At 64.8% G+C, this 45,357-nt stretch carries 43 protein-coding genes and 1 tRNA gene (1 of these 44 only partly in view); 12 read left to right on the top strand and 32 right to left on the bottom strand.

Annotation, left to right across the window (positions count from 1 at the left end; all coding sequences use genetic code 11):
- Positions 1–160: 160 nt before the first annotated feature.
- The 3 genes from XI03_RS01500 to XI03_RS01490 are packed head-to-tail and all read right to left on the bottom strand — an operon-like array spanning position 161 to position 2,953.
- Positions 161–1,339 (bottom strand): saccharopine dehydrogenase family protein, encoded by a 1,179-nt coding sequence (locus tag XI03_RS01500; RefSeq protein WP_271591083.1) that lies wholly within the window; start codon positions 1,337–1,339, stop codon positions 161–163.
- Positions 1,340–1,348: 9 nt separating this feature from the next.
- Complete coding sequence (locus XI03_RS01495; RefSeq protein ID WP_271591082.1) at positions 1,349–2,131, bottom strand: DUF169 domain-containing protein; 783 nt, start codon at positions 2,129–2,131, stop codon at positions 1,349–1,351.
- Positions 2,132–2,185: 54 nt separating this feature from the next.
- Entirely contained in the window at positions 2,186–2,953 is a 768-nt protein-coding gene (locus tag XI03_RS01490; RefSeq protein ID WP_271591081.1) for a YdcF family protein, read from the bottom strand.
- 167 nt (positions 2,954–3,120) lie between these two features.
- On the opposite strand from XI03_RS01490, the gene XI03_RS01485 reads away from it, so the two are divergent.
- The 3 genes from XI03_RS01485 to XI03_RS01475 all read left to right on the top strand — a co-directional run bounded on the left by XI03_RS01485 (position 3,121) and on the right by XI03_RS01475 (position 5,076).
- On the top strand, positions 3,121–4,062 hold the full coding sequence (locus tag XI03_RS01485) for an acetamidase/formamidase family protein (RefSeq protein WP_271591080.1): 942 nt from the start codon (positions 3,121–3,123) through the stop codon (positions 4,060–4,062).
- A gap of 200 nt (positions 4,063–4,262) precedes the next feature.
- Positions 4,263–4,460: a hypothetical protein gene (locus XI03_RS01480; RefSeq protein WP_007603456.1), complete on the top strand. Its 198-nt coding sequence runs from the start codon at positions 4,263–4,265 to the stop codon at positions 4,458–4,460.
- A gap of 73 nt (positions 4,461–4,533) precedes the next feature.
- Positions 4,534–5,076 carry a GcrA family cell cycle regulator gene (locus XI03_RS01475; protein ID WP_271591079.1) on the top strand — a complete coding sequence of 181 codons (543 nt, stop codon included), beginning with the start codon at positions 4,534–4,536 and terminating at the stop codon, positions 5,074–5,076.
- 319 nt (positions 5,077–5,395) lie between these two features.
- Here the strand turns inward: XI03_RS01475 and XI03_RS01470 are convergent, their stop codons facing one another.
- Entirely contained in the window at positions 5,396–6,952 is a 1,557-nt protein-coding gene (locus XI03_RS01470) for a porin (RefSeq protein ID WP_038948780.1), read from the bottom strand.
- 401 nt (positions 6,953–7,353) lie between these two features.
- Here XI03_RS01470 and XI03_RS01465 point away from each other — a divergent pair, with 401 nt between their 5' ends.
- Positions 7,354–7,860, top strand: coding sequence for a MarR family winged helix-turn-helix transcriptional regulator (locus XI03_RS01465; protein WP_026202299.1), 507 nt, complete (start codon positions 7,354–7,356; stop codon positions 7,858–7,860).
- Between the two features lie 111 nt (positions 7,861–7,971).
- Here the strand turns inward: XI03_RS01465 and XI03_RS01460 are convergent, their stop codons facing one another.
- Both XI03_RS01460 and XI03_RS01455 read right to left on the bottom strand, forming a co-directional pair.
- The gene (locus XI03_RS01460; protein WP_212477221.1) at positions 7,972–9,087 is read right to left on the bottom strand and encodes an alpha/beta hydrolase family protein; all 1,116 of its coding nucleotides are present in this window, start codon (positions 9,085–9,087) and stop codon (positions 7,972–7,974) included.
- 251 nt (positions 9,088–9,338) lie between these two features.
- The gene (locus XI03_RS01455; RefSeq protein ID WP_271591086.1) at positions 9,339–10,310 is read right to left on the bottom strand and encodes an SDR family NAD(P)-dependent oxidoreductase; all 972 of its coding nucleotides are present in this window, start codon (positions 10,308–10,310) and stop codon (positions 9,339–9,341) included.
- Between the two features lie 613 nt (positions 10,311–10,923).
- On the opposite strand from XI03_RS01455, the gene XI03_RS01450 reads away from it, so the two are divergent.
- Positions 10,924–11,163, top strand: coding sequence for a hypothetical protein (locus tag XI03_RS01450; protein WP_007611067.1), 240 nt, complete (start codon positions 10,924–10,926; stop codon positions 11,161–11,163).
- Between the two features lie 120 nt (positions 11,164–11,283).
- Here the strand turns inward: XI03_RS01450 and XI03_RS01445 are convergent, their stop codons facing one another.
- Complete coding sequence (locus XI03_RS01445) at positions 11,284–12,258, bottom strand: alpha/beta fold hydrolase (RefSeq protein ID WP_271591078.1); 975 nt, start codon at positions 12,256–12,258, stop codon at positions 11,284–11,286.
- Between the two features lie 120 nt (positions 12,259–12,378).
- Between XI03_RS01445 and XI03_RS01440 the strand changes: the two genes are divergently transcribed.
- Positions 12,379–13,002 (top strand): TetR/AcrR family transcriptional regulator, encoded by a 624-nt coding sequence (locus XI03_RS01440; RefSeq protein ID WP_271591077.1) that lies wholly within the window; start codon positions 12,379–12,381, stop codon positions 13,000–13,002.
- A 29-nt stretch (positions 13,003–13,031) separates the two neighbouring features.
- Here XI03_RS01440 and XI03_RS01435 read toward each other — a convergent pair whose 3' ends face one another.
- The 8 genes from XI03_RS01435 to XI03_RS01400 all read right to left on the bottom strand — a co-directional run bounded on the left by XI03_RS01435 (position 13,032) and on the right by XI03_RS01400 (position 18,808).
- Complete coding sequence (locus XI03_RS01435; RefSeq protein WP_271591085.1) at positions 13,032–13,898, bottom strand: outer membrane protein; 867 nt, start codon at positions 13,896–13,898, stop codon at positions 13,032–13,034.
- 157 nt (positions 13,899–14,055) lie between these two features.
- Positions 14,056–14,133: transfer RNA gene (locus XI03_RS01430), tRNA-Pro, on the bottom strand.
- Positions 14,134–14,261: 128 nt separating this feature from the next.
- Positions 14,262–14,846 carry a MerR family transcriptional regulator gene (locus tag XI03_RS01425; protein WP_028141393.1) on the bottom strand — a complete coding sequence of 195 codons (585 nt, stop codon included), beginning with the start codon at positions 14,844–14,846 and terminating at the stop codon, positions 14,262–14,264.
- A gap of 24 nt (positions 14,847–14,870) precedes the next feature.
- The gene (locus XI03_RS01420; protein ID WP_028141392.1) at positions 14,871–15,212 is read right to left on the bottom strand and encodes an integration host factor subunit alpha; all 342 of its coding nucleotides are present in this window, start codon (positions 15,210–15,212) and stop codon (positions 14,871–14,873) included.
- 134 nt (positions 15,213–15,346) lie between these two features.
- Entirely contained in the window at positions 15,347–16,327 is a 981-nt protein-coding gene (locus XI03_RS01415; protein ID WP_028141391.1) for a beta-ketoacyl-ACP synthase III, read from the bottom strand.
- Positions 16,324–17,385 (bottom strand): phosphate acyltransferase PlsX, encoded by a 1,062-nt coding sequence (plsX, locus tag XI03_RS01410; RefSeq protein ID WP_271591076.1) that lies wholly within the window; start codon positions 17,383–17,385, stop codon positions 16,324–16,326. Before plsX ends, XI03_RS01415 begins: the two co-directional genes overlap by 4 nt.
- Positions 17,386–17,684: 299 nt before the next feature.
- Complete coding sequence (locus XI03_RS01405) at positions 17,685–18,248, bottom strand: YceD family protein (RefSeq protein ID WP_271591075.1); 564 nt, start codon at positions 18,246–18,248, stop codon at positions 17,685–17,687.
- Positions 18,245–18,808 carry a ubiquinol-cytochrome C chaperone family protein gene (locus XI03_RS01400; protein WP_271591074.1) on the bottom strand — a complete coding sequence of 188 codons (564 nt, stop codon included), beginning with the start codon at positions 18,806–18,808 and terminating at the stop codon, positions 18,245–18,247. The genes XI03_RS01405 and XI03_RS01400 overlap by 4 nt, the downstream gene beginning before the upstream one ends.
- Before the next feature lie 98 nt (positions 18,809–18,906).
- Here XI03_RS01400 and XI03_RS01395 point away from each other — a divergent pair, with 98 nt between their 5' ends.
- Positions 18,907–19,392, top strand: coding sequence for an outer membrane protein assembly factor BamE (locus XI03_RS01395; protein WP_271591073.1), 486 nt, complete (start codon positions 18,907–18,909; stop codon positions 19,390–19,392).
- A 219-nt stretch (positions 19,393–19,611) separates the two neighbouring features.
- Positions 19,612–20,610 (top strand): Bug family tripartite tricarboxylate transporter substrate binding protein, encoded by a 999-nt coding sequence (locus XI03_RS01390; RefSeq protein ID WP_028141387.1) that lies wholly within the window; start codon positions 19,612–19,614, stop codon positions 20,608–20,610.
- Between the two features lie 166 nt (positions 20,611–20,776).
- On the opposite strand, the gene XI03_RS01385 is transcribed toward XI03_RS01390, so the two are convergent.
- The 12 genes from XI03_RS01385 to XI03_RS01330 all read right to left on the bottom strand — a co-directional run bounded on the left by XI03_RS01385 (position 20,777) and on the right by XI03_RS01330 (position 31,466).
- Positions 20,777–22,897: a sodium-translocating pyrophosphatase gene (locus XI03_RS01385; protein ID WP_028144407.1), complete on the bottom strand. Its 2,121-nt coding sequence runs from the start codon at positions 22,895–22,897 to the stop codon at positions 20,777–20,779.
- A 234-nt stretch (positions 22,898–23,131) separates the two neighbouring features.
- Positions 23,132–24,130 carry a thiamine-phosphate kinase gene (gene thiL, locus XI03_RS01380; RefSeq protein WP_271591072.1) on the bottom strand — a complete coding sequence of 333 codons (999 nt, stop codon included), beginning with the start codon at positions 24,128–24,130 and terminating at the stop codon, positions 23,132–23,134.
- 157 nt (positions 24,131–24,287) lie between these two features.
- On the bottom strand, positions 24,288–24,785 hold the full coding sequence (nusB, locus tag XI03_RS01375) for a transcription antitermination factor NusB (RefSeq protein ID WP_028144409.1): 498 nt from the start codon (positions 24,783–24,785) through the stop codon (positions 24,288–24,290).
- Between the two features lie 4 nt (positions 24,786–24,789).
- Positions 24,790–25,281 carry a 6,7-dimethyl-8-ribityllumazine synthase gene (ribH, locus tag XI03_RS01370; RefSeq protein WP_028144410.1) on the bottom strand — a complete coding sequence of 164 codons (492 nt, stop codon included), beginning with the start codon at positions 25,279–25,281 and terminating at the stop codon, positions 24,790–24,792.
- Positions 25,282–25,388: 107 nt separating this feature from the next.
- Positions 25,389–26,000 (bottom strand): riboflavin synthase, encoded by a 612-nt coding sequence (locus tag XI03_RS01365; RefSeq protein WP_271591071.1) that lies wholly within the window; start codon positions 25,998–26,000, stop codon positions 25,389–25,391.
- Positions 26,000–27,148 carry a bifunctional diaminohydroxyphosphoribosylaminopyrimidine deaminase/5-amino-6-(5-phosphoribosylamino)uracil reductase RibD gene (gene ribD, locus XI03_RS01360; RefSeq protein WP_271591070.1) on the bottom strand — a complete coding sequence of 383 codons (1,149 nt, stop codon included), beginning with the start codon at positions 27,146–27,148 and terminating at the stop codon, positions 26,000–26,002. Before ribD ends, XI03_RS01365 begins: the two co-directional genes overlap by 1 nt.
- On the bottom strand, positions 27,145–27,627 hold the full coding sequence (gene nrdR / locus XI03_RS01355) for a transcriptional regulator NrdR (RefSeq protein WP_011087793.1): 483 nt from the start codon (positions 27,625–27,627) through the stop codon (positions 27,145–27,147). The genes ribD and nrdR overlap by 4 nt, the downstream gene beginning before the upstream one ends.
- 15 nt (positions 27,628–27,642) lie before the next feature.
- A complete protein-coding gene (gene glyA / locus XI03_RS01350; RefSeq protein WP_271591069.1) occupies positions 27,643–28,941 on the bottom strand; it encodes a serine hydroxymethyltransferase in 1,299 nt (432 codons plus the stop codon).
- A 261-nt stretch (positions 28,942–29,202) separates the two neighbouring features.
- Positions 29,203–29,424: a hypothetical protein gene (locus tag XI03_RS01345; protein WP_028144414.1), complete on the bottom strand. Its 222-nt coding sequence runs from the start codon at positions 29,422–29,424 to the stop codon at positions 29,203–29,205.
- 55 nt (positions 29,425–29,479) lie between these two features.
- Entirely contained in the window at positions 29,480–29,716 is a 237-nt protein-coding gene (locus tag XI03_RS01340; RefSeq protein ID WP_038972481.1) for a hypothetical protein, read from the bottom strand.
- A 198-nt stretch (positions 29,717–29,914) separates the two neighbouring features.
- Positions 29,915–30,433: a transcriptional regulator LdtR gene (gene ldtR, locus XI03_RS01335; protein ID WP_018320040.1), complete on the bottom strand. Its 519-nt coding sequence runs from the start codon at positions 30,431–30,433 to the stop codon at positions 29,915–29,917.
- A 532-nt stretch (positions 30,434–30,965) separates the two neighbouring features.
- Entirely contained in the window at positions 30,966–31,466 is a 501-nt protein-coding gene (locus XI03_RS01330; RefSeq protein ID WP_271591068.1) for a DUF6163 family protein, read from the bottom strand.
- Positions 31,467–31,589: 123 nt separating this feature from the next.
- Here XI03_RS01330 and hemB point away from each other — a divergent pair, with 123 nt between their 5' ends.
- The 3 genes from hemB (at position 31,590) to XI03_RS01315 (ending at position 34,419) form a co-directional block, all read left to right on the top strand.
- Positions 31,590–32,651, top strand: coding sequence for a porphobilinogen synthase (gene hemB / locus XI03_RS01325; RefSeq protein ID WP_028144416.1), 1,062 nt, complete (start codon positions 31,590–31,592; stop codon positions 32,649–32,651).
- A 326-nt stretch (positions 32,652–32,977) separates the two neighbouring features.
- Positions 32,978–33,520, top strand: a complete 543-nt coding sequence (locus tag XI03_RS01320) for an RDD family protein (protein WP_271591067.1) — start codon at positions 32,978–32,980, stop codon at positions 33,518–33,520.
- A gap of 122 nt (positions 33,521–33,642) precedes the next feature.
- On the top strand, positions 33,643–34,419 hold the full coding sequence (locus XI03_RS01315) for an arginyltransferase (RefSeq protein ID WP_028144274.1): 777 nt from the start codon (positions 33,643–33,645) through the stop codon (positions 34,417–34,419).
- A gap of 36 nt (positions 34,420–34,455) precedes the next feature.
- On the opposite strand, the gene XI03_RS01310 is transcribed toward XI03_RS01315, so the two are convergent.
- From XI03_RS01310 to XI03_RS01290, 5 genes are all read right to left on the bottom strand, one after another.
- Positions 34,456–35,937 carry a Dyp-type peroxidase gene (locus XI03_RS01310; protein WP_271591066.1) on the bottom strand — a complete coding sequence of 494 codons (1,482 nt, stop codon included), beginning with the start codon at positions 35,935–35,937 and terminating at the stop codon, positions 34,456–34,458.
- Positions 35,934–37,742 (bottom strand): hypothetical protein, encoded by a 1,809-nt coding sequence (locus XI03_RS01305; RefSeq protein WP_271591065.1) that lies wholly within the window; start codon positions 37,740–37,742, stop codon positions 35,934–35,936. Before XI03_RS01305 ends, XI03_RS01310 begins: the two co-directional genes overlap by 4 nt.
- A gap of 19 nt (positions 37,743–37,761) precedes the next feature.
- Entirely contained in the window at positions 37,762–38,892 is a 1,131-nt protein-coding gene (locus XI03_RS01300; protein WP_240536456.1) for a cytochrome P450, read from the bottom strand.
- A gap of 149 nt (positions 38,893–39,041) precedes the next feature.
- On the bottom strand, positions 39,042–42,065 hold the full coding sequence (locus XI03_RS01295) for an adenylate/guanylate cyclase domain-containing protein (RefSeq protein ID WP_246554606.1): 3,024 nt from the start codon (positions 42,063–42,065) through the stop codon (positions 39,042–39,044).
- Positions 42,066–42,734: 669 nt separating this feature from the next.
- Positions 42,735–44,084: an Nramp family divalent metal transporter gene (locus tag XI03_RS01290; RefSeq protein ID WP_028144269.1), complete on the bottom strand. Its 1,350-nt coding sequence runs from the start codon at positions 44,082–44,084 to the stop codon at positions 42,735–42,737.
- 167 nt (positions 44,085–44,251) lie between these two features.
- On the opposite strand from XI03_RS01290, the gene XI03_RS01285 reads away from it, so the two are divergent.
- Positions 44,252–45,357 carry the 5' portion of an MFS transporter gene (locus tag XI03_RS01285; protein ID WP_271591064.1) on the top strand. 139 nt of this gene lie beyond the right edge of the window, so the window shows 1,106 of its 1,245 coding nt (coding positions 1–1,106); its start codon is at positions 44,252–44,254; the stop codon falls past the right edge of the window.

The raw sequence follows: 45,357 nt of genomic DNA, 5'->3' as shown, positions 1-45,357 counted from the left end.
CACCCGGGCTGGGCCATTCCTCACGGAACCAGGCCATTCTAATCCGGCGCGCTAATACAAGGGTGGGCAAAGGCGCATAGCGCCGTGCCCACGATCTCTCTCCAATCGGGACAATGGTGGGCACGGCGCGTTGCGCCTTTGCCCACCCTACGGCACCGAGCTAGCCCTCCACCCCGAACGTCAGCCCGGCATGATCCTGCAGCCGCTTGATCAGCTTGTGCTGCATCGCTGCGCCCGGGGTCCAGAAGCCGGCCGGAACGTCCGCGGCGTCGCGGAGCAGGCAGATCGCGCATTCGGAGATCATCTTCGAGGTCGAGCCGTAGCCGGGATCGCGGTCGCCGGTGACGCCGGCGCGGACCTGGCGGCCGTCCGGCGCGATCGCAACATAGAGCAGATTGAACAGACCGTTCTCGCGCTCTTCCTTCGACGGCCCCTCGCCCGGCTTCGGCGCATTCGGGCCGGTCTTCTCGGCATTGACCGCCATCACGCGCTTCGCGTTGGCCTCGCCCTTCTCGCCGGGACCGGTCAGGACCATCTCGTCGTAGACGAACTCGCGGCCGTAGGGAAAGCCCATCAGCATGTTGGAGCGATGGACGTTGCGGGTGTTGATCAGCGCCATCATGAACGGCGCGGCCCAGGATTGCAGATCCTCCTCGTAAGCCGCTCTGTTGCCTTTCGGCTGCTTCGGACCGGTAAATCCGGGCGTCAGCGCGAAATGGTCGTTGAGGATGGCGACGAGGCTGAGATCCTTGGCGACGGCATCGAAGGTCGCCTTCGCGCTCGCCGCTGTCCCGCCTGACAGCGTGCCGCGCATGTCGCGCACGCGGCCCTTGACGCGCGCAGCAGGCGCGCCGAACACGCGCCTCGCCTCTTCCTGCACGAAGAATGTGCCGAGCTCGAACGGCACGGAATCATAGCCGCAGGAAAACACGATGCGCGCGCCGCTCGCCTTGGCCGCCGCATCGTACTTGTCGATCATCTGGCGCATCCAGACCGGCTCGCCGCAGAGATCGAAATAGTCTGTGCCCTGTGCAACGCAGGCTGCGAGCAGCTCTTCACCGTAGAATTGGTACGGTCCGACCGTCGTGATCACCGATCTGGTCTGCGCCACCATCGCCTTCAGCGAGGCAGCGTCCGACGCATCCGCCACGATCAGCGGCGTATCCGCGGGCGCGCCGATGGCGTCGCGCACCGATTTGAGCTTGTCGAGGCTGCGGCCCGCCATCGCCCATGTCAGCGCCTTGTCGTCCTTGTAATGTGCCGCCAGATACTCGGCGACGAGCTGGCCGGTGAATCCGGTCGCGCCGTAGACGACGATGTCGAATTTCGCAGAGCTCATGACTGGCCTTTACTTCTTCGCGTAGCTCACGCCCATGCCGGAACGGACGTCGCTTTGAATGCCATAGGGCGGGATCGGATAGCGCAGGCCGTTCCTGGCCAGCGCCTTCATGCCTTCAATTGCCTTGGCGAGATGCGACGGCTTCAAGGCCATCAGCATCTCCTCGTCCGGCACGCCGCCATAGCGCCGTTCGGCATAGCATGGCAAGGACAGGCTGGGCTCCCCGGTCTTGAGCGCCCGCCCCCAGGAATCCGCGCAAGCCGTCTCGCCGACCACGCCCCATTCGAACTTCTTGTAGCCGGTATATTGCAGCCCGTTGATCAGGATGATCATCTGCCCCGGCGTCGCATAGACCAGGCAGATGTCGGGCGGATCGAGCCGGCCGCTGGCGAGCGGACTGACGGCGAGCGCCTGATAGTGTCCGAACGGAACCACGTCCAGCGCCTCCTGGCGCTTGCGCGCGTCCTCCGCCGTGCCGTGCCAGACCCCGACATAATTTTCGCCGGCGAGCCACTTCTCGTCCTGCGGCGCGAGCCCGATCACCGCGCGGCATTGCGCGCCGACAAGGTCATCGGCCGTGATGCCGACGGTCCAGCCCAGCCGTGCGGCCATGCTGACGATCTGGTCGGTGGTGTGGATCGCATTCGGCCGCCGGATTTTCGGGATCGCCTCCATCTCTGCCGCTTGCGCGAACAGCTTCATGCCGATCACTGTCGTCTTCAGCCGCAGCAGGCTGTTGAGATCGGCGACGAGGCCGCCAAGATCGATGCTGTCTGCACTCTGCTGTTGCATGGCTTCCTCCGGCCCGGCGATTGCGCCGTGTGTTCTTGTTTTACAGCTCTCGTTCTAGTCCTTGCCCGGTCCCGGAAGCAACTCGCCGGTCCTGCCCATCAGACGGTAGGCCACGAGGCCAATCCACTCGCGCACCGCGACTTCGGTTCGGCCCAGCCCGTCCGCGCCCATATTGGTGAAGGCGAAGAGATCGTCACGTCCGCCCATCCGCCAGTCCACGGGATAGGCCTCGACGTCGAATCCGGCCTTGCGGAAGATCCCCATCGAGCGCGGCATGTGGAAGGCCGATGTCACCAGAAGCCAGCGCTCGCCCGGCTTCGGCGCCACCAGCTCCTTTGTGAAGATCGCATTCTCCCAGGTATTGCGGGAATTGCGCTCGAGGATCAGGCGCTGCTTCGGTATGCCGAGATTTTCCAGGATCGGCGCGGAGTAGTCGGCCTCCTTCGCGTCTGTCGCGACCAGGTTCGCGGTCCCCCCGGTAAACACGATGCGCGCATTCGGATAGCGGCGCGCGAGCTCGGCCGGCGCAAACAGACGATCGGCGGCGTGCGCGACCACCGGCGTGCGATGCGCCGCCGACAGATCGGTGTCGACGGAGCCGCCGAGCACGATGATGCCGTCGGGCGCGCCGCGCGCAGGGTCCCACGCCGGAAAGCGCGACTCCAGCGGATAGATCAGGAGATTGCCGAGCGGCGAGAACGCCGCCAGCGCCAGCAGCACCAGCGTGGTCACGGCAAGCTTGCGGCCGAGCGCGGCAAAGCGCGTCGCCATCAGCACCAGCGACAGGATGCCGAGCTCGACCATGAAGTTGATCGGCAGCAACGCGGCGCCAAGCGTCTTGGAAAGGACGAAAAACAGGGGAGCCTCGCTGGAATGAACTGGCCGGTCCGCGCGGGGCTTGACCTGCCCGGCGATCTTCAGAAATCTTCTTGAAAGAGGATCGAACGCCGGGTCAAGCCCGGCCTGATGAAAGCGACCGGACGCGGCACATGACCCATCACCACCTGCATTCCAGCCCCAAAACCTGCCATTGGGGCTTCTTCGAAGCCGCGCTCAAGCCCGTGCTGACGATCAAAAGCGGCGACGAGGTGACGGTCGACACCATCAGCGGCGGCCCCGACATGCTGCCCGACCGCGACAAGTTTCACATTCCCCCCGAGATGTTCGAGGTTCACGCCAACAACGAGCGCATGCTGCCCGGCCATATCCTCACCGGCCCGATCGCGGTCGAAGGCGCCGAGCCCGGCGACGTGCTCGCGGTCGAGATCCTCGACGTCCAGCTCCGGCAGGACTGGGGCTGGAACATGATCAAGCCGCTGGCCGGCACCCTGCCCGACGATTTCCACGAGACCCGCATCCTGAACATCCCGCTCGACCGGACGCGGATGACCGGCCGCATGCCGTGGGGCCTCGACCTGCCGCTCAAGCCGTTTTTCGGCGTGATGGGCGTGTCGCCGCCCCCTGGTTGGGGCCGCATCTCCTCGCTGATCCCGCGCGCCATGGGCGGCAATCTCGACAACAAGGAGCTCGGCGCCGGCGCGACGCTCTATTTGCCGGTGTTCGTGCCGGGCGCGATGTTCTCCTGTGGCGACGGCCACGGCGTGCAGGGCGACGGCGAGGTGTGCGTCACCGCGATCGAGACCGCGCTGCAGGGCCGCTTCCGCCTGACGCTGCGCAAGGACCTGAAGTTCGACTATCCCCGCGCCGAGACGGCGACCCACTACATGACCATGGCGATGGATCCCGACCTCGACCAGTGCGTCGTACGCGCGCTGCGGGACATGATCGCGCTGCTCGGCGAGCGGCGAAACCTGTCGCGCGAGGATGCCTACACGTTGTGCAGCCTAGCCGCAGATCTCAGGGTGACCCAGACCGTCAACGGCGCCAAGGGCATCCATTGCATGATCGAAAAGGCGATCGTGCACGGCTGAGCCGGCCCGCACCTCCTGACCTGTCGACGCCACGCCGCCGCCGGGACTCCCGCGCGGCGCGCCTCGCCGCGTCTAATTTCCCGTGCGATTCCAACGTTCTGAGCATCAAGCTCAGCCTGCATTTGACTTCCACCCCCGAACCTAAATAGAGTCTTAATCGTTACTTTTATGTACCCGAGTAAGAGGCTAGCGTTCGCGCCATGGCCACCGAAAAAGCCGAGACTGACCGTATTCCCGTAACCTTGGCGCTCTCGACCATCACCTATTTGGAGAAGCTGGTGAGACAGGGCACCCACGGCACCAGCGTTCCCGGCGTCGCACGTACCCTGATCGAGGAAGGCATCCGTCTCGCCATCAAGGACGGGCTTTTGTCGATTCGCGACAATGGCAGGACGTGACCGCGCGCCGAATGCGAGGCGGACGGATCTCGGCAAGGCGGATGGCCACATCTGCAACCTGGGACCGTGACACATGCCTGTTCTCTCACCAACGTCTTCATCGACCTGTCCTGCGCCGACGTCTTCCTCAAGCAGTTATTCCGCGAGGACTTATTCCTCGAAAACCTGGACCGACGAGCGCATCGAACTTCTGAAGCGGCATTTCGAGGCCGGCCTCTCCTGCCGCGAGATCGCCGCCGACATCGGCGTCAGCCGCAACGCGGTGATCGGCAAGCTGTCCCGCCTCAATCTCACGCGCGGCCGCACCATCGACGAGCGCAAGGTTCAGGACAGGCCGGCGCGGGCACCGAGAGCCGTGCCGCGGCTGCAATACGAGATGCTCGCCACGATCTATGGCGAAACCGACGCACCCGTGGCCACAGGTCCGATCGACGACGCCAATCGCTGCTCGCTGATGGAGCTGGCCGAGAACCGCTGCCGCTGGCCGATCTCGACGCCGGGCGCCGAGGATTTCTGCTTCTGCGGCAACGCCGCGCCCGACGCTCAGCCCTATTGCGCCGGCCATAGCCGCCTCGCCTACCGGCCGAACTCACGCGCCCGCGTGATGCGCGGCTAGCATCTGTTTGACGCGTTCTCTTGACGCGAACCGGTATCCACTTCGCTCGAAAACGCTGTGCCTCCCAAAAACGAAAAACTTCCGGCGGGGCATCGCCGGAGGTTTCTGGAGGCTTAGCATGAAGCTAAGAGCCGCAACTTTCGTATTTGGCTGAGAGATATATAGCTTAGTAACTCATGTAAGTAAATAAATCGGGGCCGACGGAATCGCATAGCTCGTCTTCGCCTTCCGCACGGGCCATTCGGATTTCCGAAGGCCCTGCAAAAAAGCCCCGGCGGTGTCCCGCCGGGGCCGTGTCGGATCGCAAAAGACCTCGAGCTTACCAGTTGCGCTGGGCGCGCAGCAGCATGCTGTAGGTGTCCTGGTCCTTGAGCTCGTAGGTCGCCGCCGGCTTGGCGACGCCCGTCAGTGCTCCGGTCGTGATCACGCCCGAATACTTCTGGTCGAGATGGCTGTAGGTGAAGTCAGCCGAGAAGGTCAGGTTCTTCACCGGCGTCCAGCGGGTGATGACACCGACCTGTCCGATGTTGAAGTCCGGGTTGCAGGAGCCGGTCAGGGTGGCGAACGCCGCGCTGCCGCAGATCATGCTCTTCGCCGTGCCGCTGTAGTTGACCGCAGCCCACGCGCCGTACAGCGCCGTGTTCCAGTACGGGCTCCAGTTGTGGGTGAAGGCACCCCGGAAGCCGTAGGTCTTGGTCAGCTCGAGCTGGCCGCCCGGTCCGAACACCGCATCGGACACGCCGGCGAAGCCGATGCTCTGATAGGCGGCGTTCGAGCTGCCGAACATCGAGTAGCTGGTCGCGGCCAGCTCCTGGAAGTTGTAGCGGCTCGCGCCTTCGGTGTAGACGCCCGAGATGTTGATCACGTCGCCGGCGCCGGTCGGGATGTTCTTGATGCCCAACGCGAGCTGAACGGCCCAGCCCCATTTGTCTTCGGGATGACCGGTGGCTTCGGTCGCACCGTAATAGCCGACATGGTTGTCATGCGCGGCGACCGACGCCTGGAACAGGCCCCAGGCCTGGTCGACGCGAACCATGGCGACGAGGTCGGGCGAGCGGGTGCCGCCGATGTCGTTCGAGCCGTAGGCACCACCGAGAACGCCAGTGGTCGACATGCCGGCCGTGTTCCAGATGTTGGTCTGGAAGACCTGCGTCTGGTCCTGCGCCGAGAACGCGGCCGTCACACCTTGGCCGAAGTCGGCGGTGTAGGTGAACTGGGTCACGCCGTTGGTGGTGCCGCTGCCGCCGACGAGCTGGTCGAAATTGTTGCCGGGATAGTTGATCCAGGGCGCGTCGAACTGCGACACGGCCTTACCCATGGTGAAGCCGGCGAACTGGACGAAGGCGTAGTAGACGCCGAGCGCGCCGCCGGAGAGATTGCCGTCGGTGCCGTTGATGTTGCCACCGCTCGAGCCGGTGAGGCCGGTGCCGGCCGCGTTGAGGCCGATCGTGCCGCTGTACTGGGTCGCACCCGTGCCCGAACCGGTCCCGCCATAGCTGCCGGTCGTCCAGGTGAAGACCGCGTCGAAATAGGTGCGGACCACGCCGTACTCGGTCGCGGTGCGCGTGTCGATGTTGAGGTCTTCACGAGCGCGCATCGAGTAGTAGTTGGTGAGGCGGTTGTTGGCCGCGAACACGCCGTTGTACTGGGCGCTGTAATTGCCGCCGGCGTTGAGCGCCACTTCGGCACGCACATAGCCGCCGAGCTTGATGCAGGTGTCGCTGCCCGGGATGTAGTAGAAGCCCGCGCCGTACAGCGTGCAGATCTTGACGTACTCGACTGCCTTGGCCTTGACCGGAAGATCGGCCGCCTGGGCTCCACCGACGGCGATCAGACCCGCCGCAGTGCCGAGCAAAAGGCTCTTCACCAGTTTCATCTTAAAAACCTCCAAGTTGCTCATTTTACGGAGACCGGACCGTGAGGCCCCCCAATATCCCCGTCTCTATCAATCCGCTCGGCCGCTTTCGGACACACCCGCTTCGACGCGAGCAACGTCAGCGAACCACCTGCAACGGGACGATCGAGTACCCCCCACCGTCGCGCACCAATATGCCTGCGTCGTTCGCTAATCAAAATACTTTATTAAGTCAGCTTTCCGGTTTTCGCTAAGCCTGTGCCCCGCGCGCAACACCGGGACCAAGCCGATCGCTGAGCTGATCATCTTTGTAGTTTTAGTGACGAAATTACCCTGCCCTGCACTTGCGTCAGAGCAGGCTTGCGTGGACTATGGCCCTCCACGAACACCGGCCTGAACAATCGGTTCACGGGAGTGACGCTGTGTCCGCGACGAGGAAAGAAGGAGCGCGCCTGCGCTCGATCGGCAACCTGGATATCATCAGGCGCTTCACCTGGGAGATATCGTCGATCAACATGTATCTGGAGGAACTGCGTCAGTTCTGGGCGAAGACGCTCGGCATCAGCGGCCCGCAATGGCTGATCCTGATGGCCATCTCCGACCTCGACAAGGACGACGGCATTCCGGTCAACGTGGTCTCCAAGCTCCTCCACGTGGATCCGTCCTTCGTCACCACCCAGTCCAAGCTGCTCGAAAAGAAGGGCCTGCTCCGCCGTCGCCCCTCGCCGACCGACGCCAGGGTGGTCCGGCTGTCCCTGACCGACAAGACCCAGAAGCACATCGCAAGCCTCAACGAGCAGTACAAGACGATCCGCGAATTCGTCTTCCAAGAGTTCGACGAGAACGAATTGACGGAATTCACCGGCAAGCTCGCGACGCTGAAGAACCGCCTCCAGAAAGCCTGCGTCCGGATCTCACTCGACTTCTAAAGCGCGATGCGACCAGGATGAATCGTCATCGCGCTTCAGGTTGTTGTTTAAGCATGATCTTTTCGGAAAACCGCTGCGCACTTTTCCGGATCATGCTTTAGGGCCCCGCGCTCAGATCCGCCGCGCGGCGGTGCCGAGCCGCGATTCGAGCCAGTCGAAGATGTATTCGTTGGCAAGGCTCGGATTGTCCGCATGGGCCTGCGCCGCGCCGGTCTCGGCCGCGCTGAACACCTTCAGCATGACATCCGAACTGGCGAGCCGGGAGTTCTCGACGATCTGACGCGCCCGGTCGGCCTTGAGCCAGCCGTCCTCGCCGAGCGTGATCAGCACCGGGCAGTCGGCGCTGGAGGCCATCAGCGGCGCATGCGGCACCGGCACGATGCTGACATCGCTCATCGCGAATCGGCTGGCAAAGAAGGCCCGCTCGTGCAGGTCCCACAGGCCGCCATCGCAGACGGCGGCGGCGAGCCGCGGCTCCTGCAACACCGCGCGCGCCACGAAGGACGAGCCCCAGCCGTCGGCGATGATCCCGACCCGGGCGAAATCGATGTCGCCGCGCGTCTCCAGATAGTCCATGACGCCGGGAATTGCGCTCTCGAGATCCCGGCGCCGCAACAGCGCGTCGAGATAGTCGTCGCGCTGGTCGCCGAGCAAATCGAGCGCCAGCATCGAGAATCCACGCTCGCGCGCATGCGGCACGAGCTTGAACAGGAATTCCTCCTTGCGATGGCCGGGCTCGCCGATGCAGATCACGGTCGGAGCCCGTCCGCTTCCCGTCGGCGCGGGAATGAAGTAGCCCTGCAACGCATGTCCGTCGAGCCAGGGGATGGTCACGACTTCGCCGGCGGGCCCGCGCGCCGCGAGATAGCGGCGGGCGCATTCCTGCATCGCGAGCACCGCAACCCAGCGGCGCTCGTCGGCCGGGTCGAGCGGCATCGCCGCCGCACCGTAGTAGTTCATGGCGCGCAGCCAGTTGCGCTGCGCGCTCGCCATGTGGCCTTCCGCGAACGCGGCCTCGGCGCGCTGCCGATTGGCCTGCGCCAGCTTCTTCCACTCGCGATGCCAGGACCGGTCGTCACCGCGCTTCAGCTGCCGCGCGATCATCAGGCATTCGGCGATCGTGGCGCCGCCCTCCTGGGCCGCGGTCAAGAGCCGCGTAAATTCAGCGGAGATGTCCTCCCGCTCCGGGCAAAGGATCCAGTCGTCGGAGAGGCATGCGGGAATCATCGGAGCTACGCTCTATCATCGCGTTATCCCCGATTGAGTAAACTATTTCAGTTTACCGACCAAGCAGCCGTGCACCGAATGAGAGCCGTTCGAGATCACCATCGCTTGAACGAAACGGCCCCCTCGCATGCGTGACATTCCAATTCGTCATGAGGCGACGAACATTGGCAGGAGGTGGCACGTACAATTACCTGCGCGCCTCTTGCCATGATGATTATCATACCTATATCGGCGCGCCTTTCGAGGCGGTCTCAACCGAGCCGCCAGCCGACCTCCTGCGTAAAGCTTTCGTAGAAGGCGCGGTCATAGGCCTGCTCCGGCGTGGCGCGCACGCGTTCGTCGAGTCGCTTGGCGTCCTCGCCGACGAGGATGCGCCAGCGCTCCGCCTTGACCCCGTCGAGAATGATCTTCGCGGCTTGCGCAGCCGTGGTCGGCGCATCCTCCAGGAAGCTGCGGGCGCGTTCGGCGAACGCCGCCTGGATGTCCTCGTCCGACATCTTGTCGGCATCCGGCACGCCGGCCGCGACCATCCGCTTGCGGGTCAGCGCGACCTCGTCGGCATTGAGCCGCTCCGATCCGTCGGCGCTCTGCACCTTGCGCGAGTTGGAGACGATCGAGGTGCCGATGTGACCGGGCATCACCACCGAGCATTTGACGTGCGGCGCATGCAGGCGGAGGTCGTTGATCAGCGCTTCGGTAAATCCCTTCACCGCGAACTTGGCCGAGCTGTAGGCGGTGTGCGACTGGTTCATGCCGATCGAGGCCCAGAAGCCGTTGACGCTCGCGGTGTTGACGATGTGGGCCTCGTCCGCCGCGACCAGCATCGGCAGGAAAGTGCGCACGCCGAGATAGACGCCGCCCCAGCAGATGTTGAAAGTGCGCTCCCACTGCTCGCGCGTGTTGGTGAACAGGCTGCCGCCGCCGCCGATGCCGGCATTGTTGAACAGCAGGTGGATCCTGTCGGTCTTCTGCTGCTCGGCGAGCTCGTCGCGAAAGCGCTTCAGATGATCCTCGATCGAGACGTCCGCGACATGCGTCGTGACGCGCAGGCCCTGCGGCAGCTTCTCGACCTCGCAGAGTCGCTTGGTCTCCGCCATCGCGGCCTCCGAGACGTCGCACATCGCGACATTGCAGCCTTCGGCCACGAGTTGCCGCGCGAGCTCGCGCCCCATTCCCGTGCCGCCGCCGGTGATGACTGCGATCTTTCCTGCGAAATTCTTCATGGGACTTTCGGCCCCTCCCTTGTCGGTATGTTTCTTCGTCATCGCGCACTCACTGGAGCGCGCACGAAATGTAGCAGCGCCGCATCCGCAAATGAAAGCGGATCGGCGATGCAATCTTCAGCATCAGTTATTTCGGCGCGCGGACTATTGGCCGTTCCGGTGCTGTTGCCACGCGGTCCGTGCATGTGAGGCAGCCTCGCCCGCGGCACATCCTTCGAGACGCCCACCGTTGGCGGGCCCTCAGGATGAGGACTGGGTGCGTGGCAGCAGCTTCAACGAGCACCGAAGTTCATCAGCCTCATCCGGAGGAGACCGCGCAGCGGTCGTCTCGAAGGACGAGGCGCTTGCTCGGCCATCGCCAGGATGCACACGCGATAGCCCGGCCGTTGCGAGAGAGCGCCCGCGTCGCTGCCGCCACAGTCGGGCAAAAATGCCCGGTTCCCGTATTTGTCCGGCTTCGGTTTATGGGCAATTTTTTTACAATCCGAATCATCAAATGGGCTCCGGACGCTGGGTCGAGTCGGCCAGGCCAGCGTGTTGTTTGCGTGTCACAGGCTCTGGCACTCCGCTTGCATCCTCTTCGTGGTCTGAAACTACCGATGAGGTGACAGGAATGTTCGTGACCGTCGTTGCCGTGCTCTGCCGGCTGAGTGCAGCCAGCTCAGGCAGTTGCATCGAGGAAATCGTGACCGACAGCAACATGACGCCCGAGATGTCGATGATGCAATGTGCGATCGGCGCACAGGCGCCGCTCGCGAAATGGATGGGCGAGCATCCGATCTATCACGCCAATTGGCGCCTGGATCGGTACAAATGCGTGCCCGGCCATTACGAGATCAAGGGCCACGCCTAAGGCCCCGCAAAACTACTGATCCGAGGAAACGCCCGGGGGCCGCCGTGCCCTCCGCGCGAGCACCGTCAGCGCCAGCCCCATCGAGGCGGCGCGCCCTGTGACCACGGTCACACCGTCCCCCTAAGCCACCATGCGCATGATGAGCGCACGCGCCTTGCGCCCTTCCGGCGTCGGCATCAGCGCGTAGTTGTGTGGCTGGTCACGCAGCAGATGCAGCTCGACCGGCACGCCCACCGCCCTCGCCCGCTCGGCGAGATCGACGCTGTCGGGATAGAGCAGATCGCGAGTCCCAGCGAAGATCGTCATCGGCGCCAGGAAGCGGAAGGCGCCGTTGAGCGGACTGACGAAGGGATGGCCGACATCGAGCTCGCCGGCATAGAGCCGCCCGGCCTCGACGATCCCCGGAATGTCCTGGATCGGATCGCGCGCGGCGATCTCGATTTGCTCGGGACGGCTGACCGACGCATCTGCCGCGGGCGAGATCAGCACCAGCCGCGCCGGCTGTCGATGACCGCGATCGCGCAGCCATTGGCACGCGGCGAGCGCGAGGCCAGCGCCGGCCGAATTGCCGACCACCGTGACCTTTGCGGATCCGGCGTCTTCCAGGAGCATGCGCAGCAGCTCGCCCGTTGCCGGCACGACGTCCTTGGCAGTCGCGCGCGGCGCCAGCGGATAGATCGGCACAACGCACGACACGCGCGCCTTGCGCGTCATCTCGCCAACGAAGCGCCAGTGCGCCGGCGCGATCTCGTTGATGAAGCCGCCGCCGTGCAGGAACATGACGTAGTTGCAGTCCTCGAAGCCCGACGACGGCGCGGTGTAATAGACCGGCCAGCCGCCCATCTTGGTCAGCGTCGCCTCGACGCCGCGCCCCAGGCCCGTCGGCTCGTAAGAGGCCGGCTGCAAGGCGAGCTTCTGCACATGCGCCTGCACGGCTTCGATTGATGCCAGCTGCTGCTTGTAGGGCAGCAGGGCGAGCAGCATGTTGAAGACGCGACTTTGCAGGCTTGGGGCGGGATCGCGCCGGGCCGGTGGACCGAACACGCAACCGCCCGGGCAGAACTGCAAGGCCGACACTAGTCTGGCAACGCTCATGGCCACATCCCCATCTGGCACTTTCGAAACGGCGACAAGGGGCTTGCCGACCCACCGCCACCTGCCCATATAATGCGAGTATTCGCTCGCTTTTCCTACTCGCATTCGGATCACAAGATCGTGGCTCGCCAACCGCCGACAAAACCCCGGAAAAATGCCTCGCAGGCGCGATCACGCGCCACCATCGACGCTCTGGTCGAGGCGACCGCTCGCATTCTGGTCCGCGAAGGTTTTGAGAAGGCCAGCACCAACCGCATCGCCGAAATCGCCGGCGTCAGCGTCGGTTCGCTCTACCAGTATTTTCCAAGCAAGGAAGCGCTCGTCGCCGCCGTGATCGACCGTCACAACGACGAGATCATGGGCATCGTCCGCGCCGCGCTCGTTGAAGTCGCCGATCTGCCGATCGACAAGGCGGTGCGAAAACTCGTCACCGTCGCGATCGACGCCCACCGCATCAATCCGAAGCTGCACCGCGTCCTCGCCGAGCAGATCCCACGCACCGGCCAGCTCAAAGACGTCGAAGCTTACAACCGAGAGATCCAAACGTTAGTGCGCGCCTATCTCGAAAGCCGCCGCAAGGAGATGCGCAAGGTCGATCTCGATGTCGCAACCTTCATCTGCGTCAGCGCGATCGAAGCGATCGCGCACAACACGGTGCTGCACGGCGCCGAGATGCTGTCGGAGAAGATGGTGCGGACGCTGGTGGACGAGACGACGCGGATGGTGGTGGGGTATTTGAGTTAGGTGGCCCTTACGGAGATCTGCTCCAAAGCTCAAAAGTGATAGTTCACGCCCACTCGCGCCACGTGGAAATCCGCCCGGCCGAAATTTGCAGTGTATCTGGACAGGTTCGGACCAATACCCGTTGCGAGTGCGTTGGCCGTCACTGACGATTTGCCGAGGTCAACGTAAAGATATTCGGCCTTGAAGCTCCAACGAGGCGCAAAGCGCCATTCGCCGCCTCCACCCAACGTCCAGCCGGTCTGAATGCGGGAATTGCTCCCCGTGAAGCACGTCAATCCCGTTGTACAAGCAAATGAAGTGCCGCTGACGGAGATACTGAAGCCTCCAGGCGGTCCGTTTACGATATAGTCGTCAAATGTCGCCACCCGACCAAAAGCGAAGCCGCCGGTCCCATACAGAAGAACGCTAGGCGAGACCAGCGCCCCAAAGCGCCCACGAATACTCCCCCACCAGTCAATCTTTTGCTCGGCCGAGATGGTCTGTGTGAAAGCTGGGGGCAGAATCGGCGCGGTTTCGCGACCGCTTCCGCGCAAGCTGGATGCGCTCAAGTCGCCTTCAACGCCGACGAGCCATTTGCCATCCAGCTGCCAATTGTAGCCCGCCTGCAAACCTCCCGTTACACCATTCATCGAAAAATCGTGAGCGCTGAGAGCAACCTGCCCCGCAAACGGAGCTACAAGCGGAACTCCGGGATTGAAAAGGAAAGCGGAAGCGGCGTCACTCGTAAAACCCACGGACCGGTTTGCCCATGCGCCGCCAACGTTGCCGCCTACATAAAATCCCGTCCAGCTCGGGCTGGGGTCAGCTGTGCGCGCTTTCGTGAAAAGTGAAGGGCTTTGGTCAGCAGCTTCCGCCCCCGACGCGACACTCGCCAAGACTGCTACAGCAGCCAGCACTCTTCTCACGGGACGCCCCCTCCGCGATTCCAACGCGCCCGAAATTCTTAAATCATGTTGACGCTGCACGCTGTGACGCCAAGGCAACACTCGCGGAACGTTGCAACCGCAAACGTGCGGCCCGCGGTAACCCGCCCGAAAATTTGATTCTTTGAAATGGTCGGAGCGAGAGGATTTGAACCTCCGACCCCTAGTCTCCCAGACTAGTGCGCTAACCGGGCTGCGCCACGCTCCGAACGTCGTTCCATTAGCTAGGATCGGCGCGATGCGCAAGGCGAGGCCACAGCATTTTGGTGCCTCTCCCTCCATGGGCTCGGAGCCCAAGCGCCCGGAACTGCCGGCAAAGCCGACTGAACCCGCTCCTCACCCGTCCTTCAGCGCCTGATCCAGCATTTCGCGGCAGGCGACGAGGTCGGCGAGGACGCGTCCGAGGCGCTCCCGGTCCAGCGCACTGGGGCCGGCCGGGGCTGCGGCCGTCGTGCCGCCCTTGCGGAAGGTGGTGAGGATGTCCTCGTCGTCGACCTCGGTGAAGCGGAAGTCGATGCCTTCCTCCTCATCCCCCTGGTAGTCGTCATCGTCGCTGTCGGCGACGCCCTTGATGGGCGCCTCCTCGTCCTCGGGCTCCATCAGGCTGGCGCCGATGGCGTCCTCGATGGCGCCGAACGAGACCGCGGCGGCGCTGTCGGCGAGGCCCTGCACCGATTTGACGCCGTGCTCCTTCAGGATCCGCTGCACCCCGCGGATGGTGTAGCCCTCGCCGTAGAGCAGCCGGCGGATGCCCTTGAGCAGGTCGACATCGTCGGGGCGGTAATAGCGGCGGCCGCCGCTGCGCTTCATCGGCTTGATCTGGGAGAATCGGGTCTCCCAGAACCGCAGCACGTGCTGCGGAATGTCGAGTTCCTGCGCTACTTCGCTGATGGTTCGGAACGCATCCGGCGCCTTGTCCAAATGCCAAATCCTTTGCCGAAGGCGTTACGCCTCTTGTTGAGCCTTGCTGGCGTCACCGTTGGCGCGGTGCTGGCCGTTGATCCGCTGCTTCAGGATCGCCGACGGCTTGAACACCATGACACGGCGCGGCGAGATCGGCACCTCGGTGCCGGTCTTCGGGTTGCGGCCGATGCGCTGACCCTTTTTGCGGACCATGAAGGACCCGAACGAGGACAGTTTCACCGTCTCGCCCTTTTCCAGGCAGTCGGTGATCTCCTTCAGCACGAGTTCCACGAAAGCGGACGATTCCGTGCGCGACAGGCCCACCTTCTGGTAGACGGCTTCGCACAGGTCGACACGCGTTACGGTTTTACTTTGATCGGTCATCGCCCTGCCCCACATCACGGCGAACAATTGTTGTCTGAAATTATGAGGTTACGTTACAGCGGTCAACAGCGCTCATCAATGCAGACGCATCGATAATCGCGGCTAAATCCGGCAAAATTTTATCGACTGTGGCTCTACCAGCGCACGAGTGCGGAGCCCCAGGTGAAGCCGCCGCCCATGGCCTCCAGCAGGACCATATCGCCCTTCTTGATACGGCCGTCCCTGCGGGCCACCGACAGCGCCAGCGGAATCGAGGCGGCCGAGGTGTTGCCGTGACGGTCCACGGTCAGCACCACCTTCTCCGGCGCGATGTGGAGCTTGTGGGCGGAGGCGTCGATGATTCGCTTGTTGGCCTGGTGCGGCACGAACCAGTCGATGGTCTCGGCATTGAGCCCGGTGGCCTGGAAGGCATCGACGATGACGTCGGTGATCATGCCGACCGCATGCTTGAAGACCTCGCGGCCCTCCATGCGCAGATGGCCGACGGTCTGGGTCGAGGACGGTCCGCCGTCGACGAACAGCTTTGCCTTGTGGCGGCCGTCGGAGCGCAGATGCGTGGTGACGATGCCGCGATCGGTCGCGGCCTTGCCCGGCTGCTCCTGCGCCTCCAGCACCACCGCGCCGGCGCCATCGCCGAACAGCACGCAGGTGCCGCGGTCGTTCCAGTCGAGGATGCGCGAGAAGGTCTCGGCGCCGATCACCAGCGCGCGCTTGAAGGCGCCGGTGCGCAGGAAATTGTCGGCGGTGGCGAGCGCGAACACGAAGCCGGAGCATACCGCCTGGAGGTCGAAGGCCGCGCCGTGGGTGATACCGAGCCCGTGCTGCACGGCGACCGCCGTCGCGGGGAAGGTGTTGTCCGGCGTCGAGGTCGCTAGCACGATTAGGTCGATCGACTGCGCGTCCATGCCGGCATCGGTCAGCGCGGCCTGCGCCGCCTTGATCGCCAAATGCGAGGTGAACTCGCCCTCGGCCGCGATGTGGCGCTCGCGAATGCCGGTGCGCTGCACGATCCACTCGTCGGAGGTGTCGATACGCGCCGCCAATTGGGCGTTGGTCACCACCTGCTCCGGCAGATAGGAGCCGCAGCCGAGCACGACCGAACGAATTTGAGTCACGAAACAGCCTCCTGCGCGGCCTGCACGGAATTGAGTGCACCACCCTCGCGGTTGAGCATCTGATTGATCTTGTTCAGGAGATCGTAGTGAGCCATCTCATAGCCAACATCGATCGCATAGGCAAAGCCTTCGGCGCTGGTTCCGCCGTGGCTCTTGACCACTAATCCGTTCAAACCCAGGAACACGCCGCCATTGGACTTGTTCGGGTCCATCTTGTCGCGCAGGGCCTGGAAGGCGCTGCGTGCAAAGAGATAGCCGAGCTTCGACAGCCAGCTCCGCTGCATCTCGTTGCGGAGTAAGTCCGCCATCTGCCGCGCGGTTCCCTCGGCGGCCTTGAGCGCGATGTTGCCGCTGAAACCTTCGGTCACGATGACGTCGGCCAGCCCCTTGCCGATGCCGTCGCCCTCGACGAAGCCGATATAGTCGAGCTCCGGCAGGTTCCTGGCACGCAGGATCTCGCTTGCCTCGCGGATCTCCTCGTGCCCCTTGATCTCTTCGGCCCCGATATTGAGCAGCCCGACCGTGGGGCGCTTCCTGTCGAACAGCACGCTCGCCATCGCCGCGCCCATCACCGCGAGCGACACCAGATGGTGCGCGTCGCCGCCGATGGTGGCGCCGAGGTCGAGCACGATGGAATCGCCGCGCCTGGTCGGCCAAACGCCCGTGATCGCCGGGCGATCGATCCCCTTCAGCGTGCGCAGGTGGAAGCGCGACATCGCCATCAGCGCGCCGGTATTGCCGGCGGAGACCGCGACATCCGCCTCGCCCTTCTTCACGGCATCGATGGCGAGCCACATCGAGGAGGTCTTGCGGCCGCGCCGCAGCGCCTGGCTCGGCTTGTCCGAGCCGCTGACGGCCACGTCGGTGTGGATGATCGTCGAAGCGGCCTTGAGGGCCGGATGCTTCTCGAGCTCGGGCTCGATCCTGGCGCGGTCCCCGACCAGCAGGAACTCGGTCTCGCGATGCCTCTGAAGCGAGATGGCGGCGCCGGGAATGACCACGGCGGCGCCGGCGTCGCCCCCCATGGCGTCCAGCGCGATGCGAACCTTGCTTGGCATAAAAGTCCTGGAAACCTGGTCTGGTGCGGTCTTGGATCAGCGGGACCGCAAAATGAGTTCGCCACGGACATGGCGGCCGGCCAAGCGCCACGCCGCACCCGGGCCGGGGCGCGACAATAGCGTTTTGTTACCCCGAAACAACCTCTTGCCCCCAGCCTTTTGCATCCCGGGCGATCCGGCCGCGAACCGCGAAATTTGCAAGAAACACACTGAAATCAGTCAGATAAAGAGCGCTTTGAAACCATCCCGGCAAATGCCTCGCGCACCCCCGCAAGACGATCCCGCGGGGAAATGCCCGGCTATCGGCCCTTCTTGTTGTCCTGGAGCGCCTTCAGGGCTGCGAATGGATGGTCCTCCGGATCGGGAGCGGTGACCTCCGCCTCGAACACGACACCCTCCTTGCGCGGATAGGGATCGATCGCCAGGAACAGGGCGTCGGTGGCGAGCCGGCCGAGGTCGATGATCCCACCCACGATCGCCTCGGGCGGGTCGGCGACCTCAGACGGTGCCTCCTCGTCCTGCCCCTCAGCGATCAGGTCGGCCAGGCGACGCGCCTCGGCCTCGGGGGCGAACATCAGGTCCACCTCCTCCTCGATCTCGCTTTCGATCGGATCGAGCGTGACCACGCAGGTCTGGCCGATTCGGGCCCGGACGCTGCCGGTCACCTGGACCCGGCCGCCGCTCCTGGGCACCACGTCGAACTCGGCCTCGGCCGACAGGACTTCGCGGAGGCCCGCAAGCCCGGCCATCGCCTGCCGCTCGGCGGCCGAGGCCTCGAGCTTGCGGTGCAGGCCGGTGTCGGGGATTTGCGCAACGATGATCGGGACCCGCCAGGGATCTGGCTCGGTATTTGGTCGGCTCATGGCTTGTCGCCCTCGGGAAGCGCTGGAGGAAACCTGAAGGAGGCGCGCAGCAGCGCGGCCTCGTCGGCCCGGCCGAGATCGGCCTCGGTGACCCGCGCATAGGCCGCAAGCCGCCTCGCCTGGACCAGGTCGGTCCCGTTCAAGATATTCTTGCGGATCGCCTCTGCCAGGGCCTCGCCGCCGGCCTCGATGGCCTGGTCATAGGCCTGGACGCGGCCGTAAAACGCCTCGCCGAAGGCCCGCATCCGCTTCGGCACGGTCTGGTCGCCCACCCCCATCTCGCGCAGATTGTCGTCCATGTCCTCGCAGAAGCGGTCGAACAGCGCCTGCGACAGCTCCGAGGCTCCTGCGATGGCGCCCTGAACCGTGCGCAGGCGCCGCAGCAGCAGCCACAGATGCAGCAGCAACAGGTCGAAACGCCCGTTAACCGTATCGGGCACGCCCAAGTCGCGGTAAAATATGGGTTCTCGCGCCTGCGTCACGATCATGCCATAGATGGCTTCAATGGTGCCCGACGGGGTTAGCCGGGGTTTCCTGAAGTGATTGAACGGCCAAAGCATTGTGGTTTCCGCAAGCGGGCGCGCGCGAGTTGCATTCAGACGCCCAGCCCGGTACTTCAGCGCCTCGCGCGACGCAAGGGGACGGAATCAGTTCCGCTATGACGACAACGAACCAGATCAGCCTGCACGCGGACAAGCGGCGCGGCCTTCATGCTCGCTGGCGCGGCTTGCGCTTGCTCGCCGCCGTCGCCCTGGTCGGCGCCGCGCTCACGGGCTGCACCGGCGAGCAATTCCAGAAGGGTTACATCCTGCCGCCCGGCGCGCTGGAGCAGATTCCGATCGGCGCGAGCCAGGACCAGGTGCTGATCGTGATGGGCACGCCCTCCACGGTCGCGACCCTCGACGGCGAGGTGTTCTACTACATCTCGCAGCGCTCGGAGCGCATGGTCGCCTTCATGAACCAGAAGGTGGTCGATCAGCGCGTCATCGCGATCTATTTCGACAAGAACCGGCGCGTGCGGCGTCTCGCGAATTACGGTCTGCAGGACGGCAAGATCTTCGACTTCATCAGCCGCACCACGCCGACGTCGGGCCAGGAGATGAGCTACCTCACGCCGCTGTTCAAGCTGCTCAGCTTCAACTGAGTCCCCGAAGCGTTTTCGGGTGAAGCCGGGGACCGGCTCGCATCAGGAAAACGCTTCAAGACAAGCACCCAGAACGCCTTCCAATTCCGCCGGAAGGTATATGGCCCTGGCCTGCGGCGTCGTGCCGCCGTCCACGCGGCACTGACCGCCGCGCGCGACTTGCCGTCGCACCTGCGGTTTCCTACCCTCCCTGCAAAGAAAGAAGCAGGGAGTGGATTCGTGCCTAAGACTTTGTCCCGACGTCGCGTGCTCACCGGAATGGCCGGCCTTTCGGCCGCAGCGATCCTGCCGCGATCGAGCCTTGCGGACTGGAAGCCGACCGAAAACGTCCGCCTCGTCGTGCCGGCTGCGGCCGGCGGCTCGACCGACGTGTTGGGCCGGCTCCTGGCCGCGCATCTGCAAACCGCCTGGGGCCAGTCGGCTGTCGTGGAAAACCGCTCGGGCGGCGGCGGCACGATCGGCACCGCCGAGGTGGTTCGTGCCAAGCCCGACGGCCACACCATTCTGGTCGGCAATCCCGGTCCGAACGCGATCGCCTACAGCATCTTCAAGAATCTGACCTACAAGCCGGACCAGCTCCAGCCGGTCTCCAACATGATCCGGATCCCGAACATCGTGTCGGCGCATCCGAAGACCGGCATCAAGTCGGTCGCCGAGCTGATCGCCTATCTCAAGGCCAATCCGGACAAGCTCAGCTACGCCTCCTCCGGCGTCGGCCAGAGCCCTCACCTCACCGGCGCCTGGTTCCTCCAGCTCACCGGCCTCAAGATGACGCACATCCCGTTCCGCGGTGCGGGCCCCGCGCTTCAAGCCGCACTGGCGGGCGACATCCAGATCCTGTTCGACAATCTCTATCCGAGCCTGCCGCAGGTGCAGAACGGCACGCTCAACGGCCTCTGCGTCACCACCACCGAGCGCAGCGACCTCGCGAAGGACCTGCCGACCATGCGCGAGAGCGCACCGGAGCTGGCGAATTTCGACGTCTCGTCGTGGTTCTCGGTCTTCCTGCCGAAGGGCGTCTCGCCCGAGGTGCTGAGCGCGCTCAATCTCCAGGTCAAGGCGATGCTGGAGCGCGACGACATCAAGAAGCAGATCGCCGCCATGGGCGCCCGCGCCGATTACGGCACGCCCGAGCAGTTCGCCGCCTTCGTGGATGCCGAGACGAAGAAGTTCGCCGGCATCATCCAGAAGGAAGGACTGCAGATGGACGTGCAGTGACGCACGGCCGCGATCTGTAGGGCGGATTAGCGAAAGCGTAATCCGCCTTCGATGCAGTTTGGGCGGTGGCGGATTACGCTTCGCTAATCCGCCCTACGCACTGTCACTACAAACAAAAACCCCGCGGCTCGCGCCGCGGGGTTTTGTCTTGTCTCGTCTGCGCCGCTCAGTGCGCCAGGATCGCCAGCAGCAGCAGGGCCACGATGTTGGTGATCTTGATCATCGGGTTCACCGCGGGACCCGCCGTGTCCTTGTAGGGATCGCCGACGGTGTCGCCGGTCACCGCCGACTTGTGGGCGTCAGAGCCCTTGCCGCCGAAATGACCGTCCTCGATGTACTTCTTGGCGTTGTCCCAGGCGCCGCCGCCCGAGGTCATGGAGATCGCGACGAACAGGCCCGTCACGATGACGCCGAGCAGCATGGCACCCACGGCGGAGAACGCCGCCGACTTGCCGGCCGCGCCGCCGCCCGCGATCGCGTAGATCAGGAAGTAGACGACGATCGGTGACAGCACCGGGAGCAGCGAGGGGATGATCATCTCCTTGATCGCCGCCCGGGTCAGCAGGTCGACCGCCTTGCCGTAATCCGGCTTGTCGGTGCCCTGCATGATGCCCGGCTTCTCGCGGAACTGGCGCCGGACCTCCTCGACGATCGCACCCGCGGCACGGCCCACCGCGGTCATGCCCATCGCGCCGAACAGATACGGCAACAGGCCGCCGAACAGCAGGCCTACCACCACATACGGGTTGTTGAGCGAGAAGTCCGGATTGACGCCGGCGAAGTAGGGATGGTGCGCGGAGTCTGCAACGAAGAACTTGAGGTCCTGGTTGTAGGCCGCAAACAGCACGAGGGCACCGAGACCGGCCGAGCCGATCGCGTAGCCCTTGGTGACCGCCTTGGTGGTGTTGCCGACCGCGTCGAGCGCATCGGTCGACTTGCGCACCTCCTTCGGCAGGCCCGCCATCTCGGCGATGCCGCCCGCGTTGTCCGTCACCGGGCCGAACGCGTCGAGCGCGACGACCATGCCGGCCAGCGCCAGCATGGTGGCGGTCGCGATCGCGATGCCGAACAGGCCGGCGAGGCTATAGGTGACCAGGATGCCGGCGATGATCACGATCGCGGGGAGCGCGGTCGCCTCCATCGAGACGGCAAGCCCCTGGATCACGTTGGTGCCGTGGCCGGTCACCGAGGCCTGGGCGATCGACTTCACCGGACGATAGTCGGTTCCGGTGTAGTATTCGGTGATCCAGATGATCAGCGCGGTGACGATGAGGCCGACCACGCCGCATTGGAACAGCGCCATGCCGGTATAGTCGACGCCATCGAGCTTGCCGAAGCCGATCAGGCTGTAGATCACGCCGGCGATGCCGATCAGCGACAGGACGCCGGTTGCGATCAGGCCCTTGTAGAGCGCACCCATGATTGACTGGCTCGGCCCGAGCTTGACGAAGAAGGTGCCGATGATCGAGGTGATGATGCAGATGCCGCCGATCGCGAGCGGCAGCGTCATCATGTTGGCGAGGATCGGCGTCTTGGCGAAGAAGATCGCGGCGAGCACCATGGTGGCGACCGCGGTCACCGCATAGGTCTCGAACAAATCGGCGGCCATGCCGGCGCAGTCGCCGACATTGTCGCCGACGTTGTCGGCGATGGTGGCCGGGTTGCGCGGATCGTCCTCGGGAATGCCGGCCTCGACCTTGCCGACGAGGTCGCCGCCGACGTCCGCACCCTTGGTGAAGATGCCGCCGCCGAGACGGGCGAAGATCGAGATCAGCGAGGCGCCGAAGCCGAGTGCCACCATGGCGTCGATGACGGTACGGCTGTCAGGCGCAAGCTTCAGCGAATGCACCAGGAAGCCGAAATAGAGCGTCACCCCGAGCAATGCGAGACCTGCCACCAGCATGCCGGTGATCGCGCCTGCCTTGAAGGCTAGCTCGAGGCCGCCGGCGAGCGAGGTGGTCGCCGCCTGGGCGGTCCGCACATTGGCGCGGACCGAGACATTCATGCCGATGAAGCCGGCCGCCCCCGACAGGACGGCGCCGATCAGAAAGCCGATGGCGACGTAGATTCCGAGGAAATAGACAAGCAAGAGGAAGATGACCACGCCGACGATGCCGATCGTCGTGTACTGGCGCCGCAGATACGCCTGTGCACCCTCAGCGACCGCCCCCGCGATCTCCTGCATGCGCGGCGACCCCGCATCCGCGCTTAACACCGAAGACGTCGCCCAAATCGCGTAGACGACGGAAAGCACTCCGCAGAGCACTATCAACCATAATGCTGTCATGTGATTTTTGCCTCAGATCCTTGATGTACCCCCGGCGCCTTTTGTTGTCCGTCGAGCGGTGCGGCGCCTTGATTTCGAACAAAGCCGCCCCTTGCCCAAAAGGGGCGGCCTTAGTCGGTCGCAAGCTTGCCAAAATCAAATTGAGGGTGCAACGCCGGATAAGGCCGAAAACGCCGATCTCGGCAGGTATTTAGACCAAGTGCAGCGAACTAAGATGCCGGTTTGGAGCAATTCCTAGAAGTGGCTGTAGGACAGCCGCCTCAAGACCAATTCCTGGCCCTGCCCGTCCAGGAAGCGCGGCCCCTGCTTGCCCGCGACGATCGTGCCGATCGCGGTGACGGCAAGACCGGCCGGCCGCCCCGCGGCAATCAGCGCATCGGCCTGCGCGGGCGGGACGGTGCACAGCACCTCGTAATCGTCGCCCCCCGCAAGCAGCGTCTCGACGCAAACGACGTTGCGGGCAATCAGGCTTGCTGCCGCGGCCGAGAGCGGCACGCTTGCCACGTCGACCATGGCCGAGACCCCGGACGCTGCGCAGAGTTTGGTCAGATCGCCGGCGAGCCCGTCGGAGACGTCCATCGCCGCGGTCGCATGATCGCGCACGGCCCATGCCAGCGAGTTGCGCGGCTGCGGCACGCGATAGCGGGAGACCAGGGCTTCCCTTGCGGCGGAATCGGTCGCGAGCGCTGCCGCGGCGGCACCGCCCGTGAGCACGTCGAGGCCGAGCGCAGCGTCGCCGATCGTGCCGGTCACCAGGATGCGATCGCCTGGCCTCGCGCCGGTCCGGCCGACCATCCGCCCCTGCGGCACGCGGCCGAAGGCGGTGATCGAGATCATCTGCGGACCCGGCGTCGACACCGTGTCACCGCCGAGCAGCGGACAGGCGAATTCCTTTGCGTCCTCGCCCAGCGCGTCCGCGAAGGGCTGGAGCCAGGCATCCTCCCTGCTGCGCAGCGCCAGCGTCAGCACGAATCCTGCCGGCGCCGCGCCCTTGGCGGCGAGATCGGACAGGTTCACCCGCAGCGCCTTGCGCGCGATGGTGTCAGGGGGATCGGTGGCAAGATAGTGCACGCCTTCGACGACGGCGTCGGTGGTGACGACGATGTCGTCGCCGGACGACGACAGCACCGCCGCGTCATCGACCAGACCGAACGCGCCGGGATCGGTCGCCAGCGGCTTGAAATAGCGCGCGATGAGGGAGTCTTCGGCGGAGGGGTTTTGCGTGTTCGTCATCGGCGCCGGCCTCAAACTTCGCTGTCATCGCCCAGCCAGTGCGCACTTGCGCACCAGGACCGGGCGATCCAGTACGCCGCGAAGCCGATTATCAATCACCGCTGCCGCGGCGTACTGGATCACCCTCTTTCGCGGGTGATGACAGCGGAGTGAATGTCTACCCCCGTCCGAACTCGTCGCCGCGAAATTGGCGGCCGATCTGGTCGAGCACGGCGTTGACCATGCCGGTCTCCTCGCGGTCGACGAAGGCGTTGGCGACGTCGACATATTCGGAGATGACGACGCGGCCCGGCACGTCCTTGCGGTGCTCCAGCTCATAGGCCCCTGCCCGCAGCACCGCGCGCAGGATCGCTTCGATCCGCTTCAAGGGCCAGCCCTTCGACAGCGCCTCGTCGATCAGGGGATCGAGCTTCTTCTGGTCGCGCACGACGCCCGAGACGACGTCGCGGAAGAAGGCCGCCTCGGCCGGCAGGTAGGTGTCGCCCTCGACCTCGTTGCCGAGCCAATGGCTCTCGAACTCGGCGAAGATGTCGTTGATGCCGGCGCCGGCGATATCCATCTGGTACAGCGCCTGCACCGCCGCGAGCCGCGCCGCGCCGCGCCGGTTCGCCTTCTTCTCGTTTGGCCCTGCCGGCTTCTTGGTGGGATCAGCCATGGCTTCAGGCCCGCGCCATGCGGCGTTTGATGCGCAACATCGCAAGCGCCGCACGTGCGGCATCGCCGCCCTTGTTGAGCTCGCTGGCGCGCGCCCGCGCCCAGGCCTGCGCCTCATTGTTGACGGTGAGGATGCCGTTGCCGAGCGGCAGCTTTCGCGCCACGGCAAGATCCATCAGCGCGCGCGAGGATTCCTGCGACACGATCTCGAAATGGATGGTGTCGCCGCGGATCACGCAGCCGAGCGCGATCACCGCGTCATAGGGCTTTCCGTTCGCCGCCGCCGCGTCGATCGCGATGGCGACTGCCGCAGGGATCTCCAGCGCGCCGGGAACCGTGATCACGTCATGCGTCAGGCCCGCCGCCTTCAATTCGGTCACCGCGCCGTCCAGAAGCGCGTCCTGGAGATCGTCATAGAACCGCGCCTCGACAATCAGCGCGCGCGCGCCGGAAATGTCGGTCTGGTCCTTCAGGGGTGCGCGCCGCGCGTCTGCCATCGTCTCAATCCGTTTACTGGGGTCGGCGCGTTATGTAGTCGCCGCGGGCACGTAAGCCAAGTTCAAAGACTGTCATTCCGGGGCGCGCAGCGAACCCGGAATGACGACTACGCCGTCATTTCCGTCAGCCGCGCCGCGTAGCGGGCCATCAGGTCGACCTCGATATTGACCTCGTCCCCCGCCTTCCAGCCACCGATCGTCGTGACCGAGAGCGTGTGCGGGATGATCAGCACCGAAAAAGTCACGTCCCTGACCGTATTGACCGTGAGCGAAACGCCGTCGAGCGTGATCGAGCCCTTGGTGGCGATGAACCGCGCCAGCTCCCGCGTGGTCGAGAGCTCGAACCGCGCCATGTCCGGCAGATCCTCGCGGCTGACGAGGGTCGCGATACCGTCGGCGTGGCCGGCGACGATATGCCCGCCGAGCTCGTCGCCGATCTTGAGCGCACGTTCGAGGTTGAGCCTGGTACCGACCTTCCAGTGCTTGGCCGTCGTGAGTGCCAGCGTCTCCGCCGCAGCATCGACGTCATACCAGGTTTTGCCACCTGCGACGCCGGAAGCAACCACAGTCAGGCACACGCCGTTGCTGGCGATCGAGGCACCGTCGGCGATGGTGGTCTGATCGTAGCGGCAGGCGATGCGCAGCCGGTGCAGCTGGCCCTGTGCCACAGGCGTGAAGCTGACGATCTCGCCGATATCGGTGACAATGCCGGTGAACATTACGCGCGCTCGTAGATGGTGAGAGTATCCTTGTCGAATGTTTCGCTAGCATGAACCTTGTAGGCCTGCGACTGCGTGATTTTCGACAGGGGCAATGCATCGAGCGCATCGACGCCGCCGCTGCCCACCGCTTCCGTGCCGCGGAACAGCCAGATCTCGTCGACGAGGTCGGCCGCGACGAACGAAGCCGCAACGCGGCTGCCGCCCTCGACCATCAGGCGGGTGATGCCCTTCCCGGCCAGCGCATGCAGCGCGGCCGGCAAATCGAGCCCGGAGGCACTTGCCGGCGGGATGCGGATCACTTGCGCGCCGGTCGCGCCGAGACGTGTTGCTGCCGCGGCTTCCGCAAGGTCGGAGCCCATCACCCAGAGCGGCGTCTCGCGCGCGGAGCCTATGAGCTTGCTTCCCCCGGGAATGCGCAGGCTCTGATCGAGCACCACGCGCACCGGCGAGCGCGCCGCCATGCCCGGCAGGCGGCAGGTGAGAAGCGGGTCGTCCGCCAGCACCGTGCCGATGCCGACCAGGATGGCATCGCTCTGCGCCCGCAGGAGATGCACGCGATTGCGCACCGCCTCCCCCGTGATCGCGACCGGCTTGCCGCCGGCGGCGCCGATCTTGCCGTCGGGCGAGACCGCCAGCTTCAGGATCACATGCGGGCGCTTGTCCCGGATGCGACGGAAATGCCCGGCATGGTCGAAGGCGGCTTCCGCCGCGCACAGGCCTAACTCTACTGTGATGCCGGCAGCGCGCAGGCGCGCATGGCCCTGCCCCGCGACCTCCGGATTGGGATCCTCGATCGCTGCCACCACCCGCTTGATGCCGGCCGCGATCACCGCGTCGGCGCAAGGCGGCGACTTGCCGAAATGCGAGCAAGGTTCGAGCGTGACGTAGAGCGTGGCGCCGCGTGCGGTCTCACCGGCCCGCCGCAAGGCTTCGGGCTCGGCATGCGGGCGTCCACCTGTCTGGGTCCAGCCGCGGCCGACGATGACACCGTCCTTGACGACGACGGCACCGACCGCCGGGTTGGGCCAGGTGCGCCCCTGCCCGCGGCGTCCGAGCGCCAGCGCCAGCTCCATGAAGCGGCGATCGGCGTCCCTGGCCTCGCGGGCCTTCTGCGCGAACTGATCCTCCAGGATACGGAAGATCATTTGCGGATCGCGGCGAGCCGCGCTTCCTCCTCACCGGAGAGCTCGCCGAGCACGTCGGCGAAATCCTTGGCCTCGCGGAAATTGCGATAGACCGAGGCGAAGCGCACATAGGCGACGTCGTCGAGCGTGCGCAGATGCTCCATCACGGTTTCGCCGATCACCTCGGAGGAGATCTCGGCCTCGCCCCCGGTCTCGAGCTCGCGCACGATGGTGGAGACCATCTTCTCCACCCGCTCCGGCTCGACCTGCCGCTTGCGCAAAGAAATCTGCACCGAGCGCATCAGCTTGTCGCGGTCGAACGGCACGCGGCGGCCGTTGCGCTTGATCACGGTGAGCTCGCGCAATTGCACGCGCTCGAAGGTGGTGAAGCGGAAATTGCAGGCGACGCACACGCGCCGCCTGCGGATCACGGAAGAGTCCTCGGTCGGACGCGAGTCCTTTACCTGCGTATCGAGACTATTGCAGTTCGGGCAGCGCATCCTCGTGGCCCAGCCTTACTGATAGATCGGGAACCGATCGGTGAGCGCCTTGACGCGTTCCTTGATCGCGGCTTCCACCAGCGGCGCCTTGCCGTCGTCGGACTGCGCGATCGCGTTGAGGACCTCGGCGATCATGCCGCCGACCTGCTGGAATTCGGCGACGCCGAAGCCGCGGGTGGTCGCCGCCGGCGTGCCCAGACGAATACCGGAGGTGACGAACGGCGACTCGGGGTCGAACGGAATGCCGTTCTTGTTGCAGGTGATGGCGGCGCGAACCAGCGCCTTCTCCGAGGCGTTGCCCTTCAGGCCCTTCGGCCTGAGGTCGACCAGCATCAGATGGTTGTCGGTGCCGCCGGAGACGATGTCGAAGCCGTGGCTCTTCATCGCCTCGGCCAGCGCCTTGGCGTTCTCGACGACGTTCTTGGCGTAGACCTTGAAGTCCGGACGCAGCGCCTCGCCGAAGGCGACCGCCTTGGCCGCGATCACGTGCATCAGGGGGCCGCCCTGCAGCCCCGGGAAGATCGCCGAGTTGAACTTCTTGGTCAGCGCCTCGTCATTCCACAGCATCAGGCCGCCGCGCGGACCGCGCAGCGATTTGTGCGTCGTCGTCGTGGTGATGTGGGCATGCGGCACGGGCGAGGCATGCACGCCGCCGGCGACGAGGCCCGCGAAGTGTGCCATGTCGACCAGCAGGTACGCGCCGACGCTGTCCGCGATCTCGCGGAAGCGCTTGAAGTCCCAGGCGCGCGAATAGGCCGAGCCGCCGGCGACGATCAGCTTCGGCTTGACCTCTTCAGCCTGCTTGGCAACCGCATCCATGTCGATGATCTGGTCCTCGCGGCGCACGGTGTAGTGCGCGGCCTTGAACCACTTGCCGCTCATGTTGACGGGCGAGCCGTGGGTGAGATGGCCGCCGGCCGCGAGGTCGAGACCCATGAAGGTGTCGCCGGGCTGCAGCAGCGCCAGGAACACCGCCTGGTTCATCTGGCTGCCGGAGTTCGGCTGCACGTTGGCGAATTTGGCACCGAACAGCTTCTTGGCGCGATCGATCGCGAGGTTCTCGGCGACGTCGACCCACTCACAACCGCCATAGTAGCGCGCGCCCGGATAGCCTTCCGCGTATTTGTTGGTCATCACCGAACCCTGCGCTTCCAGCACGGCCCGGCTGACGATGTTCTCGGAGGCGATCAGCTCGACCTCATGGCGCTGCCGGCCGAGCTCGCCCTTGATGGCGGCGGCGATTTCGGGGTCGGCCTGCTCGAGCGGAGCGGTGAAAAACGAATCGGGCGCGGAGGCGGTTTTGGGTGCGGTCATCTTGCGAATATCTCCACCGCCGCAGCCTTTTGGCGGGCTACGGGCGGGTCTGGTGTGGCGATCGGAAGCGGCGAGCGCGATCTACCACATCGCCCGCAACAGGCCAAGCATTTGCGGGTCGGGCCTGATATTTATGCAAGATATGGTGGAGGGTGGCGGTTTTCGGCACTTGGGCCGGCTCTGGGGAGCCGCCCGTCCACCCCTCCCGAATGGGGCCGCTTTGGGCCCTAACTCCTCATCCGTGGAGCCGCCGGCTGTCTATCACAGCCCGGTATACCCCGCCTTCACAGGGTCCACGCTGCCGTCGAGCTGGCGCAGATAAGTCAGGCCGCAGACCGTCAACCTGTGCGGGTCCTTCTCGCCCGCTTCCATCAGGGTGGTGAGGTAGTTCGTGACCTTGGCCCGTGCCTCCTCGCTGGCCGCGGCGGTGCGGTTGGCGAGCAGGTCATAGGTCTGCATGATGCGGTCGATGGCGGCTTCCATGGCACCCTCTGGTTCGTGCGATATTCTTGGTTCGTCGGTATTTTGCGACTGTTGATCAGGCAACCGCGCGGGCCTCGGCCTGCGCCTGGAACCGGGCGATCGCCGTGTTGGCGAGCCGGATCTTGTTGAACTCCCCGTTCTGGAGCAGCTTGATGATGATCCCGAGCAGGCGTTCGTCGGTGACGAGCGTATCGGCAATCGCGCCGGAACGGCGAAGGTAGTTCGCGGCGATGGCGTAGGCCTCGCTCACGAGTTCCACGTTCATCGCCTGCATCCCGCGCTCGACCAGCATCGACTTTTCTCCGATCCGAAGGAGATAAGCGCCAAGCCCGGAACTGGTTCCTGGGGTCGCAAAATTTTCTTCGCAGGTGCAAAATGCAAAACGCACCGGTCCGGGGCAACTCCGGGCCGGCGCGCTGGGGAAGTTGAGGCACGTTCGGGCGGCTTGCCGGTCTTGTTGCGGGCCGGCTTGGCCTTATCCCTTGGAAACTCAGAGCCGATACAGGATCTGGTCGGTCCAGAACCGCTCGAGGCGGTGCAGCGACTTGTTGAGGGTCGAGAATTCCTCGCCCGAAATGCCGCCGACCTGCTCCACCGTCTTGACGTGCTTCTGGTAGAGCGCATCGACGATGCGGCGGACTTCCTGGCCCTGCGGGGTCAGGCGAATGCGCACCGAGCGGCGATCGACGCGCGAGCGCTGATGATCGAGGAAGCCGAGCTCGACGAGCTTCTTCAAATTGTAGGAGACGTTGGAGCCGAGATAGTAGCCACGCGTGCGCAGCTCGCCCGCGGTCAGCTCCTTGTCGCCGATGTTGTAGAGCAGGAGAGCCTGCACCGAGTTGATGTCCGCGCGGCCGCGGCGATCGAATTCGTCCTTGATCACGTCGAGGAGCCGGCGATGCAGCCGCTCCACCAGAGTCAAAGCTTCCAGATAGAGCGACTGCACCGAACCCTGCTGGCCGGAGACGCGCTCTGCGGTATCTGCCGCAGTTGCGACGGCTTTCATCATGACACTTCCCCTGTTGTCGTTTTTATCGACACTTATTCGACGAAACTTGTGTCCCGTCTGATAGGTGCAACTTAAGGGGCTCGTTTGAAGATCGGCTTAAATAAGAGAATAAAGAGATCATGAATTTAAGACAGTGAATTGCGGATTAAGCCTGTGCCACAAGCACTTTTCGCAACGCTCTGTTGACCTTCGCAAGGTCCTGTTCACCCTCCGTCCGCCGCAACTGTCGCATTCCAGAACAGCCCCGCTTCGTTTCGAAACGGGCGCGTAACGGCTGTGGCGGAACCGGCTGGTCAACGAAAACTTACCGCAAATTTTAGGCAACCAACGGTCAACCAAACCGGCACAACTCCGCGCGCTCCGATCTCGTGTCCCGGACAAGCGCAGCGAAGCGGAGCGCAGAGCCGGGACCCAGAAAGCCAAAAGCGGGATCGCGGAGAGATGGGCCCGGCTCTGCAACGCAGCACGCCGCAAGTGCGGCGCGCTGCGTCGCGTCCGGGGCACGAGAGTATCTATGTATCGAAGGTGTCGCCTACGGCGGTCGCTCGCGCGCGGCCATCCAGGCGAGCGCGAGATAGGCGGCGAGCATGAAGGCTTCGACGCCGACGACGACCAGGCTGCCGCCGTAGATTCCCGGGAACATCAGCTCGATCACCGCCATCGACACTACGGTGGTCAGCCACACCACCGCGCCCCACGGCGTCGCCAGCCACAGGCCGACCGCAGCGACGAGCTCGATCACCGCGAAGTAGACGGTCGCGGCCTGCCAGGCCATCGACTGGTTCTCGAACGCCTCGTCCTCGCCGCCGACGAAGCCCGTCACCTGCGCCCAGTGATAGAGACCCTTCAGGATCGAGAGCAGCGCCATCACCCGCAGGAACAGCACGAGGCGGCGCGTCCAGACATTGTCGTCGGATTCCGAGCGCTCCGACGAGATCGCAGCTACCGACATCGCGCTGTCTCTGGCGCTGTCTCTGACGGCGTCCCTGGGGCTGCCGTCACGGGCCGCATCGCGGGTGGAAATCTCGGACATGGCCCCTTCTGGCTGCTTCGGCCCGCAAAATCAATCGGCTGCCATCACGTTGCGGCAGGTCAAGCCGCGGTGACGGGAACCATGCGAGCTGGTATAAGAATAATTCCAGCCGGAGGAAGAGTGATGGCGATCAAATACGGACGTCCGATCGAACTGCGCGAGGTTTCGCGCCGCGAGGGAGCGGCGGTGCCCCATGCCCTCGATCTGACCGTCCGCCCGCGCCGCAACCGCAAGGCCGAATGGGCCCGGCGGATGGTGCGCGAGAACGTCCTCACCACCGACGATCTGATCTGGCCGCTGTTCCTGATCGACGGCGACAACAAGCGCGAGCAGGTCGCCTCGATGCCGGGCGTCGAGCGCCTCAGCGTCGACCAGGCCGTGCGCGAGGCCGAGCGCGCCATGAAGCTCACCATCCCCTGCCTCGCGCTGTTTCCCTACACCGAGCCGTCCTTGCGCGACGAGGAAGGCTCGGAGGCCACCAATCCGAACAATCTGGTCTGCCAGGCGGTGCGCGCGATCAAGAAGGAGTTTCCTGAGATCGGCATCCTCTGCGACGTCGCGCTCGACCCCTTCACCAGCCACGGTCATGACGGCCTGATCTCGGACGGCAGGATCTTGAACGACGAGACGGTCGCCGTGCTGGTGCGTCAGGCGCTGGTGCAGGCCGAAGCCGGCTGCGACATCATCGCGCCCTCCGACATGATGGACGGCCGCGTCGCCGCGATCCGCGAAGGCCTGGACCGCACCGGCCTGCTCGACGTGCAGATCATGGCCTACGCCGCCAAATACGCTTCCGCCTTCTACGGCCCGTTCCGCGACGCCATCGGTTCGGCCAAGACGCTGACCGGCGACAAGCGCACCTATCAGATGGACAGCGCCAACACCGACGAGGCGCTGCGCGAGGTCGAGCTCGACATCACTGAGGGCGCCGACATGGTGATGGTGAAGCCCGGCATGCCCTATCTCGACGTCGTCCGCCGCGTGAAGGACACCTTTGCGATGCCGACCTTCGCCTACCAGGTCTCGGGCGAATACGCGATGATCGCGGCCGCCGCCAACAACGGCTGGCTCGACGGCGAGCGCGCCATGATGGAGAGCCTGCTCGCCTTCAAGCGCGCCGGCGCCGACGGCGTGCTGAGCTATTTTGCGCCGAAGGCGGCGGAGAGGCTGCGGTCGCAGGGGTAAGCTGGCGGGGCACCTTCACTGTCGTCCCTGCGTACGCAGGGACCCATACCGCGTGATCTAACTGTGATCCGCGGTATTCGTACCGGCGAAATCAACTAACGGTCTTCGCCAAACTCCTCCCTGTGGTTATGGATCCCGGATCTGCGCTTCGCTTGTCCGGGAACGACACCGGTGTTGCGGCGCCAACATCGTGCCCTCCCCCGCCCCCGAATCGCCGGAATATTTCGGCTTGTTAATGCGCCTGCGCCCTTGGCAGGGGGAAAGCCTGTTCCCATGTCCTGCCTCGAGGGTTTTTCCCCTCTGTTTCCCCCTTGGGAGGACGGATCATGTCGTACGACTCGGGCAATTTAGGAGCCTGGCGCAATGACGGCGGGGCGCAGCCGCACGCCTACGACCCCTATCTGCACCCGGAGCTGTTCCGTGGCGTTGCGACGCGGCGCGTGTTTGCCTTCCTGATCGACATGGTCGTGATCTCGGTGCCGGTGAGCCTCGGCTACATCTTCATCGCATTGTTTGGCGTGGTCACGCTCGGCATCGGCTGGGCGCTGTTCTGGCTGGCCTGGCCGGCCTCCGTGATCTGGGCGATCGTCTATTACGGCGCCTGTATCGGCGGTCCCTCCTCCGCGACGATCGGGATGCGGGTGATGGATCTGGAGCTGCGCACCTGGTACGGCGCACCCGGCTATTTCGTGCTGGGCGCCACCCATGCCGTGCTGTTCTGGGTGTCGGTCTCGTTCCTGACGCCCTTCGTGGTGCTGCTCGGCCTGTTCAACGGCCGCCGGCGCCTGCTGCAGGATTTCGTGCTGGGAACGGTCGTGATCAACAATTCCGTCCGCGCGCCGGTGCCGCAGGCCGCGAGGACCTGGTGATCAACGGCCTACTAACCGGGATCCTCTAAGCTGACTGCTGACCTGACTTGCCAAGCTGACCAATTGACCGGGAGCTTCCGTAGCGCGATGCTGATACTCACTTCGGAGGCCCACGACGTCCCTTGACCCAGCACTCGCGCGATACCCCCCAATTTTACCTTACGGCGCCGTCCCCCTGCCCGTATCTGCCGGGTCGGCATGAGCGCAAGGTGTTCACGCACCTCGTGGGAGAGCGCGCCGGTGACCTCAACGACCTCCTGACCCATGGCGGCTTCCGCCGCAGCCAGTCGATCGCCTACCGGCCGGCCTGCGACCAGTGTCGCGCCTGCGTCTCGGTCCGGGTCGTCGCCAACGAGTTCCGCCCCTCCCGCAACTTCCGCAAGGTGATGGCGCGCAACTCCGACATCATCGGCGAGCAGCGCAGCGCGGTGCCGACCTCCGAGCAATATTCGGTGTTCCGCGCCTATCTCGACGCCCGCCACCGCCATGGCGGCATGGCCGACATGACCGTGCTCGACTACGCCATGATGGTCGAGGACAGCCATGTCGAGACCCGCATCATCGAATACCGCAAGCGCGGCCCCGACAGCGGCATCACCGGCCGTGGCGAGGAGCTGATCGCGGTCGCGCTGACCGACGTGCTCAGCGACGGCCTGTCGATGGTCTATTCGTTCTTCGAGCCGGGCCAGGTCAGCCGCTCGATGGGCACCTTCATGATCCTCGACCACATCGCCCGCGCCCGCCGGCAGGGGCTGCCTTACGTCTATCTCGGCTACTGGATCGAGGGCTCGAAGAAGATGGACTACAAGGCCCGCTTCCTGCCGCAGCAGCGCCTCGCGCCCTCGGGCTGGCTGCGCGTCGACGCACAGGGCGACGCGGCGTCCGAGCCGCAGGATTGACCCTCACGATTGCCCCGTCCGGCCTCGCGCCGGCTTTCAGCGCGCCAAGGCTACGACGGCCTCCGAGCCGACCGGCTTCGAACTGCCCTCGCGGCCGAGGATGAATTTGAGCGCAGAGATTCCGGGAAGGAAGAAATAGCCTCCCCCCAGCGTCTGCGTAAAGGCGGCCAGGGACACTTCCTCGCCGCTTGCCAATCCCGGCATGGAGAAGCTCCTAGTGGCAGCGGGCTTGCCGACGAGAGGGTCGTCCTGGTCGTTGAGGCAGACGAACCGGGGATTTCGCAACCAGCGCTGGTAGATGAACTCGAACTGCCGCTCGAGATCGGCGTTGCACGCGATGAAGAAGATGCCCTTGCGCGGCTTACCGTTCGCAACCTCCTCGCGATAGGGCCGACCTCGGCGCAGCAGCCGGTGCAGCTTGACCGACTTGATGCTCGATTGCACGTCGATGCCGAGCGTATCCCTCGGATTGACCCGGCGGATATGGGCGCCCTTCGGACAGCCAAAGCCGTTCGCGTCGTCGACACGAAAGCGAAATGCATCGGCTTCCGAATCCGAAATCGGAACGCCGGGACTGCCTTGCCACGACAATGGCTTTCCATCCCTTCGACGGCCCATCATCTTCTCGCAGACAGCCTCGCCGTACACCGCTTCAAATTTCGCGAACGCGTCGACATCCTGCTCGATCTGGCGAACCGCGAGATAGGTCCCGTTCAGCGCGAAGCGGCCGCTCGTATACGTGGCGTCGCCGGGCCATCGCTTGACGTTGGGGCAATAGGTCAGCTCGTCGTATTCGTTGCGATAGCCCAGAATGAATTCCCCCGGGGCGACGACGCGGTCCTCGTAGAGGATGCCGGCATCCCGCCTGATCTTCTTGCGCTCGGCGCCGCGCTCTTCCCTGAGCTCGCTGATCACGGGCTGCGCGAGGCCATCGCGAAACCCGAAGGACTCGTACAATCTTTCTTCCTCGTCGCCCGCCTTTTGCTGGAAGGCGCAGGGATCGTTGTCGACCTTGATGACATCGAACACATCAGGATCAGGATCCAGTTCTGCCGACTTCTCCGGCGCGCTCGCCATCTCGGCAGCGCTCCGTCGCTTTCTCCATTCGGCCACCAGGACATGCACGGGGCCGCCGGCACCGCCTTCAACATCGGACCAGCGCCATTCTCGCGGACTGTCCCTCAACAGCAACGCGCGCAGGTCGCAGCCCATGCCGCTGCTGAACGGGGACGGGAACGGATGCGCAGCAGTCTCGTCGCATCCGAGCTTTGCCAGCCCCAAATAGCTGAAAGCGATCGCGACGGCATCGTCGACGGGGTGGGTCCTCGATTTCCTGACATCGGCGGCACTGACCACCAGCTTCTTGTCGACGAGCCCTGCGAGCCACGCCCGGGCATCGTCCTCGCGGCCCGCCTTGATCGTCAACAGCCAGAAGCGGCTGGTCTTCAACCAGCCATAGCCGCTTCCGAGCATTCCCTGAATGTCCGCGAGCTGTTCGGAGAGATGCGAGGCCTTCATGTTTCGATCGCCCTCATGATGAAGTCGTCGTTCCTGTCGTTGCGCTCGCCGAACAGGGCGTCGCGCAGCCCGGTCGCGAGGTCGATCTCCTCGATCGTCGCGTTGCACGCGTCGAAGCGATACATGTGCGGAAGCATGCTGTCGCGGGCGTAGGACTTGAATTTCAACTCGCACTTCACGCCGCGAAAAAGCACGAAACGCGTCGGCGGAAAATCGCGCGGCACCTTGATGTCCGGCTGCCCGACCGCCGCCGATCCCCGCGGCCTCAGCGTCGTCCATCGCCAGGCCAACGTCGTCCCTATCGTCGCGCCGTTGATGAAATCGTCGAGGTAACCGCCGAAATTGCCGTCATAGTTCGAGCAGAATAGAAAGCGCCGACCGTCCTCGATAATGTGCCAATGGCCAAAATGGATACCCGGTGCATCACCGAGCCGCCCCTCGGTGAAGAACACCCGCCCAAAGAACGTCACGACGCGCAGCGACACGCGGATCCACCAGGCGCTCCAGCCGTTCGGGCTGCGGATATCGGTCAGGCTGACCATGTGCGCGGTCCCACTGGCCAACAGCGCTTCGCACTGGTCGATTGACGGATGAACCTGCTGGGCCCGGGTGACATCGTCTTCGTAGGGATGAAAGAACCACTTGCTCAAGGTCGCAAACCGGCGATTGATCCAGGAGAAAAAGGACCCGATGCAGAGCAGCGCGACGATCGCAAGCACGCCGAAGAGGGCGAGCTCCCATCCCGGAACCCGCGCGGTCAAAGCCTCGATCCCTTCCATGATCGGCTTGGGATAGAAGACGAAGACCACCGCGCACACCAAAATGGCAACGAGCAACGGCACGACCACGATCCAGCCGACAACACGGGTGGAGAATGACGACCACGTCTCGGTCGGTCGTTCGAGTTCGCGGCGGACGCTGTCCACCCAGCGCCGCCACGGCGCGAACAGGGCCGGCAGCGCGACCAGGAGCAGCCATCCCAGGAACAGCAGCCCGACAAAGGCGAGCAGTGCCCTGATGCTCGCCCACACGATCCACATGCTCACACTGCTGATGACGTCCACCACGGACTGCACCGGGGGATAGGATGCGCCGACGAACCAGGTGATGGCGCCGAACAACCCGCGCGGCAGCGCGCCCAGGAGCCAGACGAGGGCCAGCCACAAGCCGAAAACCACGAGCCCATAGCCGACCTTTGCGGAGATGCTCGCACCCTTCCCGCGCCAATAGGAGCGCGGCGCAGGCTGCATCGCCCAGTCGAAGCGCGGGTCCTGGAATGCCCGCTGCGCCAGCGCAAGCGCGAATGATGCACGATCATCGCCGTACATGGCTCTCAACTTGCGTCCCTGATCCCGGGTCCATATCAGGAGATCGTGCTCCTTCCTGATCTGCCGGGCCGTTCTGTCGCGAGGACCGACGAAGCCGCCATCGGCGAGACTGAGCCACCCGATCAGCTTGTCGAACAATTGCCCGTTGCGCGCGCTCACCAGCGGAGGCCCGCCGCCGGGCCAATAGGAGCTGAAGAGCGACCACATCGCGCCGCTGGGATGATGGACCAGCCTGTACAGCATGTCCTTGGGATCGATGCCTTCCTCGACGGCAAGCTCGAGCATCAGCGACGGCGCCTGCTCCTGTGCGTCCGTGCGCGCCGGCAACAGGGCGATGGACGCGAACTGAATGACCGCAACATCCTGAAGAAGTGCATTCAGCGCGGACTGCATGTCTCCGGAGTCCGAAAAATCCACCGCGCCGCGCCAGCCTGGTGCAATGATGCAGATCATCTGCTGCCGGACCATTTTGAGCATGGATTGTCCTTCCAATCCGTCAGACGAAGTTCACGCGCATGCGAGACATCAGCGGGCCGTCATAGGCGATGGCCTTGCCCTCGCCCCGCGTGAGCCGCAGCTCGGGCAGGATCAGCAGACCAATCAGCGCACTCGTCAGGATCTCGACCGCGTAATCCTTGGCGGGACATTGGCGGGTGCCGTATCCGAACATCAGCCAGCGCAAATCCTGGTGCGGCCCCCAATTGCGGGCGGGACAGAACCGACCGCTCTTCTTGACCACCCTGGAATCGAACAGGGCGGCGATCGACCAGATAGCCATCTTGCCGCCGGCGGAGCACGGCGCGTTGTGCCGCGCTCCGGTCTCGAATTCCGTATCGCGCGGCACGTCGCGCGCGAGCAGCGGAAAGATCGGCCGAAAGCGCATGAGCTCGAGCATGTGCTCGCGCACCAGATCGCGGAACTTGGCGTCTTGCCAAACGCCGGCCGGCCCGAGCCGCTGGGCTTCGGCCCGCAAGGCCCGGTGAACCCTGGAGCGCCCGAGCAACTCCTGCACGGCCAGTGCCCCCGACTGCACCGTGACCGGATGCGAAATCCAGGCAAGACCGGCGGCATTCCGCGTGATGGTGCTGGCGGTGCTCTGGACACCCCAAGCCTGTTCGATGTCGCGGCTCACGGCGGCGATACGTGCCCGCAACGCATCCGAGCAGAGTTCCGCCCGTCGCTGAACCCTCAGCGTCGCAGTGCTTCCGGCAAGCAGCTGGCCTGCGACATACCTGATTTCCAGGAGATATTGCCGTTGCAGCCCGGGATCGTTGACGTTGCCATGCGCGCCCGCCACCACCTTGCCCGTTGCCGCCCCGAACAGCGGATCCATCGCTCGAAACACGATCCACATCAGGTAATCGTCAATGAGGTCGAACGATTTGTTCGTCCCGAGCTGCCCAAGCTGCTGGACGCGTCGCTGAACCTCCTGATCGGCCGCAGCCGGCAGGCTCGCAGCCAGCAAAGCCAACCGGTCATCGAGCAGACGCCTGTCGTCGTGGTAGGTAGGACCCGGATCCATGCCAATCAGGTAATCGCCGGCGGCCAGATTGGCCGCATGAGCCGAGTTCGAGAAACTCTGCGGCCTGGTCAGCACACCCTTGACCGCACTGGCGCGGGCCGCCATGCCGAACCAGCCGCCCGCGAACGGCCAGAGCCGAAACAGGGCACCGACGGTTCGCAATGCCCTCGGACGGCGATTGGCCCAACAGAAGATCCCATAGGAGAGGCTGCGGAGCCCCGGCGGCATTGCATCAGGAGTGCCAGCTGAGATTTTCATGCTGCGTACCCGTCCTTCCGCCGATCTGCGAGCGCCGCAGCGGCCCGTTTCCGGTAGTGAGGCATGCCCAGACGCTCCGCCGCCTCGGCGGTTCGCTTGAAATGCGCTTCGGCCCCGGCCTGATCGCCGGCCTGCCGCAGCGTTTCGGCGAGCTCGTACAGGGCTTCGGTCTGGTGTCCGTATTCCTCGGCGGCCTGCTCGACCGCCTTGCGTCCGACAGCGATCGCATCGTCCAGTCGTCCGAGCTTGCGATAGGCGACACCCAGGCTCACGCGCATGAACGTCCTGCCATAGGGGCCGGCCGCCTCGTAGATGCGATCGGCGAACCCCTTCTCCAGCATGGGCACCGCTTCGGCAGCCTTGCCATTGCGTGCCAGCGCGCTGCCGAGAACGCCGGTGCACACGGACAGCATCGTCGGCACGTTGTGCGTCATGCATTGCTGCACACCCGTGCGCATCAGGGACTCGGCACGGTCGAGCTCCTCGCGTTCGACCCAGATCTGCGATTGGACCGTGTCGATCAACAGACGGGAATATGGGTGATCGATGTTCGACAGAATCTCATAGCTCTTGGCGCAGAAATCGTCCGCGGCGCCGCCATCCCCGAGGCGCCACAGCGTGCTGGCATGAAATGCGTACAGGTTGATGATCGGAATCGCAGCCCAGCCGGACTGGACATAATGCGCCGACAATTCCGGTTCGTAGTCCGACAGCAGGATGTGACCTTCGGCCGCCGCGTCCGCGTACCGCCCGAGCGCATGCAGATGCATGAGGCGGGTCTGATGCGCCGCCATCATCATGTGACGACGCTGTGCGAGGCGAGCCGCTTCCAGTCCCTGCGAAGCGTAGCCGAGACCTTGCTCGAAACGCCCGCGCATCCACAGAAACACCGCCGTCTCGGTCGAAACCGCCGCCCTTGCACGCTGATCGTTCAGTTGCACGGCGATGGCTTCAGCCCGCTCCATGTTGTCGAAGATCTCGTCGATCTGCCCGAGAGCCAGCATTGCGCCAATGGCCTCCAGCCGAAGCGCGAGCTCCAGGGTCTGGGCGGTCGTCGCGCCCTCGACGCGCCGTGCCGCCTGGATGCCCTTTTCCAGCAGCTGGACGGCCTCCTGATTGGCCGAGCGCGAGATGGCACGAGCCATCGACTTGACGGCGAATCTTGCCGCCTGCTCCCATTCCTCGCCCCCGAAGGCATGATGCGCCAGTGCCGGCGCGGCATCGACATCGGCGGCCCCGGGCTGGGCGTGCAGCGCCAGGAAGGCCTGGCGATGAAGTGCCTTGAGCCTGGCGCGCGTGAGCACCCCGAGCACGACGTCACGGACCAGCGCATGGCGGAACGCGAAGGCGTGCGATCCGTGCGAGCCCCTCGCCTGATCCGGACTCGTCAGCAATCCGGACGCGACACAAAGGCCTAGCAGTTCTTCGGCGCGCTCGAGGTCCACGGCCTGCATCGCGGCAACCAAATCGTGCGTGATGGGATCGCCCAGGATGGCCGCAGCCTCGAGCGCCGATTTTGCGGCTTCGGGCAGCCTGTCGACCCGCGCCCCGATCACCGCCGCAATGGAGCCCGGCACGCGCAGCTCTCCGAAAGGCCTCTGCAAACGGTAGGCGCCCGGGGTCCCTTCCAACGACCCGTCATCGATCAGCGTGAAGACCAGTTGCTCCAGGAAGAAGGGATTGCCGTCGGCACGCGCGACCAGTTCGGTCATGACGCCGAGCACGGACGGATCATCGCCGAGACAGGCGCGCGCGAGCTGGAGCATTTCTCCGTCGCCCAGCGGCTCGATCACGCGCTCGGAAAACCAGGAGGCTCGACGCCACTGATGGTCGAAATCCGGGCGATAGGTGACGCAAATCAGGACCGGCAGCGCCTGAAGTTTGGGAAGCAGGCCCTCGAACAGCCGCCGGCTCTCGCGGTCGGCCAGGAAGACGTCCTCGAGCACGAGCAGGAACGCGCCGGACCGCACGCGTCTGCGCACGAGCCAGAGCAGCGCCTCGCCGATCCGGCGCCGTCGTTGCGCCGGGTTCAGCGCCAGCCAGGCCTCATCCGGCGCCGCAAGTCCCAAGAGATCATTGACCGCCGCCAGATGCTCGGCGCCGTCATCGGGCCATTTCGCGATCAAAGTCTGCTTGGCGGAATGCCGAATGTCCGCCGCGCTGGTTTGCGGAAGCCCGACCAAACTTGCGGTCAGATCGGTGGCGGTGCTGTAGGCCCGCGTGCTCGCATATCCTCTCGCCTGGGAAAAGCAGACTTCCACCCCCTCCCGCGCGAGGCTGTCCATCCAGTCGACGATCAGGCGCGACTTGCCGATCCCGGCATCGCCGCACAACCCGACGGTTCGCATTCCGGACCTTTGAACGGTCTCCAGGGCCCCTTCCAGGATCCTCAACGTGTCTTCGCGTCCGATCAGAGGCGCCCAGCGCTGTTTCCGCGTCAACGGCGCTGCCGCCGAACTTTCGGTCTCGACCACGACTTCATGCACTTCGATCGGATCATCCAGTCCGCGCACGATCCGCACGCCGGCCGTACGCGTGTCGATCTGCTGCGCGACCAGCCGCTGCGTCGCGGCGCTGATCAGGATGCCTCCGGGCGGCGCCATCTTCTCAAGCCGCGAGGCGAGATGGATTGTCTTTCCGTCCGCGCCGTAATGGGACCACCGGTATTGTCCGACGATACCGACCAGCACCTCGCCCGAATTGATACCGATGCGCAGCGTCGGGCTGACAACGCCTCCGACGTCATGGGCTGGAATGGATGCTCTCTGCATCTTGAGAGCGGCAAGGCACGCCCGCAGGGCGTGGTCTTCCTGCGCCACGGGCGCGCCGAACAAGGCGACGAGGCCATCGCCGAGCAACTGGCTCACCGTGCCGCCATAGGTCTCGACCGCCTCAGCCAGCCGGTCCAGTGCCCTGCCGAGATAGGCGCGGGCTTCCTCGGGGTCGACATGCTGCAAAAGGGAGGTCGAGTTGCAGACGTCGACGAACAGCACGCTGACCTGCTTGTTTTCAGTCAGCATCTGCGAGCGAACGGGAAGATGATGGTGCAGCTGGACGACGTGCGCATCGCGCTCGGGGGCGCCCGGCTCCTCCGCGTTACGATTGAGACTCGCGCCACATTGAGAGCAGAAGCGATGCTCGCGGGAAATACGGGCTGAACAAGCGGGACACCTGGTCACGGCAGCACACACTCATCAATGACTTGAACGAAATTACCAACGCGTTCTGGCTTGAACATCGCCCCTTCGGGGCGTGAACCCGCTCAGCAGAAAAACAAGCTGTCGATCAATCCAAACGATCAAACCAAAAATTTCGTGCGCCAACCATATTCGCGCACAACCGATAGATGAGCCCGGAGATTTGCAGTGGCCGCTCTTGGTCCGGCGCAGGACCCGCCGATCATCCCGCCGGAAGCAAAATCAATGCTGAAACAGGGGTTATTATTGTACGCCCGGTCAGCAATTGCAACTAGTATACGCGCGCCGCACAAATTGAAAAGTGACAGTTTGCCAAATCGAGTTCCGACGCCAGGTTTTGCAACCCCTGCGCGCGAAACGGAAGCAACGTCGCCAGCCAACACATCAAACCGGGCAGACGCTCGCTTTCGCAAAGGTCATGCTCGCTGCCTGATCGGGGGGCCGTCCGGGCAAGGCCCACTTGAACGGGCCGGACAAATAGCCGCCGCCCCCTTACCCGAACAGCGTATCCACCAGCAGCTTCACGTTCAAAATCACGATGACGCCCGCGACGATCCACGCGATCGCCGCGACATATCCCGGAATCGCAAACTGCCCCATCTTGCGACGGTCGGAGACGAAGCGGACCAGCGGGATCACCGCAAAGGGCAGCTGCATCGACAGCACGACCTGGCTGAACACCAGCAGATCCGCAGTGCCGCGCTCGCCATAGATCGCCGTAACAACGATCACCGGAACGATGGCGATGCCGCGCGTGAGCAGGCGGCGCGCCCAGCTCGGCAGACGCAGGTCGAGAAAGCCTTCCATCACGATCTGGCCGGCGAGCGTCGCCGTCACCGTCGAGTTGAGGCCGGAGGCGAGCAGCGCCACCGCGAACAGCGTTGAGGCGATGCCGAGGCCGAGCAGCGGCGATAGCAGCTCGAAGGCCTGGCCGATCTCGGCAACGTCGGAATGGCCGCTCTTGTGGAAGGTTGCGGCTGCGACCACCAGGATCGCGGCATTGATGAACAGCGCCAGCATCAGGGCGATGGTCGAGTCCGTCGTCGCCCATTTGATCGCCTCGCGCCGGCCGGTGTCGTTGCGCTCATAGGCGCGCGTCTGCACGATCGAGGAATGCAAATAGAGATTATGCGGCATCACCGTCGCGCCGATGATGCCGATCGCGATGTAGAGCATTTCCGGGTTGGTGAAAATCTCGCTCTTCGGCATGAAGCCGTGCAGGACCTCCGCCACCGGCGGCGCCGCAGCCACGATCTGGACCGCGAAGCAGACCGCGATCACCGCCAGCAGCGCGATGACGAAGGCTTCGAGGAAACGGAAGCCGCGGTTCATCAGGAGCAGCAGCAGGAAGGCATCGAGCGCCGCGAGCAGCGCGCCGCCGATCAGGGGAATGCCGAACAGGAGTTTGAGCGCGATCGCCGTGCCGATGACCTCGGCGAGATCGCAGGCGATGATCGCCGCCTCGCAGGCCAGCCAGAGCAGGAAATTCACCGCCGGCGAATAGGTGGCGCGGCAGGCCTGCGCAAGGTCACGGTCGGTGACGATGCCGAGCCGTGCCGCCAGCGACTGCAGCAGGATCGCCATCAAATTCGAAAGCAGGATGACCGACAGCAGCGTGTAGCCGAATTTGGAGCCACCGGCGAGGTCGGTCGCCCAATTGCCGGGGTCCATGTAGCCGACTGAGACCAGATAGCCTGGGCCGACAAAGGCGAGCAGCCGGCGCCACCAGCGGCCAGCGGCCGGAACGGCGACCGTGGCGTTGACCTCGGCGAGACTTTTGGTGACGGGCGCATCAGCGCGCCAGCCGGCGGCGGGACTCAAATCAGGCGATCGGGCATCCATGGGGCGAGAATACCGAAATCGAGTCTTATTGCAACTCATTTGCAACTGCATCTAGCGGCATGGGTTCCCGTTCCTGCCTTTATTCGCCGCCGTGTCGGGAAGCGGGTGGGTTTGACGGCCGTTGGCGCCGGATACTGACGCCTACCCGACTTTGCAGGAAATGAGCCATGTCAAACCCGCCTCGCCTCCCCGACACCTTTGGCCGCCTCGCCTGGTCCAACCTCGCGGCGCAGTCGGCCGAGCAGATCGCATTGGCCGCAGCTCCCATCGTCGCCGTGCTCACGCTCGGGGTCGCCGAAGGCCAGACCGGCCTGTTGCAGACCGCACTGACCCTGCCCTTCGTGCTGTTCGCGATCCCGGCCGGCCTGCTCGCCGACCGCATCTCGCGTCGCTCGCTGATGGCCGGGGCCGAGGCGCTGCGGGCGGTGGCCCTCGGGACAATCGTGCTGCTGCTCGCGCTCGGCGCCCTCAATCTTCCGCTGCTGGCGCTGCTCGGCTTCGCAGCCGTGTGCGGCACAGTGGTCTACAGCGTGGCCGCGCCGGCGCTGGTGCCGTCCTTGGTCAGCTCTGACCTCCTGCCGGCGGCGAATGCCCGCATTGAGCTGGCGCGAACCGTCGCCTTCGCAAGCGGACCCGCCCTCGGCGGCGCACTTGTGGGATGGTGGGGCGCCAGCCCGGCCTTCGGCTTTGCCGCGGCGCTCTCGGCCATCGCTGTCGTGCTGCTCTCGGGCATCTTTGAACCCGCGCGTGCCCCCGCCCCGCGGCGCCATCCGCTCCAGGACATCCGCGAAGGCGCGGCCTTCGTATTCCACCATCCGCTGCTGCGGCCGGTGTTCATCACCCAGTTCATCTTCAACACCGGCTGGTTCCTGCAGATCGCGGTGTTCGTGCCCTATGCCTTGCGCCATCTCGGCCTCACCGCCGCCGGCGTCGGCACGGTGCTGACCATGTACGGCGTCGGCATGGTGATCGGCGCGCTGTTCGCAACGCGCGTGATGCAGCGGCTCGCGTTCGGCACCGTCGTCGGCCTCGGCCCGGTCACGGGTTTCGTTGCAGCTGTTGTGATGGCGCTGACGGTACTGATCCCCTCGCCCTGGCTCGCGGCGTTGAGCTTCTTCCTGCTCGGCGTCGGGCCGATCCTGTGGGTGATCTCGACCACGACGCTGCGCCAGTCGGTGACGCCGCCGCGCCTCTTGGGCCGCGTCTCCGCCATCAACATCATGAGCTACGGTGCCCGCCCGCTCGGCTCGGCGCTGGGCGCGATCGTCGGCGG

Source organism: Bradyrhizobium sp. CCBAU 65884, from assembly GCF_028128835.1.
Classification (GTDB): Bacteria; Pseudomonadota; Alphaproteobacteria; order Rhizobiales; family Xanthobacteraceae; genus Bradyrhizobium; species Bradyrhizobium ottawaense.
Note: the sequence above shows the minus strand (reverse complement) of the source record. Positions and strands in the feature narration are given on the sequence as shown.

Coding starts and splice junctions, on each gene's coding strand:
- XI03_RS01480 (WP_007603456.1), top strand. CDS start 4,263: ATGGCCACCGAAAAAGCCGAGACTGACCGTATTCCCGTAACCTTGGCG.
- glyA (WP_271591069.1), bottom strand. CDS start 28,941: ATGACCGCACCCAAAACCGCCTCCGCGCCCGATTCGTTTTTCACCGCT.
- XI03_RS01445 (WP_271591078.1), bottom strand. CDS start 12,258: ATGAGCGTTGCCAGACTAGTGTCGGCCTTGCAGTTCTGCCCGGGCGGT.
- XI03_RS01395 (WP_271591073.1), top strand. CDS start 18,907: ATGACGACAACGAACCAGATCAGCCTGCACGCGGACAAGCGGCGCGGC.
- plsX (WP_271591076.1), bottom strand. CDS start 17,385: ATGCCAAGCAAGGTTCGCATCGCGCTGGACGCCATGGGGGGCGACGCC.
- XI03_RS01450 (WP_007611067.1), top strand. CDS start 10,924: ATGTTCGTGACCGTCGTTGCCGTGCTCTGCCGGCTGAGTGCAGCCAGC.
- XI03_RS01340 (WP_038972481.1), bottom strand. CDS start 29,716: ATGCTGGTCGAGCGCGGGATGCAGGCGATGAACGTGGAACTCGTGAGC.
- XI03_RS01405 (WP_271591075.1), bottom strand. CDS start 18,248: ATGAGCCGACCAAATACCGAGCCAGATCCCTGGCGGGTCCCGATCATC.
- XI03_RS01475 (WP_271591079.1), top strand. CDS start 4,534: ATGCCTGTTCTCTCACCAACGTCTTCATCGACCTGTCCTGCGCCGACG.
- nrdR (WP_011087793.1), bottom strand. CDS start 27,627: ATGCGCTGCCCGAACTGCAATAGTCTCGATACGCAGGTAAAGGACTCG.
- XI03_RS01310 (WP_271591066.1), bottom strand. CDS start 35,937: ATGAAGGCCTCGCATCTCTCCGAACAGCTCGCGGACATTCAGGGAATG.
- XI03_RS01305 (WP_271591065.1), bottom strand. CDS start 37,742: ATGCTCAAAATGGTCCGGCAGCAGATGATCTGCATCATTGCACCAGGC.
- ldtR (WP_018320040.1), bottom strand. CDS start 30,433: ATGATGAAAGCCGTCGCAACTGCGGCAGATACCGCAGAGCGCGTCTCC.
- ribD (WP_271591070.1), bottom strand. CDS start 27,148: ATGATCTTCCGTATCCTGGAGGATCAGTTCGCGCAGAAGGCCCGCGAG.
- XI03_RS01365 (WP_271591071.1), bottom strand. CDS start 26,000: ATGTTCACCGGCATTGTCACCGATATCGGCGAGATCGTCAGCTTCACG.
- XI03_RS01495 (WP_271591082.1), bottom strand. CDS start 2,131: ATGCAACAGCAGAGTGCAGACAGCATCGATCTTGGCGGCCTCGTCGCC.
- XI03_RS01295 (WP_246554606.1), bottom strand. CDS start 42,065: ATGCTGACTGAAAACAAGCAGGTCAGCGTGCTGTTCGTCGACGTCTGC.
- XI03_RS01420 (WP_028141392.1), bottom strand. CDS start 15,212: ATGACCGATCAAAGTAAAACCGTAACGCGTGTCGACCTGTGCGAAGCC.
- XI03_RS01290 (WP_028144269.1), bottom strand. CDS start 44,084: ATGGATGCCCGATCGCCTGATTTGAGTCCCGCCGCCGGCTGGCGCGCT.
- ribH (WP_028144410.1), bottom strand. CDS start 25,281: ATGGCAGACGCGCGGCGCGCACCCCTGAAGGACCAGACCGACATTTCC.
- XI03_RS01320 (WP_271591067.1), top strand. CDS start 32,978: ATGTCGTACGACTCGGGCAATTTAGGAGCCTGGCGCAATGACGGCGGG.
- XI03_RS01385 (WP_028144407.1), bottom strand. CDS start 22,897: ATGACAGCATTATGGTTGATAGTGCTCTGCGGAGTGCTTTCCGTCGTC.
- XI03_RS01300 (WP_240536456.1), bottom strand. CDS start 38,892: ATGGCGGCCCGCGCCAGTGCGGTCAAGGGTGTGCTGACCAGGCCGCAG.
- XI03_RS01455 (WP_271591086.1), bottom strand. CDS start 10,310: ATGAAGAATTTCGCAGGAAAGATCGCAGTCATCACCGGCGGCGGCACG.
- XI03_RS01500 (WP_271591083.1), bottom strand. CDS start 1,339: ATGAGCTCTGCGAAATTCGACATCGTCGTCTACGGCGCGACCGGATTC.
- XI03_RS01485 (WP_271591080.1), top strand. CDS start 3,121: ATGACCCATCACCACCTGCATTCCAGCCCCAAAACCTGCCATTGGGGC.
- XI03_RS01330 (WP_271591068.1), bottom strand. CDS start 31,466: ATGTCCGAGATTTCCACCCGCGATGCGGCCCGTGACGGCAGCCCCAGG.
- XI03_RS01470 (WP_038948780.1), bottom strand. CDS start 6,952: ATGAAACTGGTGAAGAGCCTTTTGCTCGGCACTGCGGCGGGTCTGATC.
- XI03_RS01400 (WP_271591074.1), bottom strand. CDS start 18,808: ATGCTTTGGCCGTTCAATCACTTCAGGAAACCCCGGCTAACCCCGTCG.
- XI03_RS01345 (WP_028144414.1), bottom strand. CDS start 29,424: ATGGAAGCCGCCATCGACCGCATCATGCAGACCTATGACCTGCTCGCC.
- nusB (WP_028144409.1), bottom strand. CDS start 24,785: ATGGCTGATCCCACCAAGAAGCCGGCAGGGCCAAACGAGAAGAAGGCG.
- hemB (WP_028144416.1), top strand. CDS start 31,590: ATGGCGATCAAATACGGACGTCCGATCGAACTGCGCGAGGTTTCGCGC.
- thiL (WP_271591072.1), bottom strand. CDS start 24,130: ATGACGAACACGCAAAACCCCTCCGCCGAAGACTCCCTCATCGCGCGC.
- XI03_RS01460 (WP_212477221.1), bottom strand. CDS start 9,087: ATGATTCCCGCATGCCTCTCCGACGACTGGATCCTTTGCCCGGAGCGG.